This is a genomic window from Tabrizicola sp., assembly GCF_036781545.1.
In the GTDB taxonomy this organism is placed as follows: domain Bacteria; phylum Pseudomonadota; class Alphaproteobacteria; order Rhodobacterales; family Rhodobacteraceae; genus Tabrizicola.
In genome coordinates this window covers 1-45,193 of sequence record NZ_DAIQAT010000014.1, presented here as the reverse complement: position 1 = coordinate 45,193, position 45,193 = coordinate 1, and the positions used below count along the sequence as shown (strand labels likewise).

The following is a 45,193-nucleotide window of genomic DNA, read 5'->3' as shown; positions in this document are numbered from 1 at the left end:
CCGGCGGGGCCGCCGAGCGACTTGTAGGTGCTCATCGTCATCAGATGCGCGCCTTCGGTCAACGGGTTGGCCCAGACGCCCCCGGCGATGATGCCGCACTGGTGGGCGGCGTCGAAGAGCACTTTGGCGCCGACCTGGTCGGCGATCTTGCGCACCTCGGCCACCGGATGCGGGAAGAGGTTCAGGCTGCCGCCGACGGTGATGATCTTCGGCCGCACGGCGTGGGCGAGGTCGTGAAGCGCGGCAAGATCAAGGGTATAGCCATCGGCGTCGATGGGGGCGGGGTGGGTGGTCAGCCCGTAGAGGCCCGCGCAGCCCGCGGAATGGTGGGTGACATGGCCGCCGATCGTGCCGGGCGGCGCGATGATGCTGTCGCCGGGCTTCGCCAGCGCCATGAAGCCATAGAGGTTCGCGAGAGCGCCGGAGGCGACGCGGATTTCCGCGTATCTGGCGCCGAACACCTCGGCGGCGAGTTCGGCGGCGATGACCTCGATCTCCTCGATGGCCTCCAGCCCCATCTCATACTTGTCGCCGGGATAGCCGAGCGAAGGGCGCGAGCCGATGCCGGAGGCAAGCGCGGCTTCGGCCCTTGGGTTCATCACGTTGGTGGCGGGGTTGAGGTTGAAGCAGTCCTGATCGTGAATCTCGCGGTTCTTCGCGATCAGCGCATCCAGGCGGGCGGCGACCGTGCTGGACGGCTGGCCCGCCTCGGTCGCGAGGCGCTGGATGTAGGTTTCGCAAGCCTGCGAGACCCAGGGACGAGGGGTGAGATGGGGCATGGCGGTCTCCTTTACCTTGGAGCCTAGTCAGCGCGGGGCTTGCGGACAAATCAGTTCTGCGGAAAATTAGGGTCAGGAAAATTGAACCATGCCGGTTGCACCACCACCCCTGACCCGCCTGCCGCTGAACGCGCTGCGTGCCTTCGAGGCGGCGGCGCGGACGGGGGCCTTCACGCTGGCGGCTGCGGAATTGGGGGTGACACCCGGCGCGGTGACGGCGCATGTCAAGGCGCTGGAGGACCGGCTGGGGGCTGCGCTGTTCGAGCGGCAGGCAAGGGGGGTGCGGCTGACGGCGCTGGGGCTGGCGGCGGCGGAGGAGTTGACCGGCGCCTTCGATGCGCTGGCGGGGGCCGAGGCGCGGCTTCGGGCGCTGGCCTTGCCGCGGGAGGTGCATATCGCGACGCTGCCCGCGATTGCGCAGCTGTGGCTGTCGCCCCGGCTGCCGGCGTTGCGGGCGGCGGCACCGGAGATTTCCGTCTCGATCACCGCGCTGGAAGCGCCGCCGAACCTGAAGCGCAGCCTGCATGACCTGAGCCTTTTTCCGGCTGAAAGAGGGGGCAGGCTGGTGGCGCCGGATGAGCTGTTTCCCGTGTGTTCCCCCGTGCTTGCGGCGCGGCTCACGTGCGTGGAGGACCTCGGCTTGGTGCCCTGTCTGTCGGATACCGCCTGGGATCGGGACTGGGAGATCTGGCTGACGGCCGTCGGGGCGACCGCGGCGGTCCGGGGACCGGTCTTCTCGCTTTACGCGCTGGCGGTGGAGGAGGCGGTGAACGGGGCCGGGGTGCTGATGGGACATGGCGCGCTGGTGGCGGCGCATCTGGAGCGCGGCACATTGATTGCACCGTTTCCGCAAAGGGTGCCGCTGGCGGCAGGGTTCCGGCTGTGGTCCGCCCGCCCCATGGAGCGGGGCGGAGCGGTGGAGCGGGTGGCAGGGTTCCTGGCGGGCCGGGTCTAGGGGATGGCGGAAAAGACCGTGTGTTCGTGGGACGTTCTCAACCGCGGGCCTTTGCCGCGCCGCTGATCCGGCCTAGCCTTCGCCCGGACAAGAAGGAGCCGCCGATGAAGACCCTGATGCTTGGCAAGACCGGCCTGACGGTTTCCGAACTGTGCCTCGGCACGATGACCTGGGGCACGCAGAATACGGAAAGCGAGGGCCATGCCCAGGCCGACATGGCGCTGGAGGCCGGCGTGACCTTCTGGGACACGGCGGAGATGTATCCGGTGAACCCGGTCAGGGCCGAGACGGTGGGGCGGACGGAGGAGATCATCGGCAGTTGGCTTGCCGCCCGCGGCGGGCGGGACCGGATCGTGCTGGCGACCAAGATCGCCGGGAAGGGTCAGACCATCCGGCCCGGAGAGCCGGTCACGGGGGCGACGATGCGGGCGGCGGCCGAGGCCTCGCTGAAGCGGCTGCGGACCGACTATATCGACCTGTATCAGCTGCATTGGCCGAACCGGGGCAGCTATCACTTCCGCCAGTCCTGGCGTTATGCGCCAGCGGGAATCGACAAGGCGGCCGAGACGGCGAACATGACCGACATCCTGACCACGGCGCAGGCGCTGGTGGCGGAAGGCAAGATCCGGGCCATCGGTCTGTCCAACGAAAGCACCTGGGGGGCGGCGCGCTGGCTGCATCTGGCCGAGACGCTGGGCCTGCCGCGGATGGCGACGGTGCAGAACGAATACAGCCTGCTCTGCCGTCAGTTCGACACCGACTGGGCCGAGCTTTCTGTGGCCGAGGACATGCCGCTTCTGGCTTTTTCGCCGCTGGCGACGGGCCTCCTGTCCGGGAAATATGCGGGCGACGTGATCCCCGACGGCTCGCGCCGGAGCTTGAACCCGGACCTGTCGGGCCGGATCACCCCCCGGGTGTTCCCGGCGGTGGCGGCCTATCTGGGGGTGGCGGCGCGGCATGGGCTGGACCCCTGCCAGATGGCCATCGCCTTCTGCCGGACGCGGCCCTTCCCAACGATCCCGATCATCGGAGCGACGACGCTGGACCAGTTGAGGACCAACATCGGCGCGGCGGGGATCACGTTGTCGTCAGAGGTGCTGGAGGACATAGCGGAAACCCACCGGGCCCATCCGGAGCCCTATTGACGGGGCTTGCGGCAGAGAGGCGTTCAAGGCACTTGTTGCGCGAACCGGAGAGCCCGATGTCGCGTCTTTCGCTTGTTGCCGTTCTCGTCTGTGCCATGACCTTCGTGGCGGGCTGCCAGATGTCTGGTCCCGGAAAGGGGTCGCACCCCACCCCGGCGTCGAATGCGGTGACGGGGGAGCCCATCGAGGTGACGGCGCTGGATGCCGCGCCAGGCGCAGGTCCGGCGCCGGTGGCTTCATCGGCGGCGGGAACCGCGGCGGCTGCGCCGCAGGCGGCCGCCGGACCGGAGGCCGCTTCCGCACCGGAGGCAACCGTCGCGGCAGAGGCCGCCCCTCCGGCACCGAAGCCCGATCTGGCCGAGACGCCGGTGACGCCGAAATCGGAACAGCAGCTGGCCTGCGAGAAGAAGAAGGGCCACTGGGCCAGGGTTGGCAAGGGCGGCACGCGGGCCTGCGTGTTCAAGACCCGGGATTCGGGCAAGCGCTGCACCAAGGAAAGCCAGTGCGAGGGCGTGTGCCTGGCGCGGTCGGGCACCTGCGCGCCGGTGAAACCGATGTATGGCTGCAACGAGATTTTCCAGGACAATGGCGCGCGGGTGACGTTGTGCCTCGACTGATGCTGGCCCTCACCGTGCTGCTGGCGGCCTGCGTGGCAAAGCCCGGCCCCGCGCCCGCATTCCGGGCGGCGGCGGCGCCGATCTGGTCGGCGGCGGCGTTCCAGCCGGGGCAGGCGGCGGGCACCTGGCGGCAGGTGGCCGATTTCCGCGATGCCGGATCCTGTGGGTCGGGCGGGGTGGAGATCACGCCGGACGCGCAGGGCCTGCGGCTGGCGGGGACGCTGTGCCTGGCCGGGAAGGCCGAGACGGTATCCGGCACCGCGCCGCTGGTCGGGCCGGGGCGGCTGCGGGTGAAGGGCGAGGACTGGTGGGTGATCTGGGTCGACAGCGGCTACCGGACGCTCGCCATCGCCACGCCCTCGGGCCGGTTCGGGATCGTGCTCGACCGGGGGGCGATCCCTGCCGACCGGCTGAATGCCGCGCGGGAAATCTTCGACTTCAACGGCTACCGGACCGAAGCCCTGACCGCGCTTTAACGGACGCGGTCGATCAGGGTTTGCAGATGGGCCTCCATATCGCGCGCGCCGACTTCGGCTTCGCGGACCAGAAGGTCGAAGTGCTGGGTGATGGTTTCCACCCGTGCCGAGTCGCGGAAGGCGAGGTAGTGGCGACCGAGGTAGATCACCGCCAGAAGCGGGCCGAAAACGGTGACGGGGGCCGAGAAGAGCTTCCGTGCATCGAAAAGACAGATGCGGAGCGACGGGTAGAGCTGGCCGCAAAGCGTCATCAGCTGGCGGAGCTGGGCCAGACGGGTCTCGGCGGGCAGGCCCTCGTAATAGCCCGATCCGGTGGCGAAGGCGGTCAGTTCGTGCATCGGCAGGGCGATTTCATAGTCGGACCCCGCGCCACGCATCCATTTCAGCCGGTCCTCGAAGGCGCCGAGGGCCTGTTCGGCGGTGCGGCCGAGTTGCGGCCGGTATTCCCATTCCACCACGGCGCGGGTCTTCAGCATGTCGGGCAGAGTCGCGGGGACATGGCGAATCTTGTAGCCCGCCGCCTCCTGATGCCAGCCGAAGATCCGCTCGTCGATCAGCGCGCGCGGGGCTTCGGTCAACGACAGCGAGGCGGCGAGGAGGTCGGCGATGGGTTCGGGGCGGCCGGAAAGGCCGAGAAGCCAGTCCGCGCTGATGCCAAGCGCACGCGCGCAGTCGGCCGCCAGCTGCGCGTTCGGAAGCCGGGTGCCGGGTTGCAACAGCGCCGAGATGGTGGAGCGGTCGACCCCGGTCTGCCGGGCAAGCTCGGCCTGGGTCATCCGGCGCGCAGCCATTGCCTCGGCCAGCCGGGCGCGGAACTGGGAGGCACGGTCGCGTTTATCGACTTTATCCATCATTTGATGATTTTACAGAACGAAGGTTGAGTCAAGTTTACAATACCCTGAATTCACGGCAGGGCGGGGCTTTGCTACAGTATCCCCAGTCTTTTGGGAGACCATCTTGCAGAGTGCCCGGGCCACCGAATGGCCGACCGTCCTTCTCTTCGCCGCAACCTATGCCCTCTGGGCCTTCGGCACCACGCTTCTCTGGCCGATCAGCCCGGTGCTGGCGATTATTGCCACCGGCATCGCCGTCGCACAGCTTGCCTCGCTGACGCATGAGGTGCTGCACGGCCACCCGTTCCGCTCGCAGCTGCTGTCCGAGGCGCTGGTCTTCCCGGCGACGGGGCTTTTCGTGCCCTACCTGCGGTTCAAGGACACGCATCTCCAGCACCACAACGACGCGGCGCTGACCGATCCCTACGACGATCCGGAATCCAACTTCTGCGACCCCGCGGTCTGGGCGCGGCTGCCGGGGGTGGTGAAGCTGATCCTGCGGGTCAACAACACGCTGGCGGGGCGGGTGCTGATCGGCCCGCTGGTGGGCACGGTGACGTTCCTGGCGCAGGATCTGCACCTGGCCGTGCGGGGCGACCGGCGGGTGATGCTGGCCTGGGCGCTGCATGTGCCGGGGCTGGCTCTGGTCGTCGCATGGCTGTGGGCGGTGGGCGATATGCCGGCCTGGGGCTATCTGGCGGCGGTCTATCTGGGTACGGCGCTTCTGAAGGTGCGGACCTATCTGGAGCACCGCGCGCATGAGGCTGCGCGGGCACGGACGGTGATCATCGAGAGCCGGGGTCCGTTCAGTCTGCTGTTCCTGAACAACAATTTCCACGTCGTCCACCACATGCACCCCGCGGTGCCCTGGTACCGGCTGCCCGGGCTCTATGCCGCGCGGAAGGACCATTACCGGCGCCGGAACGAGGCCTACGTCTACCGCAACTACACCGAAGTCTTCCGCCGGTATCTCTTCACCCCGAAGGATCCGGTGCCGCATCCGATCTGGCCGGTGCGGAAGTCGGGGGACTGATCGCTGCGGACTGCTCCTCGTGCGACGTCGTCTTCTCGTCGCGCGCGAGGAGGGACGAAGTCAGCGACGAGCGATCCGTCAGACGATCCGGCGGAACTGCGGGGTCGTGCCGGAATTGTCGAAGAAGGGCACGCCGGGCTGGTCGCCCCCCGTCACCAGCACCGCGACTTCGGCCAGCACGACCTCGGTGATGAAGGGCAGGTCCAGCGCGCGCGCATCCGGCAGGGGCAGCCAGCGCAGGTGCTGCAACTCGCCCGAGGCGGTGGCGAAGTCATTGCCGTCGCCATCCAGGCTGTCGGCATGGGCCAGAAGGAAGCGCGCATCGAAGCGGCGGGTCCGGCCGGGGGGCGTGATCGCCCGGAAGATGAAGCGGAGCGAGGGATGCTCCATCGCGGCGAGGTTCAGGCCGGTCTCCTCGGTCAGCTCGCGCAGCGCGGCGGCGACCAGCACATCCGGGCCGGGGGCGTCGTCGTCGGCCATCAGCGTCAGGCGACGAGCGCAGTCGGGGGCGAGGAATCCGGGGCGGGCGGCGGCGTGATCCTCGGCATCCACCCGGCCGCCGGGGAAGACGAATTTCGACGGCATGAACACCGCGCCCTCGCCGCGCTGGCCCATCAGGACCTGCGGGCCAGCCGGGCTTTCGCGCCAGAGGACGACGGTCGCGGCCGATCGGATCGGTTCGTCAGTCATTGGCGCGAGAGCCGAAGCCGTGCATCCGGTTCGCCCATTGCAGTGCGACCAGCGCGCCCTTCAGCCGGGGCAGAAGGTAGAGTGACAGCGCCACCGTGCCGATGGTGAATCCCACCGCCATGACCAGCGGCTCGGGCCGGAACTTGGTGTAGGTGAACAGAAGCACCGGCGCGAGCAGGTGGCCGACGATCAGGATCGTCATGTAGGCCGGGCCATCGTCGGCGCGGTGGTGGTGCAGCTCCTCGCCGCAGACCGGGCAGGCGTCGCGCACCTTGAGATAGCCGCGCAGCATCGGACCCGCGCCGCAGTTCGGGCAGCGGCGGCGCCAGCCCCGCAAGAGGGCAGGTTTCAGCGGGCGCTCTTCGAGGTCGGTCACGGATGTCGTCTCGATCATGGTCATCGGCAGGGTCCTGCGCTTCGGGCGCTTTGGCAAGAGCCGCGAACATAGACATGCACCCGACCTTTTCACAGGGGAAAGACGGGGCCTGCGCCCGGATGTCGCAAATACCTCCGACGGAAACCTCCGGCCGGTCCGTTTGATGGGGCAGAAGGGCCGAAAGGACGGTCCCGAGGCAAGGAGAAGACAATGACTGCACCGAAGAAATCCGTGATCGCCGGTCTGGCCGTGTTGGGCGCCCTGCTGGGTTCGGCCGTGCTGGCCGACAAGGGCGGGATGGGCATGGGGGGCCGCGGCGGCCCGGACGACGCCCGCGGCCCGATGCTGATCGAGCTTTTCGAGAGCATCGACACCGACAAGGACGGCAAGATCACCTATGCCGAGCTTGAGGCGCACCGGAAGGCCGAGTTCGATGCGGCCGACGCGAACAAGGACGGCGTGCTCGACGCGGATGAGCTGTCGGCCCGCGCGCTGGCGCGGTTCCAGGAGAAGCTGGCGGAGCGCACCCAGGACATGCTCGACACCATGGACAACGACGGCAGCGGCAGCCTGTCGCCGGACGAGCTGGGGCAGGGCCCCGGGATGCGCAACTTCGCCCGGATCGACACCGACAATGACGGCTTCGTCACCAAGGAGGAAATCCAGGCCGGGATGAAGCATCACAAGAAGCGCGGCCACGGCTGGGGCATGGGCGACGACTGAGCCTTTGCAGGGTACCGTTCCAGCGCTAAGCAAGCGGGCATGACCATGGCCTTCGACGCGCAAGGGGAGATCTCGGACGAGGCGTTGATGGTGCTCTACGCCAGTGGAGACCGTCACGCGGCGCTGGCCTTGACCCGGCGCGTCACTCCGCGCGTCCTGGCCTATGCCGCGCGGCTTCTGTCCGGCGACCGGGCCGAGGCCGAGGACGTGGCGCAGGAGACGATGCTGCGGCTCTGGAAGGTCGCGCCCGTCTGGCGGCAGGGCGAGACCAAGGTGACGACCTGGGCCTACCGGGTCGCCACCAACCTCTGCATCGACCGCCAGCGCGCGCGGGGCCGCAGGCGGCAGACGGCGCTGGACGAGGCGCCCGAGGTAGCGGACGCCACGCCGGGGGCCGAGGGGCGGCTGATCGCGGCGGGCCGGATGGCGGCGCTTGAGGCGGCGCTTGCCGACCTGCCCGACCGGCAGCGACAGGCGGTGGTGCTTCGGCACCTGGAAGGGATGACGAACCCCGAGATTGCGGCGATCATGGAGATCGGGGTCGAGGCGGTGGAAAGCCTGACCGCGCGCGGCAAGCGGGCGCTGTCGGCGATCCTGGCGGGCCGGAAAGAGGCCTTGGGCTATGAGGATGACGGATATGCAGGATGATCTCGACGACCTGCTGGCAAGTGCGGCGCGGCGGCCTGCGGTGCCCTCCGAGGCGCTGATGGAGCGGGTGCTGGCCGATGCGCTGGCCCTGCAGCCGCAGGCGCCGGCACTTCGGCCGGTGGCCGCGCCACGTCTCGGGCTTCTGGCCCGGCTGGCGGCGATCTTCGGCGGGGCGCCCGCGCTGGCGGGTCTTGGCACGGCGGCGGTCTTCGGGCTGGTGCTGGGCTACTACAGTCCGGCGACGCTGGACTATCTGGTCGGGTCCTCTGCCGATGCGGCCGAGTTCTTCCCCGGCACCGATCTCCTGACGACGGAAGGTTGAAGATGAGCGACCCGAACAGCACTGTCCCGACCCCGCAGCCGGCGACGACGGCTCCGGCCACTTCGCGCGGGGTGAAGATCGCGCTGGCGCTGTCGCTGGCGCTGAACCTGGGCGTGGCGGGGCTGGCCCTCGGCGCCTGGCTGGGCGACGGGCCGCATCGGGGAATGCCGCGCGACATGTCCTTCGGCCCGTTCAGCGCGGCGCTGGACGCCGAGGACCGCCGCGCCCTGCGCCGGGCGCTGATGGATCGGCTGGGCGAGTTCAGTACCCAGCGCGAGGCGGCGCGGGCCGAATTCGCCGCGCTTCTGACCGCCCTGCGTGCCGATCCGTTCGATGCCGGGGCGATGAAGACGGCGCTGGCCGCGCTGGAGGCGCGCAATGCCGAGCGGCTGGAACTGGGCCGCAGCTTGATCGAGACCCGGCTGATCGAGATGACCCCGGAGGAACGCGCGGCCTTTGCCGACCGGCTGGAAAAGGGGCTGCGCCATGGGGGGAAGGGCTGAGGCTGCGGCAAGGCGAAAGGGTCACGGCGCCTGTCGGGCCAGAGGCGGCCAGACCGCACGCGACGCAGCTTTCGGTGCAGGTCCGGCTCAGGCGCTCATCCGGTAAGTGACCTGGTTGCGGCCTGCGCCCTTGGATTCCAGAAGCGCAAGGTCGGCCTGTTCCACCAGGCCTTCGATGGCAAAACTCGCCTCGCCAGCGGCCCCGGCGACGGCGACGCCGATCGATACCGTGACATGCAGATCTTCGCCGGAGGCCAGGCGGATCGGCTGATCCTCCATCACCTGGCAGAGCCGTTCCGCCACCTGGCGCGTGCTTTTCATGCAGCTGCCGGGCAGGATCGCCAGGAATTCCTCGCCTCCGATCCGGGCCAGCACATCGGTTTCGCGCAGGTTCGCGGTCAGCCGCCGCGCCACCTCGACCAGGACCTGGTCGCCTGCGGCATGGCCGTAAAGGTCGTTCACTCGCTTGAAGCGGTCGAGATCCATCACCATCACCGCAAACTGGCTGCCGTCCGCGCGCGCGCGGTCGGCGATGGCGGCGAGGTGCGGCGCGGCGAAGCGGCGATTGTACAGCCCGGTCAGCGGATCGCGCATGGCCAGGCGCAAGCCGTCTTCCATCCGCGCGCGGCGGCGGTCGAAATGTCGCTTGCGCCGCAGAAGCCCGCGGGTGCGCAGCGCCAGTTCCTCGGCGGTGACGGAGGGCCCGACGGCATCGTCGGCACCCAGGTCGAAGGCCATCGCCGCTTCATCGCCTTCGCCCGCGGGACCGACGACGCAGACCGCGGCATGGCGGGTGGCCTGGTGGCTTTTCAGCTCGGACAGAAGCCGCAGGGTGCCCGAGGGGGCCTGGCCATCGTCCTGCAGGATGAAGACGTCGGGTGGGCGGTCCCGGCCCTGCCCGGTCGCGATGTCGGCCAGCGCCTCGCGCCGCGAGAGCAGGAGCAAGTGATCGCGCAACTGTCCGGCGAGGGCGTCGCGCAGCGCCGCGCCCTGGGCCGACTGCGGCGCGACCAGCGCGACGGTGCCCCGCGGTTCAAACGTGGCGGAGGATTCGGCCAGCCCGGCAATCGCCAGCCCGTCGGGTGCGGGAAAATCGCTTTCCGCCTTCAGTCGCAGCAGGTTGCGCAGCCGGGCGAGGAGCAGGCGTTCGTTTGCGGGCCGGTCCATCACATCGTCGGCCCCTGCCGCGAAGGCGGCCAGCCGTTCCGTGGCAGAGGCCGTCGCGGTCAGCGCGATCACCGGGATGTCGCGGCAGAGCGGATCGCGGCGCAGCCGCTGCAGCACCTCCAATCCCGAGATGTCGGGCAGGCCGAGGTCGAGCAGCACCAGGTCGGGCCGTTCCTCGCGCGCGATGGCCAGGCAGGTCGCGCCGTCGGCCGCGAGGATCGGGTCGTAGAAGGCGGCGGCAAGCCGGGCCTGCTGGACGATCCGGTTCGCTGCCACGTCGTCAGTGATGAGGATTCGTGCGCTCATCTTCCGGTGCCGTTTTCTTCCCTGTCGATGGGTCGAGACTGCGGCCAAGAAGGTTAAGAATTCCTTTCCGTTTCCCCCCGAAAGGGCATATTTCCGGGGAAATGGCCGTTCCCGGCCAGGGGAGGGCGGGGAGAATGCAACCTGAAGCTGCACAAGTCCTGGCGCTGCAAGCCCTGGGGTGGATCGCTGCCGAGGACGAGCTGTTCCCGCTGTTCCTGGGCGCGACCGGCGCGAATCTGGGTGACCTGCGGGCGCGGGCCGCCGACCCGGACTTTCTGGCCGCCGTTCTGGATTTCCTGCTGCAGGACGACCGCTGGGTGGTTGCCTTCTGCGATGCGCAAGGCCAAGCCTACACCGCGCCGCAGGCGGCCCGCGCGGCTCTTCCGGGCGGCGCGGTTGTGGATTGGACCTGAGGAAGGATGAAGATGATCGACGGTCTCTTGTTCGACAAGGATGGAACGCTCTTCGACTTCCGTGTGAGCTGGGGTCGCTGGGCGAAGGACTTCCTGACCCGGATCGCCCGCGATGCCGCCCATGCCCGGCGGCTGGGGCGGGCCATTGGCTTCGACCTCGATACCGGAGCCTTCGCCCCCGACAGCCCGGTGATCGCAGCGACGGCAGCCGACATTGCCGCAGCGCTTCAACCCGAGTTGCCGGGGGTGACAGTGGAGGAGCTGACCGACCGCATCGACGCCAGCGCCGGGCAGGCGCCGATGTCCGAAGCGGTGCCGCTGCGCCCGCTCCTCTCGGCGCTGCGCGGGCAGGGGCTGCGGCTGGGGGTGGCGACGAACGATTCCGAAGCCCCGGCCCGGCAGCATCTGGCCAATCACGGGATCACCGACTGCTTCGATTTCATCTCGGGCTACGACTCGGGCCATGGCGCAAAGCCGGGGCCGGGGATGTGCCTCGCCTTCGCGCGCGCGCTGGGGCTGGAGCCTGCGCGGGTCGCCATGGTGGGGGACAGCCGGCATGATCTGGAGGCGGGCCGCGCCGCGGGGATGCGGGTGGTCGCGGTGCTGACCGGCATCGCCCGGCGCGAGGATCTGGAGCCTCATGCCGATGTGGTGCTGGCCGATATCGGCGCGCTGCCGGACTGGCTTTCCGGCCTGAAAGCCTGATCCTTCGGTGCGATCTGCGAAAAACGACGCTTTTTCGTCGCAAACGCAGTGACCACTCCGCCGCCGGTTCCGTCATCCTTGGCCGAAGCCAATGGAGAATGACGATGACCGATGAACCAGCCCGCAGGAAACGCGCCGGGGGTCGGGCGGGGATGAAGGTCCGCGCGGGCTCGGCGGTGATCGACCAGATGCCCTGGCGCATCCCGGTGAACCCCGATGCCCCGGTCGAGCCGCTGGATGCCGACGGGGTGCAGCGCATCCACAAGACCGCGATGCGCATCCTGCGCGACATCGGGATCGAATTCCTGAACCCCGAGGCGGTGGAGCATCTGAAGAAAGCGGGGTGCATCGTCAGCGGGACCAATGTCCGGATGGACGAGGATTTCGTGATGGAGATGGTGGGCCGCGCGCCGGAGACCTTCACGATCACCCCGCGCAACCCGGAACGCGAGCTGATCATGGGCGGCAAGCACATGCTGTTCGTGAACGTCTCCTCGCCTCCGAACGCCTGGGACATGGAGCGTGGCAAACGCTCGGGCGACTTCGAGACGTTCAAGGAATTCATGAAGCTGACGCAGTATTTCAACTGCATCCACATCGCGGGCGGCTATCCGGTGGAGCCGGTGGACGTCCATGCCTCGGTCCGCCACCTCGACTGCCTTTATGAGAAGCTGACGCTGACCGACAAGGTCGTCCATGCCTATTCGCTCGGGGCCGAGCGCGTGGAAGACGTGATGGAGATGGTCCGCATCGCGGGGGGGCTGACGGAGGAGGAGTTCCAGGCGAAGCCGCGGATGTATACCAACATCAACTCGGTCTCTCCGCTGAAGCACGACTATCCGATGCTGGACGGGGCGATGCGGATGGCGAAGCGGGGCCAGCCGGTGGTGGTGACGCCCTTCACGCTGGCGGGGGCGATGGCGCCGGTGACGATGTCGGGGGCGGTCGCGCTGTCGATCGCCGAGGCTTTGGCGGCGGTCGCGCTCTTGCAGTACATCGCGCCGGGCTGTCCGGTGGCGATCGGGACCTTCACCTCGAACGTCGACATGAAATCGGGCGCGCCGGCCTTCGGCACCCCGGAATACATGCGGGCGACGCAGATGACCGGGCAGCTGGTGCGCTTCTACGGCGTGCCGATGCGGGCGAGCGGAGTCTGCGCGGCGAACGTGCCGGACGGGCAGGCGATGTGGGAGACCTCGAACAGCCTGTGGTCGGCGGTGCAGAGCCGGACCAACATGGTCTACCACGCGGCGGGCTGGCTGGAGGGGGGGCTGATCGCGTCCCCCGAGAAGTTCATCATGGACTGCGAGGTCCTGCAGATGATCCAGCGCTATTTCGAGGACGTGACCTTCGCGACGCGGGACGAGGACCTGGCCTTCGACGCGATCAGGGAGGTGGGGGCCGGCGGCCACTACTTCGGCATCCAGCACACGCAGGAGCGCTACCAGCACGCCTTTTATGCGCCCATTGTCAGCGACTGGCGGAATTATGAGGCGTGGCAGGCGGACGGGTCGGTCTGGACGGTCGAGCGGGCGCACCGGATCTACAAGCAGATCCTGGCCGAGTTCGAGGCGCCGGAGATGAATGGCGACCATCTGGAGGAGCTGCAGCGCTTCGTCGCGCGGCGGAAAGAGGAGGGCGGCGCGCCGACCGACTTCTAAGGCTGCCCGCGCGTGGGCAGGTTTGACGGACCTTTGGAATCAAGGGGTTGGCTGCGGGCGTTCACGAATTTTTAACCTGTGGTGGTGGGTGAACCTGCAGCGTTGCGTTTGGCGATGTCGCGGTTGCCAGATCGAGCGGCTGCGCCGCGAGCCTTTTGTCTCGGCCCTGCGCGTGAAGGACGCGCAGGGCCTCGGACGCGCCTCCGGCGGGGATATTTGTCGCCAGGTGAAAGGGCTTTCGGCGGATCGCGGTTGACGGTGTGGCGTCACCCGGGGAAACCGATATCCTCGATCCGGGCATAGACCTCGGCGATGCCGTCGGTGAAACCCTGTTCGATGGCCTTCGCGCGGGCGGCGGCGTCCTTGTAGCGCATCACCACGGTCATCCGGGTGCCGGTTCCGTCGGCGGCGAGGGTTGTGGTGACGGTCGGGCCCTGGCTGGTGTCGCCATTGAAATGCTCGACATGGACCATGTGATGCGGGGCGCGGGCGTCCAGCACCGGGCCGGAGAAGAAGAACTCGGGCCAGTCGTAGCGGAAGCTGCCACTGGGGCGCGCGTCCATCCGGCAATCGGTGAGGTCGGGCGAGAGCCATTGCCGGATGAGCGCAGGCTCGGTCAGGGCGCGCCAGACCTTTTCCGGCGGATGCGAGAAGCGGCGGCGGATCACGACATCGGTCTCGCCGTCGAATGTGAGTTGGGCTTCAGTCACGGCTGCGGTCCTTCCGCTGGGTCGTCGAGGTGGTCGAGCACGGTGTCGAGGCGCTGGAACCGGGCTTCCCAGAGCGCCCGGTATTGGCCGAGCCAGTGCCAGAGCCCGGCCATGGCCTCGGGCTTCAGACGGCGGGGGCGGGCGGTGCCCTGAATGCGGGTCTCGATCAGCCCGGCCTCTTCCAGCACCTTGAGATGGCGGCTGATCGCGGGCTGGGAGATCGCGAACGGGCGGGCGAGGTCCTGCACGGTGGCCTCGCCTTCCGCCAGCCGGGCAAGGAGCGCGCGGCGAGTGGGATCGGCAAGAGCGGCAAAGGGGGCGTCGAGCGGGGGCATGGGCACGTCCATAATATAATGAATCATTTATATAACGGAAAAGTTAAATAGTAAATGGCCCCCTTCTGCGGCTGGATATCGGGCGAGAGACTGATGCTGGGAGGAGGGCGAGAACCCGCGCCCGGACCGGGAGGGGTGGGTCCGGCCCCGCGTGAGGGCTGGACCCGGGGGCGTTACTTCGACAGTTCGGCCATCATCTCGTCCAGCGCCTTGCAGGTGCCGGCAAGATCGTCACCACCGGCGGCGGCCTTGGTGGCCAGGTCCTGCACCTTCGGCAGCATCTCGGCGAGCTTGGCCGGATTGGAGGCGGCAAGCTCCTGGATCTTGGTGGTCAGCTCGGTGGCTTTCTTGTTGGCGACCTCCTGGGTGCAGGCCTCTTCGCCGTTGCAGGCGGCCAGGAAGCCGGTGGCGGCCAGCGCCAGAATGGTGGATGCGAAACGCATGGTGTCCCTCGTTATCTCTTGATAATCGCAGCGGAATTCGCCGCGGGGCACGATTACCCCAAGTCTTGTGTCTGCGGCTGGCTTATTCGCGACATGTGCGGAAATCCGCGAGTATCAGGATCTATGCGGAAATCCGCAGGTTTGAGATTTGTGCGGAAATCCGCACGGGCGGGGGCGTGCCTTGACCTTTCCGCCCCGCTACCCGAAGGTCGCGCCAGTTTTGGGCGAGAGCAGATGGCAACGAGAACCACCCCCTTTTCCGGCTTCGAGTTCATGATCGCCTGGCGCTATCTGCGGGCGAGGCGGGCCGAGGGCGGGGTTTCCGTGATGACCTGGATCAGCCTGGTCGGGATCACGCTCGCGGTTTTCGCGCTGATCGCCACGATGGCGGTGCGCGCCGGGTTCCGCGAGGAGTTCGTCAACACGATCCTCGGGGCGAATGCGCATGTGACGGTCTATACCACCGGCCAGATCGATGCCGATGGCCGGCTGCTGCGCGGCTTTGCCGATACCGGAGAGATCGACGCTGCGCTGGCCAAGGTGCCGGGGGTGCGGGAAGCGGCGCCGGTGGTGCGGGGGCAGGTCATGGTCTCGGACGGCGAGGAAAACTCCGGCGCCGAGGTCTACGGGATGCGGGAGGCCGATTTCGCGGCGATCCCGGCGATGCATGAAGGCGGGGACGATCTGGGCGAGATTGCCGACTTCGGCAAGGGCGTGGCGCTGGGGTCCGGGATCGCGCGCGAACTGGGGGTGACGGTGGGCGACCGGGTGCGGCTGATCTCGCCCAACGGGGTGAAGTCGGCGCTGGGCTCTACCCCCCGGGTCAATGCCTATGAGGTGGTCTATGTCTTCAACACCGGCAGCCCCGACATCGACCGGACGCGGGCCTATCTGCCGCTGGCCGAGGCGCAGGCCTTCTTCAACGCCGAGGGCCGGGTGGACGAGTTCCAGGTGATGGTCGACCATCCCGAGGAGATCGACAGCTATGGTCCGGCGCTTTTGGCGGCGGCGGGACCGGAGGCGATGCTGTGGAGCTGGAAGGACAGTTCCGGCGCTTTCCTGCGGGCGCTGACGGTCGAGGACAACATGATGTTCATCCTGATGTCGATCCTGGTCCTGATCGCGAGCATGAACATCATCTCGGGCTTGGTCATGCTGGTGAAGAACAAGGGGCGCGACATCGGCATCCTGCGGACGATGGGGCTGACCGAGGGGTCGGTCCTGCGGGTGTTCTTCCTGTGCGGGGCCTTTACCGGAGTGGCGGGGACTTTGCTGGGCGTGGCGCTGGGCTGCCTCTTCTCGGCCTATTTCACGCCGATCTTCGACTTCATCAACTGGCTGGCGGGCGGCGGGGTCTGGGACCCGACGGTGCGGCCGATCTATCACCTGTCGGCGAAACTGCAGGCCGGGGATGTGCTGTCGGCGGTGGTACTGTCGCTGGTCCTGTCCTTCGTGGTGACGCTTCTGCCGGCCCGGCGGGCGGCGCGGATGAACCCGGTCGAGGCGCTGCGCTATGAGTGAGATGCTGGAGCTTTCGGGGATCGAGAAGGGCTACAACCGGGGCAAGCCCTCGGAAGTGCTGGTGCTGCGCGGGGCATCGCTGTCCGTGGCCAAGGGCGAGGTGGTGGCGCTGGTCGCCCCGTCGGGGGCGGGGAAGTCGACGCTGCTGCACATCGCGGGGCTTCTGGACGTGCCGGATGCGGGCACGGTGCGGCTGGGCGGGCGCGAGATGGGCGGGCTTTCCGACAAGGCGCGGACCGAGGCGCGGCGGGCGGAGGTGGGGTTCATCTACCAGTTCCACCATCTTCTGCCCGAGTTCAGTGCACTGGAGAACGTGGTGATCCCCCAGTTGGCGAACGGGGTTGCGAAGGCGGCGGCCGAGGCGCGGGCGATGGAATTGCTGGGCAAGGTCGGCGTGGCGGCGCGGGCGGGGCATCGCCCGGCGGCGCTGTCGGGGGGCGAGCAGCAGCGGGTGGCCTTCTGCCGGGCGCTGGCGAACGGGCCGAAGCTTCTTTTGGCGGACGAGCCGACGGGGAACCTAGATCCGGCGACCTCGGACCAGGTGTTCGGGGTGCTGATGGAACTGGTGCGCGAGACCGGCCTTTCGGCGCTGATCGCGACGCACAACCTGGAGCTGGCGGCGCGGATGGACCGGGTGGTGCGGCTGACAGAGGGCCGGGTGACATGAATCAAGGTGCGGCGTCGCGGGACCTGGCAAGCTGCGGGAAAAGGAGAAGCCTTTCCATGCGATGGATGCTCATGATCCCGGTCCTTGCGCTGGCGGCCTGCATGGAGAGGGAAAAGGTGCCCTCCGGCGCCGAGGATTTCGCGACCTTCTGTTCGGCCTGCCACGGGGCGGGGGGCAAGGGCGATGGCCCGGCGGCGGCGGGGCTGGACCGCAAGCCCGCCGATCTGACTGGCCTCGCGGCGCGGAACCGCGGGGTGTTTCCGGGGACGCGGGTCATGGCGAAGATCTGGGGCTATACCGGGGGCCGGGACGGCGCCTCGCCGATGCCCCAGTTCGGGCCGCTGTTGCAGGGGGATCTGGTGCCCTATGACGGCGGGGACGGGATCGCCTCGCCCACGCCGGTGCGGCTGGTGCAGATCGCGGAATATCTGAAGACCCTGCAGCGATAAGCGCGGGTGGGCTGCCTCCGGCGGGAGTATTTTCGCCAGGAGGAACGGGGAACGCGTCTTTCCGCTGGCAGCTGGACGCGGGTCGTCAGAGCGGGCGGTTGTAGCGGATGAAGGGGGATACCTTGGCGATCCGGTCGTAGAGCTGGCGGGCCTGGGTGTTGAAGTCCTGCGTCAGCCAGTAGACGGCGGGCGCGCCTGCGGCGTCGGCGCGGGCGTAGACGGCCTCAATCAGCTTGCGGCCAAGGCCCAGCCCGCGCGCGGCGGGGTCGACGTAGAGGTCCTGCAGGTAGCAGACATTCTCGATCTTCCAGGCGTGGCGGTGGAAGAGGTAATGGGTGAGGCCGAGAAGCTGGCCGTCCACTTCGGCCACGAGCGCGCTGAAATCCTTCGGGTCGTCACCCAGAAGCCGGGCGAAGGTGGAGGCATAGACCGCCTCGGGCACCGTGGTCTGGTAGAACTGAAGGTAGCCCGTCCAGAGACGGCGCCAGGCGGCCTCATCCTTGGGGTGAAGTGTGCGAATAACCGGGTGCATGGCGGACCTTTCCCTTGCGTCACCACAAGTTTACCGGGTCGGCAAAGCGCTTGGCAACCGGCAGGAAATGCTGACTATGCTCCTGACTGCACAAACGAATAACAGCAGGGCAGGGCTTCGGGCAACGGCAGGAGGACAGCGATGGCGGGGCAGATTGCGGCGCGGGTCGAGCTTGCGGTTGCGGGCGGCATCGGTGGCGCTTGCCTGTGGGCGGTCTTCGAGGCGGGCGAGCGGGCGTGGATCGGCCATTATCCGGCCTTCGCGCTGTTCGGCTTCATCCTGGCCGGGTTCGGCGCGCTGCTGGCGATGGCGGGGCCGCTGGGCCTGACGCGGGCGCTGCCGCGGGCGCTGGCGATGGGCCTTCTGGTCGCGGCGTTGATCGGGCTGACGGCGCTGCGCTGGGCCGAGGCGGAGGATATCTTTGCCAGCCCGATCCCGGCGCTTGCGCTGATGGTGGTGGCGACGCTGCCGGTGCCCTTCCTGATCGCGGCGGCACGGACGAGCTGGCGGGACTATCCGGCGCTGTTCCTGGAGGCCTGGTCGATCGTGCTGCGCGGATCGGCGGCGGCGGCGTTCACCGGGCTGGTCTGGCTGGTGATCTATCTGTCGGACGAGGTGTTGCGCATCGTCGGCATCGACGTGATCCACCAGCTGCTGCAGCACGAGGTGGTGCCGATGGTGCTGACCGGGGCCGTCTTTGGCCTGGGAATGGCGGTGATCCACGACCTGGCCGAGCTTCTGTCGCCCTATGTGGTGCTGCGTGTGTTCCGGCTGTTCCTGCCCGTGGTTCTGGCGGTGATGGCAGTGTTCCTGATCGCCCTGCCGTTCCGGGGCCTCGACGGGCTGGCGGGCGGGCTTTCTCCTGCCGCGCTGCTTCTGACCATGGTCGGGGGCGGGATCGCGCTGGTCTCCATCGCCATCGACCAGGCGGATGAGGATGCGACGCAGAGCCCGCTTCTGATCCGCTGCGCGCAAGGCATGGCGCTGGTATTGCCGGTGGTCGCGGGTCTCGCGCTTTATGCGATCTGGCTGCGGGTGGCGGAATATGGCTGGACGCCGGGGCGGCTTTTCATCGTGCTGGTCGCCGGCCTGGGCGTGGCCTACGGGCTGGTCTATGCGGTGGCGGTGCTGCGGGGCGGTGGCTGGATGGAGCGTATCCGGCAGGGCAATATCCGGATGGCGCTGGTGATCATCGCGCTGGCCGCGCTGTGGCTGACGCCGGTGCTGAATGCGGAGCGGATCTCGGCCGGGGACCAGCTGGCGCGGTTCGAGGCGGGCACGACCCCGGTCGAGGCGCTGGACATCCCGGCGCTGCGGTCCTGGGGCAAACCGGGGGCGGCGGTGGTCGCCATGCTGGAGGAGAGGGCCAAGGCGCCGGGGCAGGAGGCGCTGGCGGCGGCGCTGGCCGGGCGGTCGGCTGGTCCGGTCCTGGATCACGCGGCACTGGTCGCGGCTCTGGCAGCGGCGCTGCCGGTGCAGCCGGTAACGGCGACCGGCGCACGGGACGCGCTGCTGGATGCGGCGGACGACTACCTGCTGCAGGACTGGCAGGGGGTCTGCGCCGTGGAACGGGCAGAAGGGCGGCCCGGCTGCCTTCTGGTGTTGGCCGACCTTCTGCCGAACCGGCCGGGCGAGGAGGGGATGCTCTTCCTGCAGCGGAGCCTGGACTATACCGAGATCCTGGGGCTTTACCTCGACGACCAGGGCCGGATGATGACGCGCTCGGTTACGCATCCCGATGGCCGCTACATCGACTCGTCCGAGGCCACCGCGCTGATGCGGCAATATCAGGACACGCTGCCCGCGGTGGTGCCGGTGCCGCTGAACCAGCTTGGGCTGGACGAGGCGGGACTGATCTTCCTGCCATGATGCCGGGGAGTCTGTTAATCTATGCGCGCTAGGCTTCACCCGGAAATCGCGACGGGGTCGGACATGGATGCGCTGCTGCTGCGGTCTCTGCAAAGCTATGTGCTGGATACGTTCGGGCTTGCCGAATGGCAGGACGTCTGCCGCCGGGCCGGGCTGGCGGCCCAGACGTTCGAGCCGATGTTGCGCTATGATCCCGGCACGGCGGACCGGGTCGCCCTGATCGTGGCAGAGGTTCTGGGGCGGTCGGTCGATGCGATCTGGGAAGATGTGGGAATCTATCTGGTGACTTGCCCCGACCGCGAGGGGGTGCGCAGGCTTCTGCGCTTCGGTGGCACGTGCTATGCCGATTTCCTGCATTCGCTGGAAGAGCTTCCGGGCCGCGCGCGGCTGGCGATGCCGCATCTGGAGGCGCCGGAGCTGACCCTGGACGAGGTGGGACCCGACCGGTTCGAGCTGTGCTGCCAATCGCATATTCTCGGATTGCAGCGGGTGCTGCTGGGCCTTCTGACCGCGATGGCGGACGATTACGGGGCGCTCTGCCTGATCCAGCCGGGGGCGGATGGCTGCATCTCGATCACGGTGCTGGACCGCCGCCATACCACGGCGCGCCAGTTCGACCTTGCCTTGCGGGAGGGATGAGGATGCACGCCGACCGCCCCGACCACCGGATCGCGCTGGACAGCGCCGTGCTGTCGCATTTCATGCCGATGCACCTGCTTCTGGACGCAGAGGGACGGGCGCTGAGCTTCGGGCCGACGCTGGCGCGGGTGCTGCGGGGCGACGCGGTGCCTGGCGCCCGGTTCGAGGACCTGTTCGAGGTGCGGGCGCCCGGGGGCGCGGTGACGGTGGGCGACGTGCTGGCGCGGGCGGGCAACCGTTTCCGCCTGGTGCCGCGCAAAGGGGTCAGGGCCGGGCTGCGGGGCCTTGGCCTGCGGCTGCCGGAAGATGGGCGGGTCCTGCTGAACCTGTCGTTCGGGATCGACCTGATCTCAGCCGTGCGCGACCTGGCGCTGACCGACGCGGATTTCGCCGCCACCGACCTGGCGATGGAGCTTCTGTATCTGGCCGAGGCCAATGCCGCCGTCACGCGCGAGCTGCGGGGGCTGAACCTGCGGCTGGAAGGCGCGCGGGTCGCGGCGGAAGAAGAGGCGATGACCGACCCGCTGACCGGCCTGCGCAACCGCCGGGCGGCGGACCTGGTGCTGGAGCGGCTCTGCGCGGCGCGGGCGGGGTTCGGGCTGCTGCACATGGACCTCGACTATTTCAAGGCGGTGAACGACACGCTGGGCCATGCCGCGGGCGATTTCGTGCTGGAGACAGTGGGCCGCATCCTGCGCGAGCAGCTGCGCGCCGAGGATTGCGCGGCCCGGATCGGCGGCGACGAATTCGTGGTGATCGTGGTGGGCCGCAGCGACCCGAAGACGCTGCAAGCCATCGCCGAACGGATCATCGCCCGCATCAGCCTGCCGATGGCCTTCGGGGACCAGACTGCCCGGGTCTCGGCCAGCATCGGCATCGTGCGCTCGCTGGACATGGCCGCGCCCGAGGCGGCGCAACTGCTGGCCACCGCCGACCGGGCGCTCTATGCCGCCAAGCGCGCCGGGCGGGGCCGTGCAGTGCTGCTGGCGTCGCGGGGGGGATAGGCCTCCGGGCGGCGGAGGGCGCGGGCTTTGCCTGCAGCGCGCCGTCTTCACACGGAGGACTGGCGGAGGGGAAGGCCCCGATCAGCCGTCGATCCTGGCGCCCATGATGGCGATGGCCTGCTGGTAGACCTTGGCCGCGTTCCATTCCTTGATCACGGCGAAGTTCGGCTCGCCTTCCTGGTACCCCTTGCCCGGCTTCCAGCCCTTCTTGCGCAGGTAGTTGGCCGTGGTCGCCAGCGCGTCGGCCTGGTTGTAAAGGTCGATCTTGCCGTCGCCGTTGCCGTCGACGCCATAGTCATAGGCGTTTCCGGGCAGGAACTGGGTATGGCCCAGCTCGCCATGCTTGGCGCCGGTGGTCTTGCTGGAGATCATGCCCTTGTCGACCATCTTCAGGGCGCCGATCAGATGCGGGCGGAAAAAGTTGGTGCGGCGGCAGTCGTAGGTCAGCGTGGCGATGGCCGAGACGACATTGGTGTCGCCCATGAAGCCGCCGAAGCCGGTCTCCATCCCGTGGATCGCGATCAGCACCCCGGCGGGGACGCCGTAGGTGGCCTCCAGGCCGGCGTAGAAGTCGGGGTTCTTCGCCTTGCGGCTGCGGCCCTGGGCCACGATGGTATCGGCGCCGCGGACGTTCAGGAATTTCTCCAGGCTGTATTTGAAGCTTTTCTGGTTCCGGTCGGCGCCGATGGTGGCCTTGGAATAGGACGAGGCCATCAGCGCGTCGATCCCGCGCTTGCCGACGCCTTCCGCCTTGGCCTCGGCGGCCATTTCGGACTTCCAGCCTTCATACTGGCCGCCGGTGTCGCTGCAACTGGCGGCCTGGGCCGAGAGCGGAAGGCTGGAAAGCAGGGCGAGGGTGGCAAATCGGGACAGAAAGCTCACGTTCAGGTACCTTTGGTTGGAATTTGCGCCAATCTATTGCAGGTGCGCGAACATTCAAGCACGCCTTTGTGAGGGGCGCGCGGGTGTCGCTGACAAGTTGGTGAAGTGGCAGCCCGTAGGGGAGTCGAACCCCTCTTGCCTGGTTGAAAACCAGATGTCCTAACCGATAGACGAACGGGCCACGCTGTCTGTGGCGGGTGTCTAGAATCTGCCACCGGGTTCTGCAAGAGGAAAAATGCAGGCTTATGCCGGGGCGGCATCGTCGAGGCGTAGCTGGACCTTGGTTCGGCCGTTCCAGTGGTTCAGCTCCAGCTTGCCTGCGATATGAAACCGCCGGTGGCCGGGATCTTCCAGCGCGGGGCCGAGCGGGCCGTCGAAGGCGCCGAAGGCGATGGCGTCGAGCGCGGGGCCGGAGCCGTCCGCGATGGTCAGCTTCAGGTGGCTGTCGCCGATTCGCCGGGCGTTGACCTGGGCGTTGGCGAAGGCGAAGCGGGGCGAGGGGGCGGCCTGGCCGAAGGGACCTGCCGTCTCGATCTGTTCGATGAGCGCGATGGTGGCGGCAGAGGTCATGAGCAGGCCGTCGATGCGCAGCTCCTGCGGGCCCTGGGCGCCTGCCCCCTGGCGGGCGAGGAGATCGGCGAGGCGGGTCATCGCGGGCTCCAGCTGCGCGCGGGTGAGGGAAAGGCCCGCGGCCATCCGGTGCCCGCCGCCCTTGGTGATCATCCCCTCGGCCGCGAGGCGTTGGATTGCCGCTCCGAGGTCGACGCCATGGATCGAGCGGGCCGAGCCCTTGCCCTCGTCGCCCTCGAAGCCGATCACGACCGAGGGGCGGTTGGCGGCCTCCTTGAGGCGCGCGGCGACGATGCCGACGACGCCGGGATGCCAGCCCTCGGCGGCGGCCCAGACGAGGGGGGCCTCCAGGCCCCGCGCCTCGGCCTGGGCGAGGGCTTCGACGCGGACGGCTTCGGTGATCTCGCGCCGGTCGGTGTTGAGCTGGTCGAGCTGGGCGGCGAGGCGGGCGGCTTCCATCTCGTCGGCGGTGGCGAGAAGGCGCGCGCCGAGGTCGGCCTGGCCGATGCGGCCGCCGGCATTGACGCGGGGGCCGAGCAGGAAGCCGAGGGCGTGGCAGGTCGGGGCCTGGTCCATGCGGGCGATGTCGGCCAGCGCGCGGAGACCGGGACGGTCGCGGCGGGCCATCACCTTCAGCCCCTGCCGGACGAAGGCGCGGTTGAGGCCGGTCAGCGGGGCGACGTCGGCCACCGTGGCCAGCGCGACGAGGTCGAGGAGGGCCATGAGGTCGGGGACCTGGGCGCCCTGCTGCTTGAGGCGGCGGTTGGCTTCGACGAGGAGAAGGAAGACCACCCCGGCGGCACAGAGATGGGCGAGGCTGCCATCCTCGTCCTGGCGGTTCGGGTTCACGACGGCGAGGGCTTGGGGCAGGGTTTCCAGTGCGAGGTGGTGGTCGAGGATGACCACATCGGCCCCCTGTGCCGCCGCGATGGGCTCGTGGCTGAGGGTGCCGCAGTCGATGCAGAGGATGAGGTCGTGGGTGGCGGCAAGCCCGGCCATGGCAGGGACGTTGGGGCCGTAGCCTTCGTCGATGCGGTCGGGGATGTAGAGGGTGGCTGACAGGCCAAAGCCGCGCAGCCAGGTGAGAAGGAGCGCGGCGGAGGCGCCGCCGTCGACATCGTAGTCGGCGAAGATGGCGATCTTTTCGCGGCGGGCGACGGCGCGGAGGAGGCGGTCGGCGGCCGGTCCCATGTCCTTCAGGGTGAGGGGGTCGGGCAGGAGATCACGGAGCGAGGGGGCGAGGAAGGCGGGGGCGGCCTCGGGCGTGACGCCTCGGGCGGCGAGAATGCGGCAAAGGGGGAGGGGGAGGCGGGTCTGCTGGGCCATGCCCTCGGCCAGACGGTCCTGCGCGGGGTCGGGTCCGATCCAGCGGCGGCCGGTGAGGGAGGTCTCGACGGAGAGGAAGGCACTCATGGGGAAGGGGTGCCGGAAAGGGACGGGGCTGGCAAGGGGGAATGGGCTGTCCACGCGTGGACAGGTTTGGCAGGCGTGGAAATTCAAGGGGTTGGCTGTCGGCGTTTACAGAAGGTTAGGACTTCTGCCGGAGGGTATTCCGGATTTTCCCGTCCGCCCCACCCCCATCCCCCCACCTAGGGGGAGGGGAGGTGCCTGGCCCTGGCGCGGCGGCAAGCGAGATGGCTCTGCTCCGGGACTGCCGGTCGGGAAGCCTCCGGCGGGGATATTTCAGGCAAAGATGAAAGCGCTGCGGTCCGGAGAGAGCCTTGGGGGGTGAAGGGTTTGGGGAGGCGGGGCGAACCCCGACCTACCGCAGCGGCGACTTGTAGATCATCCGGCGGACGGAGCCGGTTTTCGATCGCATCAGGATCGTCTCCAGCGTGACCCAGCCGGGCTCGCGCTTGATCCCGGCGAGGAGGGAGCCGTTGGTCACGCCGGTCGCCGAGAAGATCACGTCCGACCGCACCAGATCGTCGCGGGTGTAGACCCGGTCGAAGTTGGTGATCCCGGCCTTGCGGGCGCGGGCGCGTTCGTCGTCGTTGCGGAAGAGGAGGCGGCCGTAGAACTGGCCGCCCATGCATTTCAGCGCGGCGGCGGCGAGGACGCCCTCGGGCGCGCCGCCGGAGCCCATATACATGTCGATGCCGGTGATCTCGGGCTCGGCGCAGTGCATGACGCCGGCCACGTCGCCATCGGTGATGAGGCGGATCGCGGCGCCGGTGGAGCGGACCTCGGCGATCAGGTCCTCATGCCGGGGGCGGTCGAGGATGCAGACGGTGATGTCCTCGGTCGAGCAGCCCTTGGCGGCGGCAAGGGCCGAAACCCGTTCCGAGGGGCTTTGCGCCAGCGTCACGGTGCCGGGCTTGAAGCCGGGGCCGATGGCGAGCTTTTCCATGTAGACATCCGGGGCGTGGAGCAGCGTGCCGCGGGGGGCCATGGCGATGACGGTCAGCGCGTTCGGCATGTCCTTGGCGGTGAGGGTGGTGCCTTCCAGCGGGTCGAGGGCGATGTCGACCTGCGGCCCATTGCCGGTGCCGACCTCCTCGCCGATGTAGAGCATCGGGGCCTCGTCGCGCTCGCCCTCGCCGATGACGACGACGCCCTTGATGTCGAGGAGATTGAGCTGGTCGCGCATGGCGTTGACGGCGGCCTGGTCGGCGGCCTTTTCGTCGCCGCGCCCGATGAGCCGGGCCGAGGCGAGCGCGGCGGCTTCGGACACGCGGCCAAGGCCGAGGCTGAGGAGCCGGTCCTGGAAGTTCATTTTTTCAGACATGGGTCCCCCCGGGGCAGATTTTCTTTGGTGTAGCCGGGGGTTGCTGGCGCGGCAAGCTTGGTGGCGCTAACGGCGGGTCAGGGAAGGGCTGCCAGGATTGCATCGGCGAGGCAGGCGTCGATCTGGCGGGCCGCGGCGAGGAGCGGCGAGCCCGCGGGATCGGGGCCAAGCCGCCCGGCGGTGGAGCGCAGGAGCAGGGTGCGACCGCGCGGGGTGGCAAAGAAATCTGCGGTCGGGATGAGCGATGCGAGAGGTTGCGCGGTATTTGCGCGCCCGTAGGGGTGGCCGAAACCGGCGATGAAAGCGGTGGCGCAGTCATCGGCCGTCGCGGGGCAAGTTGAGGTGCAGAGGGCGAGAAGCGGCTCGAACTCCGGCTCGGTGCGGAAGGTTTCAATCGCGGCTTTGGCGGTCGCGGGGTCGACGGGCTCGTAGCGCATGACCTTCAGAACCGGTACGGCGGCCTGCATCCGGCGGGCGGCCTCGTCCTGGGGGAGGCCGGCGGCGGCGAAGATCGCGGCGAGGCGGGCGGTGTCGGCGGGCGGGGCATCGGTGCGGTGCAGCCCGGCAAACCCGGCCAGCGCGATCCAAGCCGCCGGATCGTCGGCCTTCAGCCGGTCGACCACAAGGGCATCGGTCTCGACGGCGGGCGCGAGGGCAGTGTCGTACAGGCGGCCCCAGAGGACAGGGGCGGTGGCCCAGTCCGGGGCGGGCTGGTCGAAGAATCCCTCGGGCAGCGGGCCGAAGCCGCCGGTCTGGTTGACCCAGATCATGTAGAGGCTGGTGGCCTTGTCCGGCTCGCCCGCCGCGTAAAGGCCGAAGGCGCGGGCGAGGAGCGCGTCCGTGTCGGTGCCGATGTCGCCAAGACGCCACAACGCGGCGACCGGGTCGGCTGTGGCATAGGCTTCCGCCACCGGGGTGCCGTTGATGCGGGCCAGTGCCTTGCGCTCGGCAAAGGGGAGCGTGGCGCGCAGCCACTCGCTGACGGCAGGCAGGGCGAGGAGGGCGGCGGTGTTCCCTGCCTCGGCGGCGGCGTGGAGGTCAGTCAGCGCGGTGGGATCGTCGCCTTGCAGGGCGCGGTCGAAGGGGTCGCGGAAGGCGGGGTCGTCAAGGCCGGGGACGGGGTCGGCGAGGGATGGGGTGGCGAGCGCCAGAGCCAGAAGGATCGCCCGCATGTGCCGCCTCCAACCCTTGAACCGATGGCGCAAGGGTCGGACCGGCGGGCGGGGCTGTCAAGCGGTTTGCCGAGAGGGTGGTCAGACTTCCTCGATCCGGATCGCGACGGGGCTGCCCACCAGGACGCCCGTCGCGGCGAAGCGGGTCATGGCATGGGCGAGGTCGTCGGGGGCGGCCTTGTGGGTAACGATCAGCACCGGGGCATTGGCGCCCTGGTGGCCGTACTGGCGCATCTGGTCGATGGAAACGCCGGCATCGCCGAGGCAGGTGGCGATCTTCGCCAGCGCGCCGGGTTTGTCGAGGAGCGTCATGCGCAGGTAATAGGGCGCGGGGGTCGCGGCCTTGGCAGGCTGGGCGGCGACAAGCGCGCTGGCGGGCAGGCCGAAGGTGGGCAGGCGAAAGCCCCGTGCGATGTCGATCACGTCGGCCATGACGGCAGAGGCGGTCGGGCCCATCCCGGCGCCGGGGCCGCGCAGGACGATCTGGCCGACGCTGTCGCCTTCCAGGACCACCATGTTGGTGCCGCCCTGGAGCTGGCCAAGCGGGCTGTCGGCCGGGACGAGGCAGGGGGTCATCCGCTGTTCCAGGCCCCGACCGGTCATCTGTGCGACGCCGAGGAGCTTGATGCGGTAGCCCATGTCCTCGGCCAGGCGGATGTCGTCGATTGAGACATTACCGATGCCTTCCAGCTCCACGGCGTCGAAGGCGACGCGTGTGCCGAAGGCGATGGAGGCGAGGAGCGAGAGCTTGTGGCCCGCGTCGATGCCGCCGACGTCGAGATTGGGGTCAGCCTCCAGGTAGCCGAGCTGACGAGCCTCCTCGAACACCGTCTCGTAGGGCAGGTTCTCGGCTTGCATCCGGGTCAGGATGTAGTTGCAGCTGCCGTTCATCACCCCCATGACGCGCTTCATCCTGTTGCCCGCAAGGCCTTCGGTCAGGGCCTTGATGACCGGGATACCACCCGCGACGGCGGCCTCGAAGCGGAGGGCGAGATTGGCGGCTTCGGCGGCTTCGGCAAGCGCCTGGCCATGGTGGGCGAGAAGCGCCTTGTTGGCGGTGACGACATGTTTTCCGGCGGCGAGGGCGGCTTCGGTCGCGGCTTTCGCGGCGCCTTCGTGGCCGCCCATCACCTCGACGAAGAGGTCGATGTCGGGCCGGGTGGCCAGCGCCACGGGGTCGGTTTCCCAGGCATAGCCGGAAAGGTCGGCGTCGCGGTTCTTCGTGCGGTCGCGGGCGGAGACGGCGGTGATCACCACGGGGCGGCCGGCGCGGGCGGCGATGAGGTCGGCATGGGCCTGGACGATCTTGACGACGCCGATGCCGACGGTCCCGAGACCGGCAAGACCAAGACGCAAGGGGGCGGCGGGCATCGGGAAACCTTTGGCAGCTGCGGGCTGCCGACTGTTAGCCGGAAGCCGGGCGGGGTGCAACGCCGTCAGGGCGCGGGCGGGGTGGCCGCGATGGCGGTGGCGCGCGCCTTGAGGCCCGCGGCCCGCGCGGCAAGCGCGGGGCCGGGATCGGCGGTCACGGCCCCGGCCTGGGCGAGGAGATCGTCGATGGGCAGAAGCTGCGGCGGAGCGGCGCGATCCGGGCCGACGGCGTCAAGCTCGGGGAAGGGCGCACAGGCGGCAAGGGCAAGAGCGAAGAAGAGAGCGGTCAGGCGCATGTGGTCCCCGGGAGCGACCACAGAACCCTAACGCCGGATCGCGCCGGGGGGAAGGCGGTTCACGAAGGGCCTCAGTTGCAAGTGGTGGTGCCTTCGAGGCACAGGCGGCGGTGGCGCGGTCGGGTGACGATGAATTCGCCGAAGGTGTTGTTCTTGACGCCGACCATCATGCCGGCGATGGCGGTCTTCAATTGCGCCTTGAATTCGACCGAGGTCTCGACAACGAAGACGCTTTCGCCGTTGTTCAGCGTTGGAATCTTCGTGCTTTTCCAATCCTGGATATTGGCTTGGCTGAGCGCGGCAATCTTGCTTCCGGGCGAATAGGAAAACAACAGCTTGTAGCTTCCAGTGGTCGCGTTGCAGACTTGGTTGGGCCCTGTGGAGGAGACGCATTCGAAGCTGGTGATCCGCATCTTCACCGGATGCCCGCCGGGGGTCAGGAAATTCATGATGTTCTGCAGGCCATTCGCATAGGCCAGCGGAATGGTGTTCTTTTGCCGCGACAGGAGGTCGGCGATGGAATAGGCAGCCTTCTGCGTCATGTTGATGGTGCGGAAGACGTCCCAGTAGATGAACATCGCGACCAAGCCCCAGATCAGCAGGGGAACCATGATCAGGAACTCGGCCATGACGAGCCCGTCTTCGTTGCGAAGGAATCTGCCGAGGTGATGTTTCAGCTTGCGCATGACCACTTCATCCGGGTTCGTTCACAAAGGTCGACGACACGATCATCGCAACCGATCCGTCGCTCTGGACCGGCATCTTCACGCTGATGCCCGTGGTGGGGAACATCGGCCATTCCTTCATGCAGACACGGATCAACATGATGTCGTTGTCGACGCCGGCCGAGAAGGAGTTGTCAGGCGGATCGCCGACCTTGATCTCGGCTGGCTTGTCGATGCAGGGCGCCTGCGTCGAACCCATGCCGAAGCCGCCGGTGCCGGTATTGATCGGTTGCATCCAGATCTTCGTTGCATTCATGCAATGCGTGATGTTGTTGCCCAGCACGCCATTGGTGCAGATTTCTTCCTTCAGCTTCTTGTGAGTGAGATTGCTGCCATAGACCCCCAGCCGCAGATTTCGGACCACCAGATCGATGCTGCGGTCGAACATCACGTAGCGGATCATGTAGACGCTGCTTTCGACCGAGGCGGTGAAGAGGGTGAATACCGTCGGAAAGACGAACAGGAACTCGATGATCGCCGAGCCCCGTTCGTCCCTGAGAAACTGGATTAACCTGGTCATTGCGTCAGCTTGAGGTCAGAGATCAGCACGGCGATCTGTTCGAAGGCGGAGGTCAGGTTATCGGCGTTCGTCACCTTGTAGTAGTAGCCGGTGCCCGGCGAGGAGCAGTTCTTGATCGGACCTTCGGTGACCTTGTCGCCGAGGATGATGCCGAACACTTCGACCCCGGCAGCTTTGGCGGCGGTGCAGTTGGCGCTCAGAAGAGCATCCATATGGCTTTCACCAACCAGGTAGTCGCCGACGAAGGTCTTGTAGATCGTATTGTAATCGGTCGCGCCGGCGACATTCGAGCGCATATACAACTGCTCGATGACCCAGTCCACCGAGGCGTAGCGCCAAACCTCGGACCAGTCTAGTTGCCTCACGGTGCCGCTCCCGGACCACTTCGGCGCTGCTGGCGTGCCTGTTGCCGAAATCCAGGCGAGAGGATCACATCCACCTTCAACCTCGGTGTCGGTGCCTTTGCCTTCGGCTTCATTATTCTTTTTGCGTTTCACCTTGGTGGATTTCAGGTGCGGCACAAAGAAATTGCGCTTGACGGTCTTGCCATTCACGACGGTGTTCGCCAGCGACCACCCCGAGCAGGTATTGACCGGGTTGCCCGTGGGAGCGATGCCGGGGCGCTTGCCGCCGTTGATGCCGACGCCGCTGTCATCGAACTCAATTGCCATATTACCGTCGTTTCCACGCCAGATCGGCGACGGGCCGGTCTTGTAGGCATCAAGGATGTAATCGCTGGCGACATGCGTCCCGTCAGTCATCAGGACGATAATCTTGCGGGTGTCCGGATCCGCGTTATCGGCTGGACGGCCAGCCATTGCAGGTTCCGCAGTGAGCAGATCAGTGTAGATCTGACGTGCCGACTGATCGATCATTGCGGTTGCCCACCGCATGCCGATGGCGATGGAGGTCGTTCCGCGCGGGTTCAAATCGCCGATTTGGGCTTTGAGGGCGGTAATGCTGGTCGAGGGCAGCGCCAGCAGGTTGGACGCTTTTTCATTTTTGGCGGTGCCGAAGTTGTCACCATGGTTGCAGGTGTAGCTGTTGGTGTTTTTGCTGGGTTCGGTTGCGGCGACGGCAGAAATCTTTACGACGCCGCCATAGGTGTTGTTGGTCCCGAAGTTCGTGACTGTAACGCTCGGCTTGCTGCTGGCGGTCTGCGCAACGGCCTGCATCGGGAGGGTGGTCGTTGTGGGCAGCGCGAGCGTATCGTACGTGCTTTCGGGAATCTCGAAGCAGTTGATGTCGGGAACGCCCTGGTTTGCCATGCCATCCCAAGAGGAAAGATTGGTAACTTTGGTGAACTTATTGCGGAGGCTGACAGGGATGTTTACGTTTGAGGAATAGGGAACGAGTCCGATCGAGATCAGGTTGTTCGGATCCTTACTGACAGTATACTCGCCATCGGTGTCGTTCTTGCTGAACTTCAGGACCGTGACGAATTTATCCGCCGCCTTTCTCAGCGCTTCGATCTTGGAGGTCGAGCCAGACGTTTCGCTCATCGAGCCGGTGATGTCGAGCACCATGATCACCTCGATCTTCGATACGCCCTGCTGGGCGACGGAAACCGCAGGGCCCTCGAAGTAGGGCATGTCAAGCATAGGCATGAAGTGGTTGTAGGAGCGGACCTTGGCACGCGCCCAGGCCTCGCGCGAGCTTTTGGTGGCTTCGCCGCCCGCGGTGGGGGGGGAATAATCCACCGTAAGTTCGTTGCCGAGGCCGGCCTTGTTGAACCATTCGGTGACGACCGACTGCGGCGTCTGATCCGGAGGCAGGACGACGTTGGCCGCAGCAAGCGTGGCGCGGTCCAGCGTTTCCTGCAGCGCGACGCGGCGCATCTCAAAGCGCATGATGTCCACGGCGATACCGCCCAGCATCAGGATCATGACGAAGATAATGACGATGAAAATCGCGATGGCGCCGCCTTCGTCCGACCGGAAGTCGGCAAATCTGCGGGCAACGTGAGCAAATACCGGTCGCGCGTCGGGTTTGGTCAACATGTCACTAATCCATTGCAGCAGCTGTCCGCCAGAAACGACGGGTTCCCAAGGGATCATCTAGGCACAAGTTCGGGCAGAAGTAAGGCATTTGCTGCCAGACCCCCGGTTGGCTGCCACAATCTGGAAACAATCAGGGGAATCTTCTGGGTTCGGCCGCAAGTGGAAGAAAATCCCCGGCATTAAGACCTTCGCAGGAAATGTGCGGCGGAACCGATTCGGCCCTGCGCACCCTGCGTCGGAAGGGGGCGGGCCGCACCGCTTTCCGGGTTCCCCAGGCCCGCGCGTGGCGCTAGGGTCGGGGCGCGGGGTGTCATTTCGGGCCCGCCTGTCAGGGAGGGACAGCATGAACGTTTCGGGAGAGCCCAGTTTCCGGGAATCGGTCGATCTGATGTTCAATCGGGCGTCCAAGCTGATGGACCTGAGCCCGGGTCTGGAACAGAAGATCCGGGTCTGCAACTCGACCTATACGGTGCGCTTCGGTGTGCGGTTGCGCGGCAAGATCGAGACCTTCACCGGCTATCGCTCGGTCCATTCCGAACATATGGAACCGGTCAAGGGCGGCATCCGTTTCGCGCTGTCGGTTCATCAGGACGAGGTCGAGGCGCTGGCGGCGCTGATGACCTACAAATGCGCGCTGGTGGAGACGCCGTTCGGCGGCTCGAAAGGCGGCCTCTGCATCGACCCGCGGGCGTGGGACGAGCATGAGCTGGAGCAGATCACCCGCCGCTTCGCCTATGAGCTGATCAAGCGCGACCTGATCCACCCGGCGCAGAACGTGCCGGCCCCCGACATGGGCACGGGCGAGCGCGAGATGGCCTGGATCGCCGACCAGTACGCGCGGATGAATACGACGGACATCAACGCCAAGGCCTGCGTGACCGGAAAGCCGCCCCATGCCGGCGGCATCCAGGGCCGGGTCGAGGCGACGGGGCGGGGCGTGCAATACGCCCTGCGCGAGTTCTTCAGGCACAAGGACGACATGGGCAAGGCGGGGCTGACCGGCAGTCTCGACGGCAAGCGGCTGATCGTGCAGGGCCTCGGCAACGTGGGCTACCATGCGGCGAAGTTTCTGTCCGAGGAGGACGGCTGCAAGGTCATCGCGGTGATCGAGCGGGACGGCGCGCTGCTGGACCCCAAGGGCCTGGACATCGAGGACGTGCGGCAGTGGATGAACCGGAATGGCGGGCTTCTGGCGGGCTATCCCGGGGCGAAGCACCTGCCCGATGGCGCGGCGATGCTGGAGGAGGCCTGCGACATCCTGATCCCCGCCGCGATGGAGGGGGTGATCCATCTGGGCAATGCCGAGCGGATCAAGGCCCCCCTGATCATCGAGGCGGCGAACGGGCCTATCACCTTCGGCGCGGACGAGATCCTGCGGCGCAAGGGCTGCGTGATCATCCCCGACATGTATGCCAATGCCGGGGGTGTCACGGTTTCCTACTTCGAATGGGTCAAGAACCTGTCCCACATCCGCTTTGGCCGGATGCAGCGCCGGGCCGAAGAGGCGCGGAGCCGCCTTCTGGTCGAGGAACTGGAGCGGCTGTCGTCGGACCAGGGGCTGGGCTGGACGCTGGCGGAGGGGTTCAAGGAGAAGTTCCTGCAGGGCTCCGACGAACTGGCGCTGGTGCGATCGGGCCTCGACGACACGATGCGCACCGCCTATCAGGCGATGCGCGAGGTATGGCATTCCCGCCAGGACGTCGAGGACCTGCGGGTGGCGGCCTATATCGTTTCCATCGGGCGTGTCGCGCAGACCTACAGGTCGAAGGGACTGTGATCCAGGGTGGCTGCGGGGGCAACGTGGCCCCCGCGCCGTTCAGGGCATGGTGCTGCGTTTGATCCGGGGGGCGCATGACTGTCTGGCATTGCCATATCGCCGTCTCTCTGGATGGCAAGATCGCCCGGCCCGATGGCGGGATCGACTGGCTGGTGGCGGATTATACGCCGGAGGGTCTGGGGTTCGAGGACTTCTATGCCGACGTCGGCGCCATCCTGATGGGACGGGGCACCTATGATGCCATCGCGGGCCAGGACTGGCCCTATGCCGACAAGGCGGTGACGGTGCTCACCTCGGGCCCGCTGGATGAGCTGCCGTCCGGCGTGCGCGCCCGGTCGGGCGCTCTGGCGGCTGTCGCGGCTGAGCTGGAGGCCGAGGGTCACGGCACGATCTGGGTCGAGGGCGGGGGGCAGGTGATCCGCGACATGATCGGGCTGGGCAAGCTGGACATCCTGGAGATGGCGGTGATTCCGATCATCCTCGGCGGGGGCATCCCGATGTTCCCGCCGGGCACGCCCGAGTTGAAGCTGGACCTGGAGTTTGCCCGCCCCTGGCGCAAGGGCGCGATCCACCTGAAGTATCGGCGCGCGGCTGTGTGACACATCACGGGGGCCGCAGCGACATGTGATGTCGCGGCAAGACAAGGATTTTGCCGCACGGTCTTGAATAACCGCGGTGGTCCCGGTCTTATGGCGGGGTCAGGGGAGTTCATCCATGCGCTATTCCGGCCTGAAGGTCATCACCGAGGGGTTGTTCGGCAACAAGGGCTGGACCCCGGCCTGGCGCGACCCCGCGCCGAAGGCCGAATATGACGTGGTGATCATCGGTGGCGGCGGGCACGGCCTGTCGACGGCCTACTACCTGGCGAAGAACCACGGGATCACCAATGTCGCCGTGCTGGAGAAGGGCTACCTCGGCGGCGGGAACGTGGGGCGAAACACGACCATCGTGCGGGCCAACTACTTCCTGCCGGGCAACAGCGAGTTCTATTCGCATTCGCTGAAGCTGTGGGAGGGGCTGGAGGCCGACCTCAACTACAATGTGATGCATTCGCAGCGCGGGCTGATCAACCTTTTCCACTCGGACGGGCAGCGGGATGCCTTTGCCCGGCGGGGCAATGCGATGATCAACCAGGGCGATGACGCGATCCTGCTGGACCGCGAGGGGGTGCGCGAGCATCTGCCCTATCTGGATTTCGAGCAGACGCGGTTCCCGATCTATGGCGGGTTGCTGCATCCGCGCGGCGGGTCGGCCCGGCACGACGCGGTGGCCTGGGGCTATGCCCGGGGGGCGGACCGGCGCGGGGTGGACCTGATCCAGAACTGCGAAGTTACGGGGATCGACATCGAGAATGGTGTGGTGAAGGGCGTGCAGACCACGCGCGGGGCGATCCGGGCGAAGAAGGTCGGGATCGTGGTGGCGGGCCGGTCGTCGCAGGTGGCGGCGATGGCCGGGATGCGGTTGCCGATTGAATCGCACATCCTGCAGGCCTTCGTGACCGAGGGGCTGAAGCCGGTCATCAACCATGTGGTCAGCTTCGGCATGGGGCATTTCTATATCTCGCAGTCCGACAAGGGCGGGTTGGTCTTCGGCGGCGACCTCGATTTCTACGCCAGCTACGCCGCGCGGGGGAACCTGCCGATGGTCGAGCATGTGATGGAGGCGGGCATGACGCTGATGCCGATGATCGGCCGCGCCAAGGTGCTGCGGAGCTGGGGCGGGATCATGGACATGTCTCCGGACGGGTCCCCGGTGATCGACAGGACGCATGTGGACGGGCTGTTCCTCGACTGCGGCTGGAACTACGGCGGGTTCAAGGCGGTGCCGGCCTCGGGCTGGTGCATGGCGCATCTGATGGCGACCGGCGAGCCGCACGAGGTGGCGCGGAAGTTCCGGCTGGACAGGTTCGCGACGGGGCATCTTCTGGATGAAGAAGGCACCGGCAGCCAGCATAACCTGCATTGAGGACAAAGATGCGCAACCTTGTTCTGGCTTTGCTTTTCGGCCCTGCCACGGCAATGGCTGAACCGGCTTGCCTGATCCTCGACCCTGCACAGGCCGCCCAGCCGGATGGGGCCGAGCGGTCCTTGGGGATCCTCTCCGTCGGACTGGAGGATGGTGCGCCGGGGCCGGGTAAGGCGAGCTTTCTCGCGCTCTTCGCCGGGCCGTCGGTCGAGGCGCCAAAGGCGAAGGCTGGCGTGGTCTACTCACAAAGTTTCACTTGCGCGGCTGGTCCGGCAGAAGTGAGCGGTCCGCCTTACTGGCTGATGCCGGGTGGTGTGATTTGCACGCCAAGCTGTGGCAAGGGGATGGTGCAGATCCGGTCCGATGGCGACGGATTTGCCTTCTGGATGGAGGGCTTGGTGCTGACAGAGGATCCGGGTGGCGCCTGCGGTGAAGGGACGCCCTTCACCACCCGCGGGAATGTGGGGGTCGGTTACAGTCTGGTGGTGTCGGACAATGCCGAACACTGCGCGCCGGTTGGAGAGAACGAATGACAGTCAAGTTCTGCGAGGTCCGCTGATGCGCCTGATATGCCCCCTTTGCGGCGAACGCGACCGGCGGGAATTCTACTATTACGGGGCGGAGGACTATCTGCGCCGTCCATCCGAGGGCGCCCCTCTGGCGGAGTGGGACAACTACCTGCACCTGCGGGACAATCCGGCGGGGGTGACGAAGGACCTCTGGTATCACGAGGCGGGCTGTGCCCAGTGGCTTCTGGTCACGCGGAACACGGTCACGCATGACATCACCGGCGTCGAACTGGTAGCGGAGCGCAAGGCATGAGGATCGACGGCAAGGGTCTGGTCGACCGGACGAAGCCGGTCCGCTTCCGTTTCGACGGCCGGGACTACGCGGGCTACAAGGGCGACACGCTGGCCTCGGCGCTGCTGGCGAACGACGTGCGGCTGGTGGGGCGGTCGTTCAAGTATCACCGGCCGAGGGGCGTGCTGACGGCGGGGTCGGAAGAGCCGAACGCGCTGGTCGAGGTGGTGGGGGCGAAGAACCAGACGCCGAACGTCCGGGCGACGGTGCAGGAGGTCTTCGAGGGGCTGGTCACGCAAAGCCAGAACCGGCTGGGGTCGCTGAAATATGATCTTCTGGCGGTGAACGATTACCTGTCTCCCTTCCTGTCGGCGGGCTTTTACTACAAGACCTTCATGTGGCCCCGCGCCTTCTGGGAGGGGCTTTACGAGCCGATCATCCGCCGGGCGGCTGGCTTGGGCAGCCTGTCGGGCAAGCATGACGAGGGCACCTACGAGAAGGCCTTCGCCTTCTGCGACCTGCTGGTGATCGGCTCTGGCCCCGCGGGGTTGATGGCCGCGCTGACGGCGGGGCGCGCCGGGGCGGATGTGATCCTGGCGGAGGAAAGCCATGCGCTGGGCGGGCGGCTTCTGTCGGACGCGCAGACCATCGGCGGCATGGCGGCGGGCGACTGGGTGGCGCAGGTGGTGGCCGAGCTTCAGGCCCTGCCGAACGTGCGGATCATGCTGCGCACCACGGTGACGGGGGCTTACGACCACGGCACCTATGGTGCGCTGGAGCGGGTGGGGCTGCACAAGCCCGCGCGGCCCAGCCTGCCGCGCGAATGCTTCTGGCGCATCGTCGCGCCCCATGCGGTTCTTGCCTCGGGCGCGCTGGAACGCCCGGTTGCCTTCGAGAACAACGACCGGCCCGGGATCATGATGGCCTCGGCGGTCCGGACCTACCTCAACCGCTATGGCGTGGTGCCGGGCAAGCGGGTCACGCTTTTCGCCAACACCGATCAGGCGCGGGGCGTGGCGCGGGAGCTGATGGCGGCGGGGGTGACTGTGGCGGCGATCATCGACCCGCGGCCCGGGGCCTCGGCGGTGGAGGACTGCTCGGTGCATGTGGGGGCCGAGGTGGTGGGCTCGCGCGGGCGGCTTGGGCTGTCCGGCATCCAGGTGCGCAAGGGGTCGGAGGTTATCGAGATCGAGACCGATTGCCTGGCCATGTCCGGCGGCTGGAACCCGACGATCCACCTGACCTGCCACATGAACGGACGTCCGCGCTGGGACGAGGATCTGGCGGCCTTCGTACCGATGCAGGGCGCGGTGCCGGGTCTGGTCGCGGTGGGGGCGGCGAATGGCAGCATGTCCACCCACGGGGCGCTGGCGACGGGTCATGCGGCGGCCCTGAAGGCGGTGGAGGCTTTGGGGCGGAAGGTCGCGGTCGCGGTGCCGGAGGCCGAGGACGCGCCCTACAAGCTGAAGGCCTTGTGGGCGGTGGAAGGCAAGGGCCGGGCCTGGCTCGACTTTGCCAATGACGTGACGACCAAGGACGTGAAGCTGGCGGCGCAGGAAGGCTATCGCAGCGTCGAGCACATGAAACGCTACACGACGCAGGGCATGGCGCCGGATCAGGGCAAGAACTCCAACGTTTCGGCGCTGGCGGTGCTGGCGGATGCGACAGGGCGGGGGATTGCCGAGACCGGGGTCACGACCTTCCGTCCGCCCTATACGCCGGTGTCGATTGCGGCCATGGGTGCGGGGGGCCGCGCCGAGGGCTTCGCGCCGCAGCGCTTCCTGACCTCGGATCAGGCGAGCCGCGACCGCCATGCGCCGATGATCGAGGCGGGGCTGTGGTATCGGCCCAGCTACTTCCCGAAGCCGGGCGAGACGACCTGGCGCGAGGCCTGCGACCGCGAGGTCGACATGGTGCGGCAGGCGGTGGGGATCGCCGATGTCTCGACCCTGGGCAAGATCGACATTCAGGGCAGGGATGCGGGGCGGTTCCTCGACTTCGTCTACACCAACACCTTCTCCACCCTGCCGGTGGGCCGGGTCCGCTATGGGCTGATGCTGCGCGAGGACGGGCTGGTGCTGGACGACGGCACCTCGGCGCGGCTGGGGGAAGACCATTACCTGATGACCACCACCACGGCCGCCGCCGGGCTGGTGATGGGGCATCTGGACTTCGTGCATCAAGCCTTCTGCGCGGACTGGCAGGTGCGGTTCATCTCTGTCACCGAAAGCTGGGCGCAGTTTGCCGTCGCGGGGCCGAAAGCGCGGGAACTGGTCAATTCCTTCCTGGAGGTGCCGGTGGAGCTGCCCTTCATGGGGGTCGCCCCGGTGCGGATCGGCGGGGTGGACGGGCGTCTGTTCCGGATCAGCTTCTCGGGCGAGGAGGGTTATGAACTGGCGGTGCCGACCCGCTATGGCGAGGCCCTGTTCCGCGACCTGCTGGCCCGGGCCGAGACGATGGGCGGCGGGCCTTACGGGATGGAGGCGCTGAACGTCCTGCGGATCGAGAAGGGCTTCATCACCCATGCCGAGATCCATGGCCGGGTGACGGCGCATGACATCGGGATGGAGAAGATGGTCAGCTCGAAGAAGGACTGCATCGGCAAGGCGGCGGCGACGCGGCCCGGCATGTGGGGGCCGGAGCGCGAGCAGCTGGTCGGACTGAAGGCACAGGCGCCGATCAGCGCCGGGGCGCATCTCTTCGTGCCGGGGCAAGAGGTGCATCGCGAGACGGACCAGGGCTATGTGACCAGCGTCTGCTGGTCGCCGACGCTGGCGGCCTGGCTGGGGCTTGGGTTCCTCAAGGACGGCCGGGCGCGGCTGGGCGAGAAGATCCGGCTGGTCGATCATCTGCGCGGGCTGGACGTGATCTGCGAAGTGACGAATCCGGTCTTCCACGACCCGGAAGGGGAGAAGCTCCGTGCCTGAACTCATCGCGAAATCCGCCCTTGAGGGGCGCAGCCTGACGCTGGGGACGGTGACATTGGCCGAGGTCGATGTCGGGCCAGTCACCTCGGTCGCGGTCTTCCCCGGTGCGGCGAAGGCCGTGGCGAAGGGGTTGAAGACCCTGGGTCTGGCGATGCCGGAGCCGAACAGCTTTGCCGAGAAGAAGGGTTCGCGGATCGTCTGGACCGGGCGCGATCAGGCCTTCCTGATGGGTGTGGAACCCCCGGTGCTGGAAGGCGCGGCGGTGACGGACCAGTCGGACGGCTGGGCGGCGCTGGGCCTGACCGGGGCAGGGGCGGTCGAGGTGCTGGCGCGGCTGGCGCCGGTCGATCTGCGGCTGGCGGCTTTTGCGGTGGGCCGGGCGATCCGGACGCAGTTGAACCACATGAACATCGTGATCCTGCGCACGGGCGACCATGCCTTCGAGATCCTGGTCTTCCGGTCGATGGCGCGCACCGCCTGGCATGAGCTGGAAACCACAATGCATATGGTCGCGGCCCGCGCGGGGATGAAAATCTAGGCGGAAAGCTGCAAAGGGAAGATTTTGTCACTGGCGCGTGATCTGGCAGGAGTTTACACCTTTTCTTAACGCGAGATTAAGAAAAGGTGCATGATGGCTCCCGACGGTCAGACCCTGGCTCCGAACGTCTACGAGGCCGAGCCGATCCCCGAAGCCGCGCGGGCCGAGATCGACAGGCTGCTCACCTCGGGCGACCTTTTCCGCTATACCGCCCCGTCGGACGCTCCGGTCGCCCTGCTGGAAGCCGAGTTCGCCGCGCTTCTGGGCGCGCGCTATGCGCTGGCGGTGTCGTCCTGTTCGGCGGCGCTGTTCCTGTCCCTGAAGGCGCTGGACCTGCCCACGGGCGCGAAAGTGCTGATCCCGGCCTTCACCTTCGCCGCTGTGCCGTCCTCGGTCGTCCATGCCGATTGCGTGCCCGTGCTGGTCGAGGTGGGCGACAACTATCGGGTCGACATGGCCGACTTCGCGGGCAAGCTGCCGGGGGCGGATGCGGTGATGATCAGCCATATGCGGGGGCATACCTCAGACATGGACCGGATCATGGCACTTGCCGATGCGGCGGGCGTACCGGTGATCGAGGATGCGGCGCATTCGCTGGGCACGGTCTGGGGCGGGCGGAACATCGGGACCATCGGCCGCGTGGGCTGTTTCAGCTTCCAGTCCTACAAGCTGGTGAACGCGGGCGAGGGCGGGATCATGGTCACCGACGACCCGGAAGTCGCGGCGCGGGCGATCATCATGTCGGGCGCCTATGAAACGAACTGGAAGAAGCATCCGGGCCTGACCAATTCCTGCGCGCATTGGCAGAACAAGCTGCCGCTTTATAACCTGCGGATGCAGAACCTGTCGGCGGCGGTGATCCGGCCGCAGCTGCCCCTGGTGGCCGAGCGGGTGGCGAAGGGTCGCGCCGGGCATGACCGGGTGGCGGCGGTGCTGAACGGGTCGGCCCATCTGGCGGTGCCGGAGGCGCTGGGGCCGGAAGAACGCGCGCCGGATTCGATCCAGTTCAACCTGGTCGGGGGCTGGTCGGACGCCGAGGCGGCGGCCTTCCAGGCGGCAGCGAAGGCGCGGGGGGTCTCGGTGCAGGTCTTCGGGCTGAGCGAAGGCAATGCGCGGGCCTTCTGGAACTGGCAGTTCCTGGGCGAGGTACCCGAGCTGCCGCAGACAAGGGCGATGCTGATGCGGGCCTGCGACGTGCGGCTGCCGACCCGGCTGACGGAGAGCGAGCTGGACTATATCGCGGCGGCCATCGCGGATGCGGCGGTCGAGGTCCGAGGCTAGGCTGCCCGCGCGTGGGCAGTTTTCTTGGTCGCTTGAAATCAATGACTTGTGTCCGGGCGTTAGGGATGCGTTCATCTTCCTGACGCTACCACGCCCCCCCTCCCCGGGGGAGGGGAGGCGTCTGCTGCGGCCCGGTCTCTGTCAGGTAAACCGTGCCCCGGCTCGGCCTTCGGATGCTTCCGGCGGGGATATTTTGGCAAAGATGAAAGGGCTGGGGCCTCGGATCAGAGGACGCGGAGCGCGGGGGCGAGCCAAGGGGTTGCCTTCAGGGCGGGAGCGATCACGACCTCGGCGATGAGAGGTTTCAGGCGCTGGGCGATCTGGGTGGGAACACCGTGCAGGATGCCCGCGCGGGCCGAGAGCGAGAGGGTGCGGGCGAGCGCGGGAAGGGGCAGGGGGCGGACCTCGACCTTCTCGCGGAAGGCGCGGGCCTGGTGGAGGGCGAGCGGGGTGAGGATGGTCCAGCCCTCGCCGCCCGCGACCATGGCGAGGATGGCGGCATAGCTGTCCAGTTCAAAGCGGTGGGCGGGCTTGAGGCCGTGGCGGGCGAGATGGGCGGCGATCTGGCGGCCCATCAGGTGGCGCGCGGTATACTGGATCAGCGGCAGATCCTCGATTCGCTGGCCGGGCGGCGCGACGGCGACGAAGGGTTCGGAGAGGATCGGATGCACCTCGCGCCAGTCTTCCGGGGCGGTGTCGGAGGCGGTGTCGGCGGCGATGACGATGTCCAGCGCGCGCGCTTCCAACTGATCCATCAGCCGGTGGCTGGCCCCGGTTTCCAGGAGGAACCGGCAGCCCTTCAGATCATGCGCGAGGGTAGACAGGAGGCGCGGGGTGACGTCGCTGTCGAAATCCTCGATCACGCCCAGGCGCAGGGTCGTCATGCCGGAGAGGTCGGCCATCGCCAGCTCGGCCCGCGCCTCGGAGGCGGCATTGAGGATGGTTTGCGCGTGGCGGCGGAACATGGCGCCCGCGGGCGTGACGGGCATCGGTCGGCCGGAGCGGTCGAGGAGGACGGCGCCAAGCGCAGTTTCCAGCGCGGAGAGCTGCTGGCTGACGGCGGAGGGGCTGACGCCCAGACGGCGGGCGGCGGCGGAGATCGAGCCTTCCTCGGCGGCGGCGACGAAGACCTCGATCCCCCAGAGCGTGACGCGGCCTTCGGCTTCGGCCATGGGTCAGAGCTTGGAGAGTTTCTTCTGCAACTCGGCCAGTTGCTTCTTGATCTCGGCGATATCGTCGGAGGAGGCGCTGTCCTCCTCCTTGGCGGGACCGGAGCCACCCCAGCCGGGCATTCCGCCCATCATCGTCTTGAGGAAGGCTTCCTGCTGCTTGCGCAAGGCATCGAACCCCGGCACCGCGGCCAGTGGGTTTGGAATGGCGGAGAGATTTTCCATCATCTTCGCCTGGCTGTCGCGCAGCATCTCGAAGCTGGAGGCGAGGAACTGCGGCATCACCGCCTGCATGCCGGTGGCGTAGCTGCGGACGAGATCGGTCAGGACGCCGACGGGCAGGACGCTTTCGCCCTTGGATTCGTGTTCGGCGACGATCTGGAGGAGATATTGGCGGGTCAGGTCATCGCCGGTCTTGAGATCGACGATCTGCACCTCGCGCCCCTGGCGGATGAAGCCGGCGATGTCTTCCAGCGTGACGTAATCCGAGGTCTCGGTGTTGTAGAGCCTGCGGCTGGCGTAACGCTTGATCAGGAGTGGCTTGTCGGTGTCGGCCATGTTCCCCTCCCCGGGATTTTCGCGCTTGCAGAGAAGTCTAGGACGGGCCGCAGCAAAAAGAAAGCATTCGCTCGCGGCTCAGGTCCCGCGCGCGGCATCGGCGGCGGCGAAGTGGTCGAGCTGGTCCTGGCGGGCCTTGAGGAAGGCGGGGCGGCCAAGGATGCGGGTGGTGTAGGCCGCCAGCGCAGGCCAGGGGCCAAGGGCGGCGCGGAGGCTGGGGACGCGCAGGATGTCGGCCATCAGAAGATCGGCCACGGTGAAGCGACCGGCGGCGAGGTAGGGACGATGGGCGAGCACGGCGTCGAGGCGCGTGAGGCGCGCGTGCAGCCAGCCTTCCAGCGGGTTTTCCGCCGGTTTCGACAGGCCGATGAACCACCAGGGGACGGAGACCATCTCGATGGAGTTCAGGCCCGCGACGACCCATTCCAGCACTTCGGCCCGGCCCTTGGGGTCAGGCGGCATCAGCGCTGCCGACTTTTTCGCCAGGTGGAGGAGGCAGGCGCCGCTTTCGAAGAGACTGATCTCGCCGTCTTGCAGCGCGGGAACCTGGGCGAAGGGCTGGCGGGCGAGATGGTCGGGGCCGGTGCGATCCTCGAACCGGACAGTTGCGATGGTATAGGGCAGGCCCGCCTCTTCGCAGGCCCAGCGGAGGCGGAGATCGCGGACATGGCCGCGCGGGCCTTGCGGCACCCAGTCATAGGTCCAGAGGATCAGGGTCATCGCGGCCTCCTGCCTTTGTAGCAGGCAGGATGGGCGGGGGCGGGACAAAGAACAAGGCCCGGAGCGGTGCCCCGGGCCTTTACGTGCGCCCTTGCGGGGCGAACTCGTTACGAATTACTTCGCAGCCGCAGCGGCTTTCTTGGCGACCGAGGTCACGTCCGCGGTGGCTTTCTTGACGGCGGCGGTGGCATCTTCAGAGATGTCCTTGCCCGCGGCCAGCATCAGCTCGACGGTTTCCATCTGCACTTTCTTGGCGACTTCGGCGAAGGCGGCCAGGTTCTCGGCAGCCATCTCGGCGGCGGCCGAGGCGAAGTCGGTCACCGACTTGGTGTAGTCGGCCGGTTCGGCTTTGGCCTTGGCGATCTCGCCGACCTTGGCCAGCGCGTCCTTGGTCCATTTGGCCGAGATTTCGGTCGACTTCTCGGCGGCTTCAATGGCGACTTTCGAGAATTTCTCGGCGAAAGCGGCCTGGGTCTTGAACGCGTTCTGGAACGCCGAGGCGTCAACCGGGAACGAGGCCATCATGTCCTGCATGACTTTGGTGTAGTCCGGGGTCTTGGTCATGTCACTTGCTCCATCTGGGCCAGGAGGGAAACGGCCCGTTGTTCGATGGCAGAGATATACGTGCTGCAGCGCAGCATTTCAAGTCTTTTTCTGCAATGCAGCAAAACCCCGGGTTGCGCCGGTTAACCCTACGGAAAGGCGGGAAAGTTCAGGCGGCGGGCTGGGCGGTCACATAGGTACCGGGGGCGGGGGCCAGCGAATCGGCGGGTTTCCGCGCCTTGACCATCGGGCCGGACTGCGCCGCGAGCCATTCGCCCCAGCGCGGCCACCAGCTGCCCTTGTGGAAGGTCGCGGAGGCGCGCCAGGCCTCGGGCTCTCCGGCCACGGGGGCGTCATTGGTATAGTGGCCGTACTTGTCCTTGGAGGGCGGGTTGATGATCCCGGCGATATGGCCGGATTCCGAGAGGAGGAAGGTCTTGTCCTTCGATCCCATCTGCCTGATGCCGTTGAAGCTGCCGCGCCAGTGGGCGATGTGGTCGGTCTCGCAGGCGATGGCGCAGACCGGAAGCTTGACGTCGGCCAGGCTGACGGGGTGGCCGAAGACCTTGAATTCGCCCCTGGCGAAGCCGTCCCGCTGGCAGAGGCCGCGCAGGTATTCCACGGCCATCTTTGCGGGCAGGTTGGTGCCGTCGCCGTTCCAGTAGAGCAGGTCGAAGGCGGGGGGCGCCTCGCCCAGCATGTAGGACTTGATGGCGGGGGTGTAGATCAGGTCGTTCGAACGCAGGAAGGAGAAGGTGCGGCTCATGAAGAACTTCGACAGGATACCGTCGTGTTCGGTCTGGCGTTCGATGCCGTCGACGAAATCGTCGTTCAGGAACACGCCGACCTCGCCGGGGTCGGAGAAGTCGGTCAGGGTGGTGAAGAAGGTGGCGGTCTTCACCGTCTCGTCCCCGGCCTTTTGCAGATGGGCGAGGGTGAGGCCCAGCGTGGTGCCGGCGATGCAGTAGCCGACGGCGTTGATCTGCTTCTCGCCGGTGATGCGGCGGGTCTCGGCCATAGCGCGCAGGAAGCCGTCGCGGATGTAATCGTCCATCGCGGTGTCGGCGTAGCTGGCGTCGGGGTTGACCCAGGACACGACGAAGAGGGTGAAGCCCTGGTCGACGATCCA

49 protein-coding genes and 1 tRNA gene are annotated in these 45,193 nt (G+C 67.5%); 26 read left to right on the top strand and 24 right to left on the bottom strand.

The annotated features are described in order from the left end of the window. A partial coding sequence (locus V7Q39_RS04660) for a beta-eliminating lyase-related protein (RefSeq protein ID WP_333815353.1) occupies positions 1-779 on the bottom strand: 779 nt, incomplete at its 3' end. An 88-nt stretch (positions 780-867) separates the two neighbouring features. On the opposite strand from V7Q39_RS04660, the gene V7Q39_RS04655 reads away from it, so the two are divergent. The 4 genes from V7Q39_RS04655 (at position 868) to V7Q39_RS04640 (ending at position 3,972) form a co-directional block, all read left to right on the top strand. Then, positions 868-1,734 carry a LysR family transcriptional regulator gene (locus tag V7Q39_RS04655; protein ID WP_333815352.1) on the top strand — a complete coding sequence of 289 codons (867 nt, stop codon included), beginning with the start codon at positions 868-870 and terminating at the stop codon, positions 1,732-1,734. Positions 1,735-1,838: 104 nt separating this feature from the next. After that, the gene (locus tag V7Q39_RS04650; RefSeq protein ID WP_333815350.1) at positions 1,839-2,879 is read left to right on the top strand and encodes an aldo/keto reductase; all 1,041 of its coding nucleotides are present in this window, start codon (positions 1,839-1,841) and stop codon (positions 2,877-2,879) included. A gap of 56 nt (positions 2,880-2,935) precedes the next feature. Beyond that, a complete protein-coding gene (locus V7Q39_RS04645; RefSeq protein WP_333815348.1) occupies positions 2,936-3,496 on the top strand; it encodes a hypothetical protein in 561 nt (186 codons plus the stop codon). Beyond that, on the top strand, positions 3,496-3,972 hold the full coding sequence (locus V7Q39_RS04640) for a lipocalin (protein WP_333815346.1): 477 nt from the start codon (positions 3,496-3,498) through the stop codon (positions 3,970-3,972). The genes V7Q39_RS04645 and V7Q39_RS04640 overlap by 1 nt, the downstream gene beginning before the upstream one ends. On the opposite strand, the gene V7Q39_RS04635 is transcribed toward V7Q39_RS04640, so the two are convergent. After that, positions 3,969-4,826, bottom strand: a complete 858-nt coding sequence (locus tag V7Q39_RS04635) for a helix-turn-helix transcriptional regulator (protein WP_333815345.1) — start codon at positions 4,824-4,826, stop codon at positions 3,969-3,971. The two genes, V7Q39_RS04640 and V7Q39_RS04635, sit on opposite strands and share 4 nt — an antisense overlap. Positions 4,827-4,929: 103 nt before the next feature. On the opposite strand from V7Q39_RS04635, the gene V7Q39_RS04630 reads away from it, so the two are divergent. After that, positions 4,930-5,838, top strand: coding sequence for a fatty acid desaturase (locus V7Q39_RS04630; protein ID WP_333815343.1), 909 nt, complete (start codon positions 4,930-4,932; stop codon positions 5,836-5,838). A gap of 78 nt (positions 5,839-5,916) precedes the next feature. Here the strand turns inward: V7Q39_RS04630 and V7Q39_RS04625 are convergent, their stop codons facing one another. Beyond that, the gene (locus tag V7Q39_RS04625) at positions 5,917-6,528 is read right to left on the bottom strand and encodes an NUDIX hydrolase (protein ID WP_333815342.1); all 612 of its coding nucleotides are present in this window, start codon (positions 6,526-6,528) and stop codon (positions 5,917-5,919) included. Next, positions 6,521-6,928 carry a DUF983 domain-containing protein gene (locus tag V7Q39_RS04620; RefSeq protein ID WP_333815341.1) on the bottom strand — a complete coding sequence of 136 codons (408 nt, stop codon included), beginning with the start codon at positions 6,926-6,928 and terminating at the stop codon, positions 6,521-6,523. The genes V7Q39_RS04625 and V7Q39_RS04620 overlap by 8 nt, the downstream gene beginning before the upstream one ends. A gap of 186 nt (positions 6,929-7,114) precedes the next feature. Between V7Q39_RS04620 and V7Q39_RS04615 the strand changes: the two genes are divergently transcribed. Genes V7Q39_RS04615 through V7Q39_RS04600 form a run of 4 tightly spaced genes read left to right on the top strand, consistent with a single transcriptional unit; the run spans position 7,115 to position 9,100 of the window. Then, on the top strand, positions 7,115-7,627 hold the full coding sequence (locus tag V7Q39_RS04615) for an EF-hand domain-containing protein (protein ID WP_333815340.1): 513 nt from the start codon (positions 7,115-7,117) through the stop codon (positions 7,625-7,627). Positions 7,628-7,666: 39 nt separating this feature from the next. Next, a complete protein-coding gene (locus tag V7Q39_RS04610) occupies positions 7,667-8,275 on the top strand; it encodes an RNA polymerase sigma factor (protein WP_333815338.1) in 609 nt (202 codons plus the stop codon). Further along, positions 8,265-8,597, top strand: coding sequence for a dihydroorotate dehydrogenase (locus tag V7Q39_RS04605; protein WP_333815336.1), 333 nt, complete (start codon positions 8,265-8,267; stop codon positions 8,595-8,597). The genes V7Q39_RS04610 and V7Q39_RS04605 overlap by 11 nt, the downstream gene beginning before the upstream one ends. Positions 8,598-8,599: 2 nt before the next feature. Next, on the top strand, positions 8,600-9,100 hold the full coding sequence (locus V7Q39_RS04600; RefSeq protein ID WP_333815333.1) for a periplasmic heavy metal sensor: 501 nt from the start codon (positions 8,600-8,602) through the stop codon (positions 9,098-9,100). Positions 9,101-9,187: 87 nt separating this feature from the next. Here the strand turns inward: V7Q39_RS04600 and V7Q39_RS04595 are convergent, their stop codons facing one another. Then, a complete protein-coding gene (locus V7Q39_RS04595) occupies positions 9,188-10,573 on the bottom strand; it encodes a diguanylate cyclase (RefSeq protein WP_333815331.1) in 1,386 nt (461 codons plus the stop codon). 134 nt (positions 10,574-10,707) lie between these two features. On the opposite strand from V7Q39_RS04595, the gene V7Q39_RS04590 reads away from it, so the two are divergent. The 3 genes from V7Q39_RS04590 (at position 10,708) to V7Q39_RS04580 (ending at position 13,352) form a co-directional block, all read left to right on the top strand. Next, the gene (locus tag V7Q39_RS04590; RefSeq protein ID WP_333815328.1) at positions 10,708-10,986 is read left to right on the top strand and encodes a DUF3572 domain-containing protein; all 279 of its coding nucleotides are present in this window, start codon (positions 10,708-10,710) and stop codon (positions 10,984-10,986) included. Between the two features lie 12 nt (positions 10,987-10,998). Then, positions 10,999-11,691: an HAD family hydrolase gene (locus V7Q39_RS04585; RefSeq protein ID WP_333815326.1), complete on the top strand. Its 693-nt coding sequence runs from the start codon at positions 10,999-11,001 to the stop codon at positions 11,689-11,691. A gap of 104 nt (positions 11,692-11,795) precedes the next feature. After that, entirely contained in the window at positions 11,796-13,352 is a 1,557-nt protein-coding gene (locus V7Q39_RS04580) for a trimethylamine methyltransferase family protein (protein WP_333815325.1), read from the top strand. Positions 13,353-13,618: 266 nt separating this feature from the next. Here the strand turns inward: V7Q39_RS04580 and V7Q39_RS04575 are convergent, their stop codons facing one another. From V7Q39_RS04575 to V7Q39_RS04565, 3 genes are all read right to left on the bottom strand, one after another. Further along, complete coding sequence (locus V7Q39_RS04575) at positions 13,619-14,062, bottom strand: SRPBCC domain-containing protein (protein ID WP_333815323.1); 444 nt, start codon at positions 14,060-14,062, stop codon at positions 13,619-13,621. Continuing rightward, a complete protein-coding gene (locus tag V7Q39_RS04570; protein ID WP_333815321.1) occupies positions 14,059-14,397 on the bottom strand; it encodes an ArsR/SmtB family transcription factor in 339 nt (112 codons plus the stop codon). Before V7Q39_RS04570 ends, V7Q39_RS04575 begins: the two co-directional genes overlap by 4 nt. Positions 14,398-14,570: 173 nt before the next feature. Continuing rightward, complete coding sequence (locus V7Q39_RS04565) at positions 14,571-14,840, bottom strand: hypothetical protein (RefSeq protein WP_333815319.1); 270 nt, start codon at positions 14,838-14,840, stop codon at positions 14,571-14,573. 234 nt (positions 14,841-15,074) lie between these two features. Between V7Q39_RS04565 and V7Q39_RS04560 the strand changes: the two genes are divergently transcribed. From V7Q39_RS04560 to V7Q39_RS04550, 3 genes are read left to right on the top strand one after another with little or no spacing between them, the layout of a single operon-like run. Then, a complete protein-coding gene (locus V7Q39_RS04560) occupies positions 15,075-16,361 on the top strand; it encodes a lipoprotein-releasing ABC transporter permease subunit (protein ID WP_333815318.1) in 1,287 nt (428 codons plus the stop codon). Next, positions 16,354-17,028: an ABC transporter ATP-binding protein gene (locus V7Q39_RS04555; protein ID WP_333815317.1), complete on the top strand. Its 675-nt coding sequence runs from the start codon at positions 16,354-16,356 to the stop codon at positions 17,026-17,028. The genes V7Q39_RS04560 and V7Q39_RS04555 overlap by 8 nt, the downstream gene beginning before the upstream one ends. A gap of 56 nt (positions 17,029-17,084) precedes the next feature. Next, positions 17,085-17,477, top strand: coding sequence for a c-type cytochrome (locus V7Q39_RS04550; protein WP_333815316.1), 393 nt, complete (start codon positions 17,085-17,087; stop codon positions 17,475-17,477). Between the two features lie 85 nt (positions 17,478-17,562). Here V7Q39_RS04550 and V7Q39_RS04545 read toward each other — a convergent pair whose 3' ends face one another. Next, positions 17,563-18,009 carry a GNAT family N-acetyltransferase gene (locus V7Q39_RS04545; protein ID WP_333815315.1) on the bottom strand — a complete coding sequence of 149 codons (447 nt, stop codon included), beginning with the start codon at positions 18,007-18,009 and terminating at the stop codon, positions 17,563-17,565. A gap of 141 nt (positions 18,010-18,150) precedes the next feature. Between V7Q39_RS04545 and V7Q39_RS04540 the strand changes: the two genes are divergently transcribed. The 3 genes from V7Q39_RS04540 (at position 18,151) to V7Q39_RS04530 (ending at position 21,521) form a co-directional block, all read left to right on the top strand. Next, positions 18,151-19,878 carry a hypothetical protein gene (locus tag V7Q39_RS04540; RefSeq protein ID WP_333815314.1) on the top strand — a complete coding sequence of 576 codons (1,728 nt, stop codon included), beginning with the start codon at positions 18,151-18,153 and terminating at the stop codon, positions 19,876-19,878. Between the two features lie 63 nt (positions 19,879-19,941). Continuing rightward, positions 19,942-20,517 carry a heme NO-binding domain-containing protein gene (locus V7Q39_RS04535; RefSeq protein ID WP_333815313.1) on the top strand — a complete coding sequence of 192 codons (576 nt, stop codon included), beginning with the start codon at positions 19,942-19,944 and terminating at the stop codon, positions 20,515-20,517. A gap of 2 nt (positions 20,518-20,519) precedes the next feature. Beyond that, positions 20,520-21,521 (top strand): GGDEF domain-containing protein, encoded by a 1,002-nt coding sequence (locus V7Q39_RS04530; protein WP_333815311.1) that lies wholly within the window; start codon positions 20,520-20,522, stop codon positions 21,519-21,521. Positions 21,522-21,602: 81 nt separating this feature from the next. On the opposite strand, the gene V7Q39_RS04525 is transcribed toward V7Q39_RS04530, so the two are convergent. The 10 genes from V7Q39_RS04525 to V7Q39_RS04480 all read right to left on the bottom strand — a co-directional run bounded on the left by V7Q39_RS04525 (position 21,603) and on the right by V7Q39_RS04480 (position 31,785). Further along, positions 21,603-22,394 carry a lytic murein transglycosylase gene (locus V7Q39_RS04525; RefSeq protein WP_333815357.1) on the bottom strand — a complete coding sequence of 264 codons (792 nt, stop codon included), beginning with the start codon at positions 22,392-22,394 and terminating at the stop codon, positions 21,603-21,605. A 115-nt stretch (positions 22,395-22,509) separates the two neighbouring features. Further along, positions 22,510-22,584 (bottom strand) — tRNA-Glu (locus tag V7Q39_RS04520). A gap of 62 nt (positions 22,585-22,646) precedes the next feature. Then, a complete protein-coding gene (gene recJ / locus V7Q39_RS04515) occupies positions 22,647-24,386 on the bottom strand; it encodes a single-stranded-DNA-specific exonuclease RecJ (RefSeq protein WP_333815310.1) in 1,740 nt (579 codons plus the stop codon). A 349-nt stretch (positions 24,387-24,735) separates the two neighbouring features. Then, on the bottom strand, positions 24,736-25,701 hold the full coding sequence (gene glpX, locus V7Q39_RS04510) for a class II fructose-bisphosphatase (RefSeq protein ID WP_333815309.1): 966 nt from the start codon (positions 25,699-25,701) through the stop codon (positions 24,736-24,738). 77 nt (positions 25,702-25,778) lie between these two features. Next, the gene (locus V7Q39_RS04505; protein WP_333815307.1) at positions 25,779-26,873 is read right to left on the bottom strand and encodes a hypothetical protein; all 1,095 of its coding nucleotides are present in this window, start codon (positions 26,871-26,873) and stop codon (positions 25,779-25,781) included. An 81-nt stretch (positions 26,874-26,954) separates the two neighbouring features. Beyond that, a complete protein-coding gene (locus V7Q39_RS04500; RefSeq protein ID WP_333815305.1) occupies positions 26,955-28,244 on the bottom strand; it encodes a homoserine dehydrogenase in 1,290 nt (429 codons plus the stop codon). 65 nt (positions 28,245-28,309) lie between these two features. Continuing rightward, positions 28,310-28,540, bottom strand: a complete 231-nt coding sequence (locus tag V7Q39_RS04495; RefSeq protein ID WP_333815304.1) for a hypothetical protein — start codon at positions 28,538-28,540, stop codon at positions 28,310-28,312. A 71-nt stretch (positions 28,541-28,611) separates the two neighbouring features. Further along, a complete protein-coding gene (locus V7Q39_RS04490; protein ID WP_333815302.1) occupies positions 28,612-29,226 on the bottom strand; it encodes a TadE/TadG family type IV pilus assembly protein in 615 nt (204 codons plus the stop codon). A gap of 7 nt (positions 29,227-29,233) precedes the next feature. Next, a complete protein-coding gene (locus tag V7Q39_RS04485) occupies positions 29,234-29,785 on the bottom strand; it encodes a TadE/TadG family type IV pilus assembly protein (RefSeq protein WP_333815300.1) in 552 nt (183 codons plus the stop codon). Then, entirely contained in the window at positions 29,782-31,785 is a 2,004-nt protein-coding gene (locus tag V7Q39_RS04480) for a Tad domain-containing protein (RefSeq protein ID WP_333815299.1), read from the bottom strand. Before V7Q39_RS04480 ends, V7Q39_RS04485 begins: the two co-directional genes overlap by 4 nt. Positions 31,786-32,128: 343 nt before the next feature. Here V7Q39_RS04480 and V7Q39_RS04475 point away from each other — a divergent pair, with 343 nt between their 5' ends. From V7Q39_RS04475 to V7Q39_RS04440, 8 genes are all read left to right on the top strand, one after another. Continuing rightward, positions 32,129-33,562, top strand: a complete 1,434-nt coding sequence (locus tag V7Q39_RS04475; RefSeq protein WP_333815297.1) for a Glu/Leu/Phe/Val family dehydrogenase — start codon at positions 32,129-32,131, stop codon at positions 33,560-33,562. Positions 33,563-33,636: 74 nt separating this feature from the next. Next, positions 33,637-34,161: a dihydrofolate reductase family protein gene (locus tag V7Q39_RS04470; RefSeq protein ID WP_333815296.1), complete on the top strand. Its 525-nt coding sequence runs from the start codon at positions 33,637-33,639 to the stop codon at positions 34,159-34,161. Positions 34,162-34,276: 115 nt separating this feature from the next. Continuing rightward, complete coding sequence (locus V7Q39_RS04465; RefSeq protein WP_333815295.1) at positions 34,277-35,527, top strand: sarcosine oxidase subunit beta family protein; 1,251 nt, start codon at positions 34,277-34,279, stop codon at positions 35,525-35,527. A gap of 53 nt (positions 35,528-35,580) precedes the next feature. Continuing rightward, positions 35,581-36,060 carry a hypothetical protein gene (locus V7Q39_RS04460; protein WP_333815294.1) on the top strand — a complete coding sequence of 160 codons (480 nt, stop codon included), beginning with the start codon at positions 35,581-35,583 and terminating at the stop codon, positions 36,058-36,060. Positions 36,061-36,085: 25 nt separating this feature from the next. Continuing rightward, complete coding sequence (locus tag V7Q39_RS04455) at positions 36,086-36,349, top strand: sarcosine oxidase subunit delta (RefSeq protein ID WP_333815292.1); 264 nt, start codon at positions 36,086-36,088, stop codon at positions 36,347-36,349. Continuing rightward, positions 36,346-39,255: a sarcosine oxidase subunit alpha family protein gene (locus tag V7Q39_RS04450; protein ID WP_333815290.1), complete on the top strand. Its 2,910-nt coding sequence runs from the start codon at positions 36,346-36,348 to the stop codon at positions 39,253-39,255. Before V7Q39_RS04455 ends, V7Q39_RS04450 begins: the two co-directional genes overlap by 4 nt. Beyond that, positions 39,248-39,793 (top strand): sarcosine oxidase subunit gamma, encoded by a 546-nt coding sequence (locus V7Q39_RS04445; protein ID WP_333815288.1) that lies wholly within the window; start codon positions 39,248-39,250, stop codon positions 39,791-39,793. The genes V7Q39_RS04450 and V7Q39_RS04445 overlap by 8 nt, the downstream gene beginning before the upstream one ends. Before the next feature lie 93 nt (positions 39,794-39,886). Beyond that, positions 39,887-41,074, top strand: coding sequence for a DegT/DnrJ/EryC1/StrS family aminotransferase (locus V7Q39_RS04440; RefSeq protein ID WP_333815355.1), 1,188 nt, complete (start codon positions 39,887-39,889; stop codon positions 41,072-41,074). Positions 41,075-41,298: 224 nt separating this feature from the next. On the opposite strand, the gene V7Q39_RS04435 is transcribed toward V7Q39_RS04440, so the two are convergent. The 5 genes from V7Q39_RS04435 to V7Q39_RS04415 form a co-directional block, all read right to left on the bottom strand. Continuing rightward, positions 41,299-42,246: a LysR family transcriptional regulator gene (locus V7Q39_RS04435; RefSeq protein ID WP_333815287.1), complete on the bottom strand. Its 948-nt coding sequence runs from the start codon at positions 42,244-42,246 to the stop codon at positions 41,299-41,301. A 3-nt stretch (positions 42,247-42,249) separates the two neighbouring features. Then, on the bottom strand, positions 42,250-42,801 hold the full coding sequence (gene phaR, locus V7Q39_RS04430; RefSeq protein ID WP_333815286.1) for a polyhydroxyalkanoate synthesis repressor PhaR: 552 nt from the start codon (positions 42,799-42,801) through the stop codon (positions 42,250-42,252). 78 nt (positions 42,802-42,879) lie between these two features. After that, the gene (locus V7Q39_RS04425) at positions 42,880-43,521 is read right to left on the bottom strand and encodes a glutathione S-transferase family protein (RefSeq protein WP_333815285.1); all 642 of its coding nucleotides are present in this window, start codon (positions 43,519-43,521) and stop codon (positions 42,880-42,882) included. A 114-nt stretch (positions 43,522-43,635) separates the two neighbouring features. Beyond that, on the bottom strand, positions 43,636-44,085 hold the full coding sequence (locus tag V7Q39_RS04420) for a Phasin (protein WP_333815283.1): 450 nt from the start codon (positions 44,083-44,085) through the stop codon (positions 43,636-43,638). Positions 44,086-44,233: 148 nt separating this feature from the next. Then, positions 44,234-45,193 (bottom strand): PHA/PHB synthase family protein (locus V7Q39_RS04415; protein ID WP_333815281.1); only part of this gene is annotated, 960 nt, incomplete at its 5' end.

Bases quoted from the DNA above. Each gene is read 5' to 3' on its own strand.
- V7Q39_RS04655 (WP_333815352.1), top strand. From the start codon at position 868: ATGCCGGTTGCACCACCACCCCTGACCCGCCTGCCGCTGAACGCGCTG.
- V7Q39_RS04650 (WP_333815350.1), top strand. From the start codon at position 1,839: ATGAAGACCCTGATGCTTGGCAAGACCGGCCTGACGGTTTCCGAACTG.
- V7Q39_RS04645 (WP_333815348.1), top strand. From the start codon at position 2,936: ATGTCGCGTCTTTCGCTTGTTGCCGTTCTCGTCTGTGCCATGACCTTC.
- V7Q39_RS04640 (WP_333815346.1), top strand. From the start codon at position 3,496: ATGCTGGCCCTCACCGTGCTGCTGGCGGCCTGCGTGGCAAAGCCCGGC.
- V7Q39_RS04635 (WP_333815345.1), bottom strand. From the start codon at position 4,826: ATGATGGATAAAGTCGATAAACGCGACCGTGCCTCCCAGTTCCGCGCC.
- V7Q39_RS04625 (WP_333815342.1), bottom strand. From the start codon at position 6,528: ATGACTGACGAACCGATCCGATCGGCCGCGACCGTCGTCCTCTGGCGC.
- V7Q39_RS04620 (WP_333815341.1), bottom strand. From the start codon at position 6,928: ATGACCATGATCGAGACGACATCCGTGACCGACCTCGAAGAGCGCCCG.
- V7Q39_RS04615 (WP_333815340.1), top strand. From the start codon at position 7,115: ATGACTGCACCGAAGAAATCCGTGATCGCCGGTCTGGCCGTGTTGGGC.
- V7Q39_RS04610 (WP_333815338.1), top strand. From the start codon at position 7,667: ATGACCATGGCCTTCGACGCGCAAGGGGAGATCTCGGACGAGGCGTTG.
- V7Q39_RS04605 (WP_333815336.1), top strand. From the start codon at position 8,265: ATGCAGGATGATCTCGACGACCTGCTGGCAAGTGCGGCGCGGCGGCCT.
- V7Q39_RS04600 (WP_333815333.1), top strand. From the start codon at position 8,600: ATGAGCGACCCGAACAGCACTGTCCCGACCCCGCAGCCGGCGACGACG.
- V7Q39_RS04595 (WP_333815331.1), bottom strand. From the start codon at position 10,573: ATGAGCGCACGAATCCTCATCACTGACGACGTGGCAGCGAACCGGATC.
- V7Q39_RS04590 (WP_333815328.1), top strand. From the start codon at position 10,708: ATGCAACCTGAAGCTGCACAAGTCCTGGCGCTGCAAGCCCTGGGGTGG.
- V7Q39_RS04585 (WP_333815326.1), top strand. From the start codon at position 10,999: ATGATCGACGGTCTCTTGTTCGACAAGGATGGAACGCTCTTCGACTTC.
- V7Q39_RS04580 (WP_333815325.1), top strand. From the start codon at position 11,796: ATGACCGATGAACCAGCCCGCAGGAAACGCGCCGGGGGTCGGGCGGGG.
- V7Q39_RS04570 (WP_333815321.1), bottom strand. From the start codon at position 14,397: ATGCCCCCGCTCGACGCCCCCTTTGCCGCTCTTGCCGATCCCACTCGC.
- V7Q39_RS04565 (WP_333815319.1), bottom strand. From the start codon at position 14,840: ATGCGTTTCGCATCCACCATTCTGGCGCTGGCCGCCACCGGCTTCCTG.
- V7Q39_RS04560 (WP_333815318.1), top strand. From the start codon at position 15,075: ATGGCAACGAGAACCACCCCCTTTTCCGGCTTCGAGTTCATGATCGCC.
- V7Q39_RS04555 (WP_333815317.1), top strand. From the start codon at position 16,354: ATGAGTGAGATGCTGGAGCTTTCGGGGATCGAGAAGGGCTACAACCGG.
- V7Q39_RS04550 (WP_333815316.1), top strand. From the start codon at position 17,085: ATGCGATGGATGCTCATGATCCCGGTCCTTGCGCTGGCGGCCTGCATG.
- V7Q39_RS04545 (WP_333815315.1), bottom strand. From the start codon at position 18,009: ATGCACCCGGTTATTCGCACACTTCACCCCAAGGATGAGGCCGCCTGG.
- V7Q39_RS04540 (WP_333815314.1), top strand. From the start codon at position 18,151: ATGGCGGGGCAGATTGCGGCGCGGGTCGAGCTTGCGGTTGCGGGCGGC.
- V7Q39_RS04535 (WP_333815313.1), top strand. From the start codon at position 19,942: ATGGATGCGCTGCTGCTGCGGTCTCTGCAAAGCTATGTGCTGGATACG.
- V7Q39_RS04530 (WP_333815311.1), top strand. From the start codon at position 20,520: ATGCACGCCGACCGCCCCGACCACCGGATCGCGCTGGACAGCGCCGTG.
- recJ (WP_333815310.1), bottom strand. From the start codon at position 24,386: ATGAGTGCCTTCCTCTCCGTCGAGACCTCCCTCACCGGCCGCCGCTGG.
- glpX (WP_333815309.1), bottom strand. From the start codon at position 25,701: ATGTCTGAAAAAATGAACTTCCAGGACCGGCTCCTCAGCCTCGGCCTT.
- V7Q39_RS04505 (WP_333815307.1), bottom strand. From the start codon at position 26,873: ATGCGGGCGATCCTTCTGGCTCTGGCGCTCGCCACCCCATCCCTCGCC.
- V7Q39_RS04500 (WP_333815305.1), bottom strand. From the start codon at position 28,244: ATGCCCGCCGCCCCCTTGCGTCTTGGTCTTGCCGGTCTCGGGACCGTC.
- V7Q39_RS04495 (WP_333815304.1), bottom strand. From the start codon at position 28,540: ATGCGCCTGACCGCTCTCTTCTTCGCTCTTGCCCTTGCCGCCTGTGCG.
- V7Q39_RS04490 (WP_333815302.1), bottom strand. From the start codon at position 29,226: ATGCGCAAGCTGAAACATCACCTCGGCAGATTCCTTCGCAACGAAGAC.
- V7Q39_RS04485 (WP_333815300.1), bottom strand. From the start codon at position 29,785: ATGACCAGGTTAATCCAGTTTCTCAGGGACGAACGGGGCTCGGCGATC.
- V7Q39_RS04480 (WP_333815299.1), bottom strand. From the start codon at position 31,785: ATGTTGACCAAACCCGACGCGCGACCGGTATTTGCTCACGTTGCCCGC.
- V7Q39_RS04475 (WP_333815297.1), top strand. From the start codon at position 32,129: ATGAACGTTTCGGGAGAGCCCAGTTTCCGGGAATCGGTCGATCTGATG.
- V7Q39_RS04470 (WP_333815296.1), top strand. From the start codon at position 33,637: ATGACTGTCTGGCATTGCCATATCGCCGTCTCTCTGGATGGCAAGATC.
- V7Q39_RS04465 (WP_333815295.1), top strand. From the start codon at position 34,277: ATGCGCTATTCCGGCCTGAAGGTCATCACCGAGGGGTTGTTCGGCAAC.
- V7Q39_RS04460 (WP_333815294.1), top strand. From the start codon at position 35,581: ATGGCTGAACCGGCTTGCCTGATCCTCGACCCTGCACAGGCCGCCCAG.
- V7Q39_RS04455 (WP_333815292.1), top strand. From the start codon at position 36,086: ATGCGCCTGATATGCCCCCTTTGCGGCGAACGCGACCGGCGGGAATTC.
- V7Q39_RS04450 (WP_333815290.1), top strand. From the start codon at position 36,346: ATGAGGATCGACGGCAAGGGTCTGGTCGACCGGACGAAGCCGGTCCGC.
- V7Q39_RS04440 (WP_333815355.1), top strand. From the start codon at position 39,887: ATGGCTCCCGACGGTCAGACCCTGGCTCCGAACGTCTACGAGGCCGAG.
- V7Q39_RS04435 (WP_333815287.1), bottom strand. From the start codon at position 42,246: ATGGCCGAAGCCGAAGGCCGCGTCACGCTCTGGGGGATCGAGGTCTTC.
- phaR (WP_333815286.1), bottom strand. From the start codon at position 42,801: ATGGCCGACACCGACAAGCCACTCCTGATCAAGCGTTACGCCAGCCGC.
- V7Q39_RS04425 (WP_333815285.1), bottom strand. From the start codon at position 43,521: ATGACCCTGATCCTCTGGACCTATGACTGGGTGCCGCAAGGCCCGCGC.
- V7Q39_RS04420 (WP_333815283.1), bottom strand. From the start codon at position 44,085: ATGACCAAGACCCCGGACTACACCAAAGTCATGCAGGACATGATGGCC.